This is a genomic window from Psychrobacillus sp. FSL H8-0510 (assembly GCF_038008345.1).
GTDB classification, from domain to species: Bacteria; Bacillota; Bacilli; order Bacillales_A; family Planococcaceae; genus Psychrobacillus; species Psychrobacillus psychrotolerans.
In genome coordinates, this window is sequence record NZ_JBBOYZ010000001.1 from 749,729 (window position 1) to 807,399 (window position 57,671).

The window sequence follows — 57,671 nt, forward strand, 5'->3', positions numbered from 1 at the left end:
GCCTTCGTTAAACAAACAATTAGGAATTATCAAAATACTATTGTTAGGTCTGATACTTTCATGTAATATAAACAGAGGTATCACTGGAAAAAATTGATAATACAATTTTTCTTTAAAGTAAAATGGTAGTCATAATTCTTAAGGTAGATTCATATATTATTTGTTCAAAATAAACCTAAAGGAGGGGATACATATTGCGTAAAATATGGGCATGTATACTAGTCGTAACTTTTACTTTCTTTAGTATTTATTCTCCATCTGTGTATGCAGAAAATACAAAAATTGACTATGTAGCGTTAGGGGATTCATTGGCTTCTGGACATAACCCTTATGGAGTAGCTGTTAGCAGGGGATTCACGGATATCATAAGTGAGGTTTTAGCAAAAGAAAAAGTACTAGGTTCGTTTATAAAAGAGTTTGCAGCTTCTGGTCAAACTAGTGTTGGATTGGTAGAAACGGTAAATAGAACAGACGTGCAGAAGTCTCTAAAACAAGCAGAACTTGTAACGATCATAAGCGGAGCCAATGATTTTATCGATGAATTCTATAATCCTGTAAATGGAAGTATTCAAATCGATCTTCCTAAAGCAACTGCTCTTCTCGAAACCGTATCAGGGAATTTAGCCACTGCTATAAAGCAGATAAAAACGCTCAATCCTGATGCAGATGTGTATTTATATGGTTATTATTTCCCATTACCACATATTCAAGATGTAGCTTTGAAGCAAAAAGTGCAACTTGCTTTTAGCATTGCAAATGATCAACTTGCTACTTTAGCTAAACGAGAAGGTGTTCATTTCGTTGAAGTTGCACAGATGTTTGATAAAAATGGAATTGCTTATTTAGAAAATCCAGCAGATATTCACCCAAATATGGCGGGGTATCAAGTGCTAGCAGATCAGTTTTTTGCTAATTTCTCTATTCCTGTAAACAAACCGCTTCCTAGCATTCCCGATAAATGGGGTCAAATTATTGAAAAATCCGAGCCAGTAGCTTCAAACAAAACTTGGACGATCAACTTAAACAAAGTTGTTAACCTAAAGAGTGTAGATAATGGAATTTTCGTTGTAAAGGACGGGACAGTACGTATTCCTGTTTCGATAAAGGTATCTTCTACGGACCCGAAGCAGGTTCTAATTTCGGCACCAAAGCAAGGATACAAACCAGGTAGTTATGAATTAATGATAACGAAAGATTTAAAAGATTCTCTAGAAGGCCCATTAAAAACAACCGTATTAATGAAATTTCAAGTAAAATAAACGAACATTAAGGGGAAGATTATGAAGAAAAACTTTATGAAGACTACAACAGCGGCAGCCTTATTAACAAGTGCTATTTTGGTGGCTTCGCCAAGTGCATTTGCAAAAACAAACACGGTAGATCAGTCGGTTCATGCCTTAAAGGTGGAATTAAATGCAGCGGCTAAACAATATGTTAATCCTGCAATTGCTGGAAACTTAGCTCCAAGCAATTCATTGTATCCAACTTTAAACAGTGTAAAGAAAAACTTTGAGTCCACAAAAAAAGCCATCGCAAACTCAAAGCTTTCTGCGAAAGAAAAAAACAGCAAACTAAAAGAAATCGATGCACTATACAATGAGAAAATCACAAAAGGATTAGTACCATATATGGATGCTTATAACTATGCTTCTAAATATATAGCACCTATTATGAGTGACTTAAACAAAGCGGAACAACAAAATGATTTAGCAGCAGTAGAAAAAGGTTACCATGACCTGTCTGCCCAACTAAGAGAAAGAACATCAATTTTATATCGTTTTTCTGGAAAGGCTGCGCGTGATCTATTATTAACACAATACAAAAAACCGGCCGATCAAGTCCGTGATAAGTTAAAACTTCCAGTAACTGTTTATATGAAGTTAGCAGAACTGCAAGGCCTGGTTACATCTGGTAAACTGCCAGAAGCATTAAAAGCATATGAACAACTTAAACTACTAGCTGCAAGTTTACCTAAAGATTCTACTAACCATTTCTATACCGCATTACAACAAGAAATGAAAAAAGTAGAAGCAATAGTAAACGGAAACCCTAATCTTACTCCTGCACCAATCACAACACAGGAAGCATTAGATGTAAAAGTAGCTACATTAGTGAAGACCACCAATGCTAGCACAGATTCCAAAATAACTTTAGCATCTACCGTTTCTAACACACTTGAAATTGCAGTGATAGAAGATATCAGTATTATCCAATTTATTGGTCAAGATTTTTACACTTCTCTAATCAGCAGCCTAGGAATCCAAAAAATAAACGGGAACAGTCCATTATCAGCGGAAGCCCTAAAAGACTTGAAAGCAACATTTCCCGCAGATGCAAAAACACTAGCTGACCTAAAAGGAAAATCTTTTACTTTCCCTATTACCGTAAATAACACACCAGATTTCACAGTGAACTTCACGCTTAAGTTCTAGTATGTCCCTGTGTTGCAAACAGTTTTGACATCTGACTACATCCTTACTCTCTCTTGCTTTTCGCTGGAGAGGGTATTTTTTATGTCCCTGTGCAACAAAATACTCAGAAAACTACAGACGATCCTATCATCATTTACTAAACGTGATTGTAGATATCTACATTTCTTTAAACTCCCACTCCTACCCCAAGACCCGAACCCGTAATTAATACTGTTAGTAAGTAGGACTAGATATTACTTCTTTCGCAAAGTAGTGACGTTGATAGATTCTGCCTTTATTTTCTTCTTCGTGTCACTTATATACCTCTCTTTCCTTGAATCGGTAGAGTTGTTTTGGGAATAAGGTTCGATTTAAGAATTCTTCCCAAACCCTTATGATAAGACAAACCAAGCCTTAACTTCTGTAATATAGTTGCTTTGCATATAGCAATGCTCCAAAAACTACGAAAAAAAGTTGGCACAAATAAATACCAAAATATACCGAAAAATATCTTTTTAATAGACTTTTTAGGTACAATATACATGTAATCATTTGAATGTTTTCACGAACCGGGACAAATAGAGGGGCTAAAATAGTACATTCTTATCTAAAATTGTATTATTTTGTCGAGTTCGCTGTTGAAATACTCTTAAGTAGATAGTATTATTGAATTGTTGAAATATTATTAATATATCAACTGAATATCAACTATTAAAAGGAGGAGAAGTATGAGCAAAAAGCTAATCAAACAAACGGCGGTAGCAGCTTTGTTAGCGTCAACAGTTCTATCATTCTCACCAGTAGCAATGGGAGCATCATCGCTTGATCAGTCAGTCAATAAGGTGAAATCACAATTAAGCAAAGCAACGACTCACTATGTGAATCCCTCTTTAAGTGGCAAAGTAGCTCCGAGTAGCGCGTTATACCCAGCTTTGAACACGATGAAGAAAAACTATCAATCTGTTAGAAAATCTGTTGTTTCATCTAAACTTTCTTCATCCCAGAAGCAAGCAAAACTAAATGAGTTAGATGCGGTTTACAACGAAAAGATATCTGGTGGTCTGGTACCTTACATTGATGCATATAACTATGCAACAAAGTATTTAATGCCAATTATGAAGAATATTCAAGTAGCGCAAGACAGAAATGACTTTGCAACAGTAGAGAAAGAATATCATAAATTATCTTATCAACTAAAAGGAAGAACTGCTATTTTATATCGTTTCTCTGGTAAAGCAGCGCGAGATCTACTATTACAAGAATACAAAAAACCAGCGGATGCTAAACGTGACGAGTTAATGGTTCCTGTAACTATATACATGAGCCTACTTGAAATCAAAGACTTCCTCGCTGATGGTAAAGTGATAGAAGCAAAAGCGGAATTTGGAGAAGTAGAAGCACTTTTAACACGTCTTCCAAATGCAGCAAACAACAAATTTATCACAGCATTATTAGAAGAAGTTGAAAAAGTAAAAGCGGCAGTAAATGCAGAAACACTTACAGCGCAACAAGTATTGGATTCAAAAGTTGAAGGTTTAGTTACTGTATTAAACACAAATTTTGCAGATAGTACAACAGCTACGACAGATGGTTCTAACTCCTTAACTGTTACAGTAAAGGAAGATCTACAACTTGTAGAGTTTTTAGGTAAAGGATTTTTCTCAACATTTACTAGTGAACTAGGTGTAACTAAAGTAAATGGTTTTGATCCTACATCAGCACAAGGCGTAAACTATCTTGCTACCACATTTTCAGGTGCAGATTCACTAAATGATCTTAAAGGTAAGACAGTTACACTTCCACTTACAGTTAATAACGGATCGGAGTTAACAGTCAACTTTACCATTTCATTTAAATAAAATAATCCCCTCACATCTCACAGTGTGGGGGGATTTTCTGCATTCTTCGACAATTATTGATACTATCAACATTACTATTTATTGAGCATGAAGGAGAGAGATATGAAGAAATTTAAAATATTATTAATCATACTAGCTATAATCATTCTTGTTGGCGGAGGTTATTTACTTTATATATTTAAATTTAAAGAATACGATGTTGCCGATGAAAAAGTTTCAGAAATTGTCGCAGAACCATATAAAGTAGAGCTTCCTGATGGGAGTACTATTTTTATAGATGAGAACGGCGAAATTATAGAAGAAACATCCGAAGGGAATAAAATCTCCACATCAAAAAATAATACAAACGCCATAAATGAGACAACAGATAGCTCAAATGACAGTTCAAACGGAAAAACGTCGAATGAGTCTACATCCGTTTCCACGAATAACTCAAATGATTCATCTAATTCAAAAGATACCATTTCAACTGGCGACAACAGTGGCAACACAAATAATTCCGAGACAACAACAGTGGCAACCATAAAAGATAAATATCGTGCATCTTTCGAAGGTTTAGAAGCGCAAGCAGATTCCAAGATAAATGCATTAATCGGACATGCTATGGAAGAATATAGTAGTGAAAGTGGAGAAGGTGTCAATTTTGGATACTTCTATAATAAATACATGACAGCTGCAAATGGACTAGAAAACAACACGGATACAATATTCAATGCAGTTATCTTAGCTGTGGAAAAAGATTTGATTGCAAATGGATATGATAAGTCGTATGCACAAAGTTTCAGAGATGAGTACGAAGCAACAAAAAAAGCAAGAAGAGATAGTATTCTTAGTAAAGCGCTTAAAAGATAACAAAATTATCCCCTCGATTAGGTTTCATTAACAATAAACGAGGGGATAATACGGTGTGTCTAGTTTCAACAACTTAGTAATGTATGTACTTAACAATGGTCAATAAGTTTCGTATATATATTGTGGTTAGTGAGTTAGTCTAACCTGAATGGAGCAATTATCATATTAAGTACTTATAGCTAATAATTTAACTTATTCCTCATAATAGGAAGTTTCTTATTTATAGTAATTTGAATATTAAAAATAATCGAAAGTATTTATGTGGTACGAAAAATATATATATAAGTTCTATTTTTCATATATTAAGGGGTGAGACTATGTATATATATAAGTTGATTATATCTATAAAATAGTAGTTTTTATGAGTAATAGGACCTGCATTAAAAGTAGGAATTATTACAATTATCATGACATTAGTAAATTTATGCAGAGTTGACTGTTTTAGAATAGAGTTTGAAATGACAATATGTGATATACTATGACAAAATAGTAGAATGACCAAAAGGAGTTATTAACTGAATGGAAGAGACAATTAGCCTCCAGGACTTATTTAAAACGATGAAAAAAAGAATGTCGTTAATCATTTCACTAACAATCATTGCAGTAACGTTAAGTGGACTTGTTAGCTTTTTATTCTTGACGCCAATCTATCAGGCATCAACACAAATACTAATTAATCAAGAAAAAGCAGATGTAACGGCATTTAATTCTCAGGATATACAAACCAACTTACAATTAATCAATACATATAATGTAATTATTAAAAGCCCCGTTATATTATCAAAGGTTATTGAACAACTTGATTTAGAAACTACCCCAACCGCATTAAACAGTAAAATTACTGTAAACAACGAACAAGACTCACAAGTTGTGAATATTTCAGTTCAAGACCCAAACCCAAGTGTCGCTGTAGATATAGCGAATACTACGGCTAGTGTTTTTCAAAATGAAATTGTCAAACTAATGAAGGTGGATAATGTTAGTCTCTTAACTCCAGCAATTTTAGCGGAAAATCCCGCACCAGTTAAACCAGATCCTATATTGAATATGGCAATTGCTGCTGTCATCGGGTTAATGTTAGGAGTAGGAATTGCTTTTCTTCTTGACTATCTAGATACAACTGTGAAAAGTGAACAAGACATAGAGGAACTATTAAATTTACCGATTCTGGGCCTAATAAGCTCGATCTCCGATAAAGATATTATGGATTCTAAAGTTCAAGTGACACCACGTAGAAAGAGGTAATAATATGGTAAAGAAGAAAAATAGAAAACGTATTATTCAAACTGTTGCTCGTAAACTTGTAACAAGTGTTAATACTAAGTCAATTGTATCAGAGCAATTTAGAACACTTCGAACGAACATTAACTTCTCCATGCCGGATAAAGAACTGAAAACATTCCTGTTTACTTCTTCTTCTCCTGGAGAAGGGAAATCTACGATTGCTGCTAATGCGGCGGTTGTATTTGCCCAAGAAGGAAAACGAGTTCTATTAGTAGATGCTGATATGAGGAAGCCAACTGTACACTATACATATCATGTAACAAATACAACTGGGTTATCCAATTTATTAACCCGCCAAGCAAATCTTAGTGAAGTACTGAAAGATACTGAAACTGAAAATCTCCAAATAATCACTTGTGGTCCTATCCCCCCAAATCCAGCCGAATTAATTGGCTCACAAACAATGGATAAAATAATTGTCGACATGAAAGAGAAGTTCGATGTGATCATATTTGATGCTCCACCTGTATTATCTGTAGCTGATGCACAAATATTGGCGAACAAAACCGATGGCACTATTTTGGTGATGAGCTCGGGGGAAACAGAAAAAACAGAAGTTCTAAAAGCTAAAGAAGCACTATTATCATCGAGTGCCAACATTCTAGGAGTGGTCTTGAATAACTTTGAGCTAAGTAAGGACCATTACTACTATCAATATTATGGAAATGCTGAATAACTAGGTATTTGTACCTACTTATTCTTTTTTTTAAAATCTTGGACTAGGAAGGAATACTAAAAATTCATGATTGATGTACATGCGCATATTCTACCAGGAGTAGATGACGGTCCACAAACAATGATAGAATCCATAGCACTTATCAGACATGCAGTGAAAGAAGGAATCACAGATATAATAGCGACTTCGCACGCTTTCAATCCGCACTATAATGTTACTAAGCAAACAGTAATAGAAAAAATCGAACTTTTACGAACTGAAATAAAAGCACAGAACATTAAGATGAAAATACACATGGGTCAAGAAATTAGAATACAAGAATCTACCGTAGAATTGCTACGTACAGGAGAGGCTTTAGCACTTGCAAATTCTAAATATGTATTAATTGAGTTACCATCATCGAATATTCCTGCTTATACAGTTCCAATTATCCAAGGTATTTTAAGCTTAGGTAAAGTACCAATCATTGCTCATCCAGAAAGAAATAGAGCAATAGCAGAAAATCCAGAAAGACTATTTAAGCTCATCAATCATGGTGCCATTGCACAAATAACTGCCGGAAGCGTCGCTGGTCATTTTGGAAAGTCTATTCAAAAGATTTCACTACAACTAATAGATTCAAATTTAATTCACACATACGGATCAGATGTCCACAATTTAAAAACACGACCTTTTTTATTCGATGCAGGGTTAACTTACCTGGAAAAATCGAAACGGTTAGATATAGTCGACATCTTTCTTGAAAATAATGCAAGAATCGTCGAAAATACCGAAGTTATTATTTTTGAACCTAAGGTATTAGAAAAAGCAAAATGGTGGAATTTGTTTGTGTGAATTAATTTTTGTAAGAAATATCCATTTAATCCAAAGGAATTATGAGTTTGGTTTTTTTACATTAAATGGATAATGCTTTTTTAGCAGAGTAATTCCGAGCTGATATAATAAGTTGAAAACTTTCATACATAAAGATATAAAGAATGGGAGGTTGTGGCATGTCACTCAAAAGAAGATTGTCCATGTTAGTATTTGTCGATTCTTGTATAGTGCTATTTTCAATATATATAGGTTACTATTTGCTTTATCCAATAAATAATCCATTTTCAGCAACATTTTTGATAGCTAGTTCACTTGCGATTTTTATTGCACATCATGGATTTGCCATGTACTACGGACTTTATAGGAAAGTATGGGAATATGCATCTATTCGAGAGTTGTTGTCTATTTATAAAGCTGTAACTTTATCTATTCTGACGGTAGCAGCAGTACAATACCTCGTGGAGGGACATGTATTACTTCGTGCATTGTCCATAACATGGATGCTGCATATCCTACTTATAGGTGGATCAAGACTTTCATGGAGAGTCTTTCGTGATACCTTTCTTACAAGAGAAGAACTGGCAGAAAATCATAAACGTACACTTATCATAGGGGCAGGCTCTGCAGGTACGATGATCGCGAGGCAATTATTAAAAAATGTAGAATCGCCACTCAAACCAGTAGCATTTTTGGATGATGGATCTAACAAAAAAGGTTTAGAAATCTTTAATATACGTGTTCTTGGAGGAACAGATATTATTGAAGAATCTGTGCTAGATTTGAATATTGAACATATTATTATCGCTATTCCATCTTTAGACAAATCTAAGCGAGCTGTCCTGATGCAAAAGTGTTTGGATACAGGTATACGTACACAGACGATGCCTCTTATAGAAGATTTACTAACTGGTAAAGTGTCTGTCAACGAGATTAGAGATGTTAGGATTGAAGATTTACTAGGGCGGGATGAAGTAGAACTAGATATAAATGCCATCTCTTCTAAACTAACAAGTAAAAAGATATTAGTAACGGGTGCTGGTGGTTCTATCGGCTCAGAAATCTGTCGACAAGTAATCAGATTTAATCCTTCACAAATTATATTGCTAGGGCACGGGGAGAACTCTATATATACAATAGACATGGAATTGCGTCAGAAGGTTGCACCAAACACAAAAATAATTCCACTGATTGCAGATGTGCAGGATCGTAATCGAATTTTTGATATTATCGAAGAGTACAAGCCAGATGTAATCTACCATGCGGCAGCGCATAAGCATGTCCCGTTAATGGAGTACAATCCAAGGGAAGCGGTCAAAAACAATATATTTGGGACGAAAAATGTTGCAGAAGCAGCAGATACGTTTGGCGTAGGACATTTTGTTATGATTTCTACGGATAAAGCGGTGAACCCTCCGAATATAATGGGTGCTACTAAACGCTTCGCAGAAATGATTGTTCAGAACCTTGCAAAAGATAGCGATACAAAATTTGCAGCTGTACGTTTTGGAAATGTGTTAGGGTCCAGAGGAAGTGTAGTCCCTCTATTTAAAAAACAAATTGCAGTAGGTGGACCAATCACTGTGACAGACCCAGAAATGACTCGTTATTTCATGACGATCCCCGAAGCATCTAGACTAGTTATACAAGCAGGAACGCTCGCAAGTGGTGGAGAAATATTCGTGCTTGACATGGGTGAACCAGTGAAAATTGTTGACTTAGCTAAGAATCTTATTAAGCTTTCAGGCTATAGAGAAGATGAGATAGGTATTAACTATTCAGGTATTCGACCTGGAGAGAAGCTATTTGAAGAACTATTGGATGAAAATGAGATTCAGAGCAAATACGTATTTCCAAAGATTCATATAGGAGCAGCAACTCCGATAAGTCAGATGGAGTTGGAATATGTGATTGAGAAGCTACCAGAGATTTCTATTGATGAGATGAAGCAATTATTAATTGGACTAGCTAATAGGAAAAATGTGGAGTCGTTGGTTTCGATTCAAGGTACGAGTGTAAAATAAAGGTTTCTTCTGTCTTCAGAAATTAAATGAGTGTATAAGAAGAATCTAAGGGATAATAAACTACTATTATAATAGAAGGAAGTCATATAAATGAGCAAAAGAATTTTCTTATCATCACCACATATGAGTGATGAAGGTTATGAACAGCAATATGTAAAAGAAGCTTTTGACACAAACTGGATTGCTCCACTTGGAGAAAACGTAAATCAATTTGAAAATGAACTAGCTAATATGGTTGGTATAAAAGCAGCCGGAGCATTAACTTCGGGAACAGCTGCCATTCACATGGCTCTTAAAGCAGCGGATGTAGGAGAAGGAGATATCGTTTTTTGCTCTACACTCACTTTCTCGGCTACAGCTAACCCAATCATCTATCAAAATGCTATTCCTGTATTTATAGATAGCGATTATAAAACATGGAATATGTGTCCGAAGGCTTTGGAGGAAGCTTTTGAAAAATACCCAGATGTAAAAGCGGTGATTGTTGTACATCTTTATGGAATGTCAGCTGATATGGACAAAATAGTAGCACTTTGTAAAAGATATAATGTAGTCCTTATAGAAGATGCTGCTGAGTCTTTAGGAACATACTATAAAGGAAGACACACTGGAACGTTTGGAGATTACGGTATCTTCTCTTTTAATGGAAATAAAATCATTACCACATCTGGTGGAGGGATGCTAGTTTCTAATAATGAAGAGCGGATTGCTAAAGCTAGATTCTGGGCGACTCAATCCAGAGATCAAGCAAAACATTACCAACATAGTGAACTTGGCTACAATTACCGAATGAGTAATGTAGTTGCTGGTATTGGTAGAGGTCAGCTAAAAGTATTGAAAGAACGAGTTGCTAAGAAAAATTATATCCTTGAATTCTATAAAAGAGAACTTAGTGGGCTGGATGGTATTGAATTCATGCCTAGCAATGAGTGGAATGAGCCTAACTATTGGTTAAGTAGCATGACTTTATACGGTAAGGTTAGACCCGCTGATGTAATGGAAGCTCTTGAAAAAGAGAATATCGAGTCAAGACCGATTTGGAAACCAATGCATTTACAACCGTTCTTTGAGAAGTATGATTTTGTGGGGACAGATGTATCTGAAAAATTGTTTGAAAATGGGATTTGTTTGCCTTCTGATACGAAGATGACGGATGAAGAATTAACTAGAATTTGCGAAATAATTAAAGGGTTGTGGAAAGATTAATGAATGGCTTTTATAAAAAATATGTAAAAAGATTAATGGATTTCATATTATCTTTAATAGCTATTATTGTGTTAAGTCCAATTCTTTTAATAGTTGCTATTCTTGTAAGAGTTAAGCTTGGTGGTCCGGTATTGTTTAAACAAGAGAGACCTGGGCTCAATGAGAAGATATTTATGATGTATAAGTTTAGGACGATGACGGACCAGAGAGATAAGAATGGGGAGTTACTTCCTAATGAGATGAGACATACTAAGTTTGGAAAGTTTTTAAGGAGTACAAGCTTAGATGAATTACCAGGCTTATTTAATATTATCCGAGGAGATATGTCAATTATTGGACCCCGACCTTTATTGGTTGAATATTTACCTCTCTATAACACTCATCAAAAACGTAGACATGAAGTTAAACCAGGTTTGTCTGGGCTTGCTCAGGCAAAAGGTAGGAACTCTTTATCTTGGGAAGATAAATTTGACCTTGATGTCGAATATGTAGAAAATGTTAGTTTTACCAATGACATCAAAATTATCTGGTTAACTATTAAGAAGGTATTTGTACGAGAAGGAATTAATTTTAATAGTGATATAAAAGATACGAAATTTAAAGGTTCACAGAAAACGTCATAGTATAATGGGGTTGGAATATGAAAGATATAGTAGTTATTGGCAGCGGTGGATTTAGTAAGCAAGTAATAGAAATTATTGAACAGTTAAATTTGATAAATGAAGAGTATAAACTATTAGGGATAATTGATGATAATAAAAGCTTAGTTGGTACATATGTTCTAGGATATGAAGTAATTGGGGATACCGATTATATTAAGCAGTTTTCAGAACAAAAAAACATATATGGTGTTATAGCAATTGCTGATGGTGGAGTAAGAAAAGAGATATCAAAAAAATTAAATGGCGTTCAGTGGGTAAATTTAATACATCCAAGTGCGGTAGTTAGTGATTATATAAAAATAGGAGAGGGTAACATCATTTGTGCAGGTGTTGTTATAAATCCAGATTTTCAGATGGGTAATCATTCTCATATTAATATTGGTACAACTTTAGGTCATGATGTGACGATGCTAGAGTATGTGACTGTTATGCCGGGAAGCAGGATATCAGGAAATGTCACACTAAAGTCTAACACAATGGTGGGAACAGGTTCCACAGTTATACAAGGCCTAACTATTGAGGACAATGTAGTTTTAGGTGCAGGGGCTGTAGTGACGAAGAATACTGAACCAAACTATTTGTATAAAGGTGTGCCAGCTAAAAGATACAGCAAAAAGAAGTCCATTTAAACGAAGGGTGATTATTATGGTAAGAAAGACTCTTAGAGGTTTTGTATTTTGGGGAATAGATTCATTTAAAGGTCAAACTATTAAACAACATTATAATGATATAAAACAAATCATGGAGAGTAATGCACATAATTCAAAACAGCTACAATCTATCTGTAATTATGCTCATAATAATGTGCCTTTTTATATTCCTTTAAAATCATCAGATTTTAGTGATTTACCTGTGATAACAAAAAATCATTATAAGGAAATGTATGAGTCTTTCCAATCTCAAGATTCGACTAATGTATATCATCGAATGTCTACAAGTGGATCTACAGGGACACCTTTTACCGTAAATCAAGACAAGGCTAAGCGGGAAAGAACAATGGCAGAAGTAATCTATTTTAATGAAATAGAAGGTCAAGTACTTGGTCAAAAATATATGTATTTTAAAGCTTGGCCCGAAAAGAAGTCCAAAGTAGAAAGATTTAAACAAAACCTAGTCCCGATTGATATATTAAAATTAGATGAAGTTGCATTAGAAAGTATAAGAAGTACGTTAAAGAATGATAAACAAATAAACAGCTGTTTGGCCTATGCTTCTTCCTATGAAATACTAAGTCAATATATGTACGATAAAGGCGATACGTCGAGTATGTTCAATTTAAAGGTTATCTTTTCTAGTTCCTCGTTATTAAAGGAAGAAACCAGAGAAAAGCTAGAAAGTATTTTTGGTTGTCCCATTATAGATAGGTATTCCAATCAAGAAAATGGTATTTTAGCACAGACAAACTCAAATAGTAGAGTATTTAAGGTCAACAGAGCAAGCTACTACATAGAATTGCTGAAGCTAGACAGTGATGAAACTGCAGAAGCAGGAGAGTTAGGCAGGATAGTTGTTACAGATTTATATAATCACGCTATGCCTATTATTAGATATGATACGGGAGATCTTGCTATATCAGATGATCTTGACCGTCAAAATATCTCTACTTTGCGGAGTATTCAAGGAAGAAGAATTGATATGGTCTATGATACACAAGGAAATGTTTTGACTCCACATAGCATTAGTGTACATATGAAAAGATATGGAAAATTAAAGCAATGGCAATTCATTCAAGAAGATAAAAATTATTATATTTTAAAGGTTAATGGAGCAGAGGGTGTTTATAAGGAAATGGACTTTATAGATTCACTTAAAGTGATTTTAGGTGAAGATGCTAATCTTCAGGTGAAGCTTGTAAATGAAATACCTGTTTTGGCTTCAGGTAAATTCAAGAATACTATATGTAATTATAAAGTCTTACAAGAAAAATAATTACTATACCAAACAGAAGAGGATATGACAATGCAAAAAAAAACAGTATGGATTTTCAATCATTATGCTCATGGGACATACTTTAACAAAGGTGGAAGGCATTATTGGTTTGCCAAAAACCTTTTGAAAAAAGGTTATGAACCTACTATTTTTTGTGCAAGTACAAGACATAATAGTGATATGAGTGTGGATATTCCGGGCGGAACTTATCGGCTAAAGTCTGTTGAGAAAATACCTTATGTCTTTGTAAAAACTACTAAATATAAAAATGGTATAGAACGCATTAAAAATATGTGGAATTTCTACAAAAATCTATATCCTTCAACAGCGGAGTATGGGAAAGAATATGGAAAACCGGATGTTATTTTGGCATCCAGTGTACATCCGCTTACTCTATTAGCTGGTATTAAAATAGCCAAAAAATATAATGTCCCTTGTATATGTGAAATTAGGGATTTATGGCCAGAAACTATTGTGCAATATGGCACTCTTAAAAAAAATAGTTTAGTTGCTAAGCTTTTGTATAAGGGAGAAAAATGGTTATATAAAAAAGCAGACAAACTAATATTTACTATACCCGGTGGAAAGGATTATGTAGAGGAAATTGGACTTAGCTCTTCAAAGGTAAGATACATAAATAATGGTGTTGACTTAGAAGAATACAACAAAAACAAAGAAGAGTTCATTTATAGTGATGAACATCTTGACAATCCTTCTACATTTAAAATTCTTTATACAGGAAGTATGGGAGTTGCAAATGAGTTAACATATTTAGTTCAAGCAGCAGATAAAGTGCAAGAAAAGGGAATAGACAACATTCAATTTATATTATTTGGACATGGCAGCCAAAGAGAAAAATTAAAGGAATACGTACAAAATAAAGGGCTGACAAATATAGTTTTTAAAGAAAAGGTTGAGAAGAAGTTTATACCTAATATATTAAGTAGGTCTGATTTAAATGTTTTTACTGGTAAACATATCCCTTTATATAAATATGGTTTGAGCTTAAATAAGCTTTTTGATTATATTGCATCTGGAAAGCCTACCTTATCTAATATGGAAAGTGGTTACGATATTTTAGTCAAACATGATTGTGGCAAATCCGTAAAAGGCGGCTCAGTGGAAGCATTAGTTGATGGTATTTTAGAGTTTTATAACATGGATCAGAAGGAATATGATCAATACTGTGAAAATTCGTTGGTAGCCATACAGAATTATGACTTTAAAATTTTAACTGATAAATTAGAAGCCATTATTATAGAGAGCTAATAAATGTAGACGAGGATGTGTAAATTATGAAGGTCTTACATATAAATTCTTATTACGGAGGTGGGATGTTATATAAAAATATTTATGACCGCCAGGTAAGTAATGGTATACCTATTAATGTGTATGTACCTTTGCCTTTAACTACTGATCTGTCCCATTTACAGCTAGGAGATTATACTACTGTTAGTAAGAATCATAATAAATATGATCGTTATTTGTTTCATGTCAAACATAGAAAAATATATAAGGATTTAATAAAGAACTTCCGAATGGATACTTATTCTCTAGTGCATGCTCATACGCTTTTTTCTAATGGATATATAGCTTTGCAGACCAAAAAATTTTTTGGCATACCTTATGTAGTTGCTGTTAGAAATACAGATGTTAACCAGTTTTTTAAGCGAAGAGTTTTACTTCGTAAATTGGGCATTGAGATATTAATGGAAGCAGAAGCAATAATTTTTTTATCGGATTCCTATAAAAAAATAGTTGTAGAAAAATATATTCCTCAAAAGAATAAACAAGAAGTGCTAGAAAAATCTATAATTATTCCTAACGGGATAGACAAGTTTTGGTTTGAAAATATAGGTAAACCTAAAACTCTATCCCAACCAAGAGGCTTAAATGCCATCTTTATAGGTGATGTAAACAATAATAAGAATATCCTTACCTCCGCTAAGGCTCTTAAGATTCTAGAGGATAAAGGATATAATATAAAATTTACGGTTGTGGGTAAGATTTCTAATAAACAAGTTTATGAAGAATTGATGAAGTTTTCATTCGTGAAATATTTAAAGCCACAACCAAAAGAAAGTCTGTTAGAGATGTATCGGAGCCACGATATATTTGTTATGCCTTCTTTAACAGAAACTTTTGGCCTTGTTTACCCAGAAGCAATGAGCCAGGGGTTACCACTTATTTATTCAAAGGGGCAAGGATTCGATGGTCAATTTGAGGAAGGGCAAGTTGGATATCATGTTGATTCTTTAGACCCTGGTATGGTATCGGACCGAATAATAGATATTATGAATGATTACGAAGTAATTTCAAAAAATTGCTTGGCATTAGTAGGGAAATTCAATTGGGATAAATTGGTAGCTCAATATGATGAGGTTTACGCTAAAGCCTTAAAAAAATGAATTTGAAGAATAAGGTGAATAATTATGGTAAAAAATAAATCAGTTGATCAAAAAATAAGCATAGCAATAATGGCGCCATTTATAGTTCTCACTATACAATATTTTCTTCTGATTTATTTTGATCTCAATGGTACTTCCAATGGTGCAAGGGTTCAGATGCTTTCTAAGATTGTAGTAGGTCTCCTATTTCTGTATGCCCTACCAGCAGTTTTAAAAAGGAGTTTCGGGAAGTTTATAGGTGTTTACTTTATTGCAATCCTTATATTTCTCTTTAATTATTTGTTTTTCCCTAATAATCATGTCTATTTAATAGCATTAGTATTTCCGTTATTTGGAATGTGCTTGCCAGCATTTATATATACATTCAGCTTGAGGGATTTAGACATTTTAAAGAAAGTGATGATAAAGGCTAGCTATGTTATCTTCTTTTTTGGAGCATTACTTGGCCTAGCCATAGTTACTGGGAATGCTACTACTGGATCATATAGTATGGCTCTTTCTTATTATATGTTGTTACCAGCGATTCTATTTTTAGATAAATTGATTGATAAATATTCTACCAAGGAACTTCTTTTTGCTTTAATATCTATTTTTGTAATTCTTGCCCTAGGTTCAAGGGGAGCACTGCTATGTATCGCTGTCTTCATTGTGTTAAAAATGGCTCCCTTAATATTTCAAGTTTCCAGATCAAAAGTTTTTTATAATTTTTTAGTAATTGTTAGTTTAGTATTTTTGAGTCTCAATTTAGACAAATTACTCAACACTTTATATGAGCTTTTAACTAAATATGACATTAATAGTAGAAGTATAAAACTATTATTGAGTGGTGAGGTACATTTAAGTGGACGAGATTATATATATGAAAATCTTATTCAAGCAGTAACAAATCATCCCTTGGTAGGTCTGGGTTTAGGAGCGGATCGTCGAATTATTGGAAAAGAGGGAGGATACGCACATAATTTCTTTCTCGAAGTTATTATTAACTTTGGTGTAATAGTGGGTGGTATAGCAATTATACTCTTCTTGTTTATATTAATAAGAAGTATTTTAACAAAAAATACAAAAAATTATCATTTAATAATAATTTGGATAAGTCTTGGATTTATTCATTTGATGGTAAGTAGTTCTTATATCACCGATATTAAATTTTGGATATTATTAGGATTGCTTATTAAGATTAATATAGAAATCGGTGATAAATTAACATGAAGAAAAAGAAATTTCTCATAGATTCCCTGCTAAATATTATCTCTGCAGCCTTACCCTTACTCGTTCTTCAGCTTATCTCTTATCCCTTAATCGCAAGGGTAGTGGGTGGGGAAGAATATGGTTTAATAATAACCTTAATAAGTGTTATTACTGTTGTAAGTTTTCCATTAGGTAATGTGCTGAATAATATACGTTTATTAAGAGATGAAGAATATAAGGAAGCGAATGAAGAGGGTGATTTTAATCCTCTATTATTAGGTTCTTCTTTTGTGAGTATTTTATTAATTATCTATATATCATTTTATATCGATTCTAGTTTAGAAATTTTAGATTTTATCTTACTAAGCCTAATAACAGTGGCTTCACTTTGGAAGGAGTACTTAATAGTAACCTTTCGTTTAGTTTTGAATTATAAAGGGATTCTTTTAAATAATATATTTATGAGCTTAGGTTACTTGATAGGTTCTGGAATCTTTTTATATTTGGGAAATTGGCAGATAATATATTTTACAGGGCTGTTATTTAGCTTGATCTATATTTTACGTCATACAAGTTTGCATAAGGAAAAATTTAGATTTTCCAATTTATTTAAAATCACGGCATCAAAGGGTCTAGCATTATATATAGCCAACCTTTTAAAGAATGTTCTGTCTTATGCGGATAAATTAATATTACTTCCTTTATTGGGGCCTGTCACCGTAGCAATTTATTATAGTTCTACCATTTTAGGAAAAATAATTTCAATGATGATTAACCCTGTAAACTCTGTTATTTTAAGTTATTTAGTTAAGGTAGATAACATTAGTTTAAAAAATGTTATAAAAATGTTTAGTGTTTCTACCATTATAGGCGTGTTTGGATATATTCTAACAATTTGGATTAGCCCATATTTCTTAGGATTTTTTTATAAAGATTGGGCAGAAGAATCACTCGAATTAGTCTATATTACGACAGCTACTGCTATTGTTGGGGTGCTTTCTACTGTACTACAGCCTTTCAACCTACGCTTTAATAAAATAAGCTGGCAAATATACTTGAGTGGAATTCACTTGGTAGTCTATGTAGCCTTATGCTATTACTTTTTCCAAATCGCCGGGTTGAAAGGTTTTACATTTGGGGTTCTAATGTCAACTGTTTTTAAACTTATTATGCAGCTAAGTATATTTCTGTTTAATTATCGTAGAAAAGACACTAAGGAAACAGAGAGTATAAAATAGTGTTCGTTCGTCCCTGTGTAAGGAACAGTTCTGACAATTCGGTGCTATTCGCTTTCACATTGGTTTGGATATTACTAGAAATTAATTATGAGTTTTAGAACACTTAATGGGCGACTGAATTTTTACTATCACTGTTTACTCATTCTTAATACTACAAAGGTTACAGTAGTGTCGGACAACCGTTAGCCAGTTTTAGCGGAAGTATAGCAGTGAAAACTTCTAGTAGAATTGACCAGTTTTCAAAAAAGTTAAATCAGTTTTACTCAATTAAGTTTGGTTGAAATAAAACAATAGATTAAGTATTAAATTAAATATAGGAAAGAAAGGACAGATAAATATGAAAAGAAATCTACTAGATAAAATAGAAAACAAACAAATTACAGTGGGGGTTGTAGGTCTAGGATATGTCGGACTTCCACTAGCAGTAGAAAAAGCAAAAGCAGGGTACAAAACAATTGGTTTTGATGTTCAAGCAGAAAAAGTGGACATGGTTAATAAGGGGCAAAACTATATTGGAGATGTAGTAGATAGTGATCTTTCGGACTTAGTAGAAAAAGGTCTGCTTTCAGCAACCTCTGATTTTAGTTTTATGAAAGACGTAGACTTTATTGCTATTTGTGTACCGACTCCTCTTGATGAATACCAACAACCAGATGTAAGTTATTTGAAAGCATCTTCTCAAGAGATTGCAAAATATTTAACGAAAGAAACGATGGTAGTATTAGAGTCTACAACTTATCCGGGTACAACAGAAGAATTGATTAAGCCTATTTTAGAAAATGGCTCAGGATTAGTTTGTGGAGAAGATTTCTATTTAGGATTTTCACCTGAACGGGTAGATCCGGGTAATGCAATTTATAAAACAAAAAATACTCCAAAAGTAGTTGGTGCTATTGGTGAAGATGCAACTGAAGTGATTGCTGCAATGTATGAGGCAGTATTAGATGGAGAAGTAATTAAAGTGTCGTCCCCTGCGATTGCCGAAATGGAAAAGATTCTAGAAAATACATATCGTAATGTAAATATTGGGCTTATTAATGAGCTTGCAATGTTAAGTAATAAAATGGGGATTAACCTATGGGAAGTAATTGATGCAGCAAAATCTAAGCCATATGGTTTCCAAGCATTCTATCCAGGACCTGGCCTAGGCGGGCACTGTATTCCACTTGATCCTTATTACCTTTCATGGAAGGCACGTGAGTTCGGATTCCACACATCAATGATTGAGTCTTCCATGATGGTAAATGACCGTATGCCTGAATATTGTACGGAAAGAGCAAGTAAGATTCTAAACAGAGATAGAAAAGCTCTAAATGGTTCGAGAATCTTGGTTTTAGGTGTAGCATACAAACAAGATATCGAAGATTTTAGAGAAAGCCCAGCAATTCGTGTGATTGAAGAATTAGAAAAAGAAGGGGCCGATGTAGTTTATTACGACCCTTTTGTTCCTGAATACCGCGAGAATGGTGTGATTAAAAAGGGTGAAGCAGATCTAACAGCTGAGCTATTATCAAGTGCTGATTTAGTAATTGTTACAACAGCTCACTCAAATGTAGATTATGCTTTTGTGCAACAACATTCAAAGGCAATATTTGATACTAAGAATGCATTGAAAGAAATTAAACTTAGAGAAAATATCGAATTATTATAAGAGTAAAAGGTAGTGGTTGCTCCATCGAATATAATATTAAGGCAGGTTTTATTATGGGTAATTTCGTTCATGTTAGTAGTTATGTAGATGAAAATGTTACGTTAGGTGAAGGTACAAAAGTTTGGCATTTTAGTCATATTCAAAAAGGTGCTTGCATCGGAGAAAATTGCTCTATAGGTCAAAATGTAAATATATCTAATAATGTAGTAATCGGTAATGGGGTTAAAATCCAAAATAATGTATCAGTTTATGAAGGTGTTGAATTGGAGGACTATGTTTTTTGTGGTCCTTCAATGGTTTTTACGAATGATTTAACACCGAGAAGTAAATATCCTAAAGGTACCGATGGGTATAAACAAACGCTAGTGAAATACGGTGCTTCTATTGGTGCTAATGCCACTATAGTTTGTGGTAATACCATTGGTCGTTGGGCAATGGTTGCATCTGGAGCTGTTGTAACAATAGATGTTCCTGACTATGCTTTGATGGTGGGTGTCCCTGCTAGGCAAAAAGGTTGGGTATGCGAATGTGGTCATGTTCTTGCAGCAGACTTGATATGTAATGAATGTAGAAGAGAGTATACGCTTTCAAATGAAAAACTCTTTGAACGTAAATAAGTATAAAAATAAATATTCAGAAAGGGGATTATCATGGAATTTAGGGATTTAAAGACTCAGTATCAGACATATAAAAGTGAAATTGATCATGCAATTCAAAATGTATTAACTAACGCCAATTTTATTGGAGGTAATGAGGTAAAAGAACTAGAACAACAACTTTCTGAATATGTTGGAGTAAAACATTGTATAACTTGTGCTAATGGAACAGAAGCAATGACTTTAGTTTTAATGGCTTGGGGAGTAAAGGAAGGAGATGCCATATTTTTACCTGACTTTACATTCTTCTCAACAGGAGAAGTAGTCTCTTTCAATGGTGCAACTCCAATATTTGTGGATGTAGATAGAAATACGTTTAATTTAGATGTAGTCAAATTGGAAGAAGCAGTTAAACAAACAATTGAAGAGGGTAAATTGACTCCAAAGGTTATTATTCCTGTAGATTTATTTGGACTCCCAGCAAATTATCCAGAAATCCAAAAAGTAGCTGATAAGTATAACTTATTAGTTTTAGAAGACGGTGCACAGGGTTTCGGTGGCGTTATTGAAGGTAAAAGAGCATGTAGTTTTGGAAATGCTTCAACTACTTCATTCTTTCCAGCTAAGCCTCTAGGTTGTTATGGAGACGGTGGTGCTATTTTTACAAATGATGATAAGTTAGCAGAATTGCTTAATTCTTTAAAAGTGCATGGTAAAGGAAATAATAAATACGATAATGTGAGAATTGGTGTTAACTCTAGATTAGACACTATTCAAGCTGCAATCTTAAAGGTGAAATTAGAAGCATTTATTAAGCATGAAGTAGATGATGTGAATAGAGTAGCTCGTCTCTATGACGAAAAATTAAAAGGTGTAGTTGAAACTCCATTTATACCTGAAGGTTATGCTTCGAGTTTTGCTCAATACACAATCAAGTTAAATAACAATGAGGAACGAAATAATCTACAGGCAAAGTTAAAAGAAGAAAATATTCCAAGTATGATATATTACGTGATGCCAATGCATGAGCAGGAAGCATTCTCAGATTTAAAGTCTAATCACAAAAATTTTCAGATAACAAAAGAACTATCTCAAACTGTTCTTTCACTACCAATGCATCCATACTTGACTGAACAAGAAATTGATCAAGTTTGTAGTGTTATTATGGAATATTTTAATTAGTTTAAGTAAATATTATGTAATAAATAAAACCTTCTAACAAATCATTTCATTGTTAGAAGGTTTTTGATTATAAGCCCTCGGTTTGATTTCAGGATTGTTGGCAACGTTAACACCGTTAAGTCCACTATCTTTTGCGATGGCGTCAGGGGTCGGAAGTGGAAGTATGATGGCTGCCGCGAGTGGCTCGTTGATTGCCGCATTTCCATAACTCGAAACTCAGATTATCGCCTATTCAGGGGCAAGAAATTTGCTATCCCTTTCCACGGGTCTTTGGGTCAGTATTTTTATTGGACTTCCGTTGACTGAAAAAATTTACGCGCGAATGACACGGAATAGGGAGGGTTACTGATGCTGAAAAACATACAAGAATGGGTTTTGTTAGCTAGGGATCTTTGGCATCACCGCATTAATTGGAAACTGGGCGGGGTATGACATTTTGCCACTCGCTGCCGTTCCCGGTATGATTGTCCTGATACTAGTCTGTTTGGCAGGATTTGTTCTAAGAGATTTGACCCCATTAACTTTCCGAATATAGCGTATATCTCCATTAAAGGGGTTATTGTCTCAATGCCATGGTTTCCAGGATCCGCTAAAGTAGTTGAGTGGACAATGAAGTGCAACTACTGGCTTTGGCGACACCGATATTAGCGTATGCCGGTATCGCAATTGGACGTTCGTGGACGGATTTTGTGAAACTGGGATGGAAAACGATTGTGGATGCGAGTCTCGTTATGCTCGGAACATTTATCGGGTCTGCATTAATTGCAGAACTGATTTTAAGATTCCAAGGAATTATTTGAGTAGAGAAGCTGCGCTGTATAAGGTGATATTCAACGCTAATCTACCAATTATTAATTATAATTCAATATTAATTAAGTAATATTCAATAACACTCCTTTGATGAATTAAGGGGTGTTATTTTATTTTTTAAAAACGGACCCTGTACAAGAAACAATAGAAGTAGCCGTTCTATTCTAATATTTATATCTAAATTGAAACGCAACGTTAAATAGTAATCCACTGATATTGGAACTGAGTTAATATGAGCTCTGAAATGTAATCCTGATTAAAAAAACAGTGGGAACAATAATTATAGTTAATAGGTCTTTAATACTATTTAAAAATACCAATAGTCACACGATGATAAATATAGGGATGTGACGCAAGTATGAGAAACCTTAAATTAGCTTGGCATAAATATATGTTGAAATACAATATAAGTTCACATAATGATTGTCTGGATGAAAAGTTTAAAAAGAAGTTATGGAATAAAGTAGAATATCACGAAAAAGAGATTCATCGTATTGCACAGTTGGAACAAACTGCACGGTAAGAAATTTAGGTAAGGCTGGTAAGGACGCTAGATGTAAACATTATCTTTCTGCATAGTTAGTAGGTACGGGTATAGTTCGTTAATTTTGTCATTGTGTAAGACTATCCTGACGAATCTCTGAAATTCACTTGAAATAGGCAAGAACAAAAAACATCCACCTCATAAACAGGTGGGTGTTATTTGGCTTTATCATAAGTAATGTTTCTTATTCTCACTTTCGAAACAGTTGGATGATTAGTCATAAATCTTCACCCTTGCATAAGCAAGAGGAAAGCTTTATTTGTTGTATGTTATAGAACTTGAAGCATATAGGGTTTTCCGATAACTTGTAAAAAAAACAAGCGACAAGCTTTTTTTGTTAGAATTGACAATAGTGGAAGCAACCTCCACCCTCTTCGACACTAAGATTTTCATCTGAATCTTCATTACCAAGAATCTGTAAACGTGCTACAATCAGCGGAGTTTCATAGGTTGAAGGAGTCAGCTCTAATGTAGGAGCTGATTTTTTTATGGGGCTATCCAATGTTTGTCGGCGTTTACGCTTAGTTCAGAATTCGACAAAGATCGTTCCATTTCATCTATATATCTAAAAATTCTATTAATTTAGGTTGAACATACTAAAATATACTGCTACTATTAACTTAAATAAAAGCATCATGAAAAAGATGGCTACTACGATATTTGGACTGGTAAAGAAGCCTGCGAAAGGATATATTGCGAATCAAAATCTTGTCCAAGTGTGTGTATGAGAAGTTTTCAGATACCAGCATAAGGAACCACTTAGAATTGTCTCATAACCTTGTACCTTTTCAACATTCTCCAACCATCGATGTTAAATAAACTTTATTTTTTGTATACATGATAGACACATAGCTATATAGAAAAGTGAAATCTTAAAGAGGAGTGATAATTTGAAAGATACAAGTCCTGTTTATATTCAAGAGAATCCAGTTTCGCGATTCTTATTTAGTAACACTCGTTCTGCAGTTATTTGGTTAATTATACGACTTTATGTCGGGTATACATGGGTGAAAGCTGGTTGGGCAAAATTAAACAATGAAGCTTGGACAGGAGAAGATGCTGGAGCTGCACTCAGTGGCTTTGTGAACGGTGCTCTTGCAAAATCACAAGAAGGAGCAGATGTGGCTGGATGGTATGCAACTTTCCTTGAAAGTACTGTGCTACCGAATGCAAAGTTGTTTTCATACGTAGTTGCAATTGGAGAATTATTAGTAGGATTGGGCTTAGTGTTCGGCTTACTTACTGGTATCGCAGCTTTTTTCGGTGCTCTCATGAACGTCAGTTTTCTGTTTGCTGGGACGCTTAGCACTAATCCATTGCTATTCATCTTAGCAACTTGGTTAGTACTTGCTTGGAAAGTCGCAGGATGGTACGGATTGGATCGTTGGGCACTGCCATTATTAGGGACCCCTTGGAATAGAAAAAAGAATAGTGCACCTAAATAAGGTCAAAAAGTAAAAACGGCAGAAGAAAAATTCAATTGTACAATTTATAACGTTGGTGAAAGAAAATCCCCTTCTCAAATTTCAAGAGAAAGGGATGGAAATTCACTAACGCTATTTTTTTAAGCTCATCAAAACAGTGAAGTATCCCTATGTTAGTAGAAATTCTATATTATTCTGACAATAGAATACAATTCAAAGTGGTATAAAAAAGGTAAATTCATATTAAGCGACTGTTACTTTTTTTGCTTGACTCTTTCTTTTGTTAGGACTAATGAAGAAGAGAGAATTAAAATTATAGGTGGAACAGTACACTTTATGAATACATTGGAATTAGGTGTTACTTCTTCTTTATTGCGTATACCGATGTACTTACCGGAAATGTTCCTTCCTGTAGGTGGTGTACTATTGTGTCTGGCCTTAGTACTACAAATCATTGATGGTGGGATACATAAGGGAGGCGAACATATATGAATATTTTCTTTGTAGGTGGTCTGGGTACCAGAATCTATATTTCAAGCATTCCATGTGGAGGATAGCTTGGATTAAAAACTTTCTCAAAATGTGTTCCTGTGTATGGGAATAATCAACGATCCATAAATAAAAACCGACCTATTGAGTTATAGACATGCTTTAAAAGCATAGTATAGCTATATTGAAAATAGGGGGTAAATTCATTGTCTAATGCTTATATAGACATATTGGCTTACTTTGGAATTGGCGGTGCCCATCCTGGAGGCTTTAGTCTAACCCAATCTATATTGGAAACTGAAAATATACCATCAAACCAGTCTGTATTAGATATAGGGTGTGGAACAGGGCAGACTGCAGCTTTCTTAGCCGAAAGATTTAATTGTCAGGTGACAGCGATTGATAAGCATCCCGTTATGGTAGAAAAAGCGAGGCAACGATTTAAAAATAGTGAGTCCTCCGTCCACGTGGTGGAAGGAGATGTACAAAGTATGGATTTTGTAGATGATTCCTTCGAGTTAGTTATAGCCGAGTCTGTTATTGTTTTTACGGATATATCGAAGACGTTAAATGAACTTTCTCGGGTTTTGAAAAGTGACGGAACTTTAATCATGATTGAAATGGTAGCAGAGCAATACCTATCAGATGAAAAACAAGAAAAAGCATGTAGTCTTTACGGTATCAATGAAATTTTAGATAAAGGTGAATGGATATTGCGTTTACATCAAGCTGGGTTTACTCAAGTTGAAATAATCAGTACGCCATCTGTGCTTCTTCAAAGTGAAATTAACGACATCAATCCATCGGAAAACATACAAATGGAACTCTTTGAGCTATGGGAGGAGCATAACGAGTTTATATTTCATAACAGGGATTTCATTGGGTATCGTGCATTTAAATGTCGTAAAGCATGAGTAGTTGACGCGTGTCCCTGTGTAAGAAACTAAACATTAAAAAAACTTGAACAAAAAGATGTTTAATCCGTTCTATGCGGGGTATATATTTAGTACAAGGCGGAACTACCGTAGGAAGGGACTGGTAAACGATGTGTTTACAAAAGACTTCAATGGATGATTTGCACAGCCTTGGCGGAAAATTTGCTTTACTGACGAAAGGTACTCTCGTCGGGAACCGATATATTTAGGTTCCGTTCCAACGTGTTTTACTTGTAAGTGAAAGTTAAGTTTTTTGTGGAAGTGCACCTCAATGTCTAATAGTTTTTATTAGACAATATTACTGCACTGACGAGATGAAGTTTTAAATTGTCAGTTCCGGTTTAACCAAGCAACATAACAAATTTTCCGAGTGTATTCCCTCATTAGGGAAAGAAGAAAGCGCAGTCCTTTTAGGATTGCGCTTTCTTCTCTTTTTATGAAGTTTATTATTCATTTTCCTTAAATACTTCTCCAGCAATCCCCATTGCATGAACTGCTTTCGGAAAGCCTACGTATCCGGTACAGTGGAGGATGATTTCGATAATTTCTTCTTTTGTTAGACCTACATTTAAGGCTGCTTGTAAGTGAACTCTTAGTTGATCGAAAGCACCTTGGGTGATTAGACTTGTAAGTGTGATGATTTCCCGTTGTGCGTGGGAAAGGGTGTTTCTAGAATAGAGGTCGCCAAAGCCAAATGATACGATCATGTTCCATAGATCGGGTGAAATATCTTTGATGCCTACCATGCCATTACGTACGTCTTGCGAAAAAAGTTCTTCCATTGCATTTATACCGGCCTCGTACCTTTTATTGGTATCCATATTATTGCCTCCCCATTGTTGGTGGTATTTCGTTTTCATCTACTAATACTTCAATGACAATTGGTTTGTTTGTTTGTTCAATATTATGTAATGCTTCAGCTATTTTATCGGTTAACTCATAAGGGTTAAGGCAGGTAAATGCTTCGAGTCCCATAGATTCGGCAAAGCGTGCTACATTCAGCGGAGTTTCATATACACCGCCGATAGACGTACCGATCATTTTTTGCATGCCTTTTTCCACCATATCTAAGCGGCCATTATTTAGCACGATGAACAACACCGCGGAGTTATAATTATACGCTGTTGAAAGTTCCGTGCCATGCATGAACATACATCCGTCTCCAACTAGACATACGATCTTTTCTTCCGGGGCAGCAAGTTTCGCGCCGATGGAATAGCCAATTCCGTTGCCCATTGCTCCGAATATATCATCAAAGAAGAACGTTCCTGGCTTATATATGTCAAAATATTTGATGCCGTAAAAAGAGTGGCTCCCATCATCTCCGAAAACAATTGCATCGTGGGGAAGTGCATATCGCATCGAGCGCAATGCTTGGATAGCAGACATTCGTTCACCAGGGTTATTTACCTGCAGCAATATATCATCGATTGGCTTTAAGAATGCTTCGCTATTTGTTTTTGGTATATCTTTTAATATTGCAGTCAGGTTTGCTTTTATATCACCAAGTATAGGTGTAGTTGGCACTTGTATTGATTTACCTATAAAGGTTTGGTCATAATCGAAGTGGATCAGATGCTCTGGATACATCGCTTCCGATAATCCAGCGATAGACATATCACTTAACTGCGAACCAATAACAAGCATTAGGTCCACTTTTTCTTTTACATATGCAGTTGCTTCGTCTGTACCACCTAATCCGAATGCACCTAAGGATAGCTTATGATTGGAAGGGAATGATCCTTTCCCACCGGGCGTGGTAATGACAGGGATATTCCAATGCTCAGCAAGGTGCTGCACTTCTGCGTAGGCTTTACTAGAATGCACACCTTTTCCTAAAAAGAGAAGAGGACGCTTTGCTATATTTAGTTTATCTATTACATCACTAGTTTTAGGAGAAATCATTGCATGCGATTCTGGTAAATCTAGCAAGAACGGTTCAATCTGTTCTAACAAAATATCAAATGCAATCGATAGATGTACAGGTCCTTTTACACCAGATACTGCTTTTTCTAGTGCATGCTGCAAGAATGGCTGAAGCATATCTCCTCGTTCTACCCGAGCGCTAAACTTCGTGACAGATTTGAACATGTCCACGAGGTCTGCACTAAATATACTAGAATCCTGACCCATTGCTTTTCCGGTATCCTTCATCGAAGGGTGTCCAGTAATGATTAATAAAGGGAGATTAGATGCTTTTGCCTGGCCAGCAGCCGTGAGTAGATTAGTACCACCAGGACCAGAAGTACCAACTGCAACTCCAATTTTTTGATTCATCAAGGCATAGCCAGCAGCTTCAAACCCTGCAGCCGCTTCGTGCTTACTTAATACAAATTCCATATCATGATTTAATATCTCAAACAGTATAGGGGATATTGCCTTCCCAGGAATGCCGAAAATATGATGAATTCCCCAATGCTTAAAATTTGCAACTAATACCGATGATGTTGTTTTCATGGTGTCATTCTCCCTTTAAGGTCATTATTGTTCTAAATAGATTCTCTCAATCTCGTCAACAGGAAGGGGTTTACTAAAGAAATATCCTTGCGAAATATCACATTGATGGGTTTTCAAGAATTCTAGCTGTTCCTTTGTTTCCACGCCTTCAGCAATTACCTCTTTATGAAGATTATGTGCTAAGGAGATAATTGCTTTAATAATGACAGCATCTTTTTCATTATTCATAATTTCACTGACGAACGATTTATCGATTTTAATATAATCGATTGGAAAATTCTTTAGGTAATTAAGCGAACTATAACCAGTCCCAAAGTCGTCAATACTAATGCCAATACCAAGTGCTTTCAACTGCTCCAATACGTGGATAGAGTATTCGTATTCCATCGCCATATACTCCGTAATTTCCACGACCACATAAGCCGGATTGATACCTGTTCGTTCTAGTACCTCTTCCATATAAGTAATGAGATTTCTAGTTAGAAATTGTTGCGTTGATAAATTAACGGACACTTTTACAGGTGTCATTCCAGCATCTTGCCACTTTTTGTTTTGCGTACAGGCCTCATCAATGACCCATTCTCCAATTTGAGTGATCATCCCGTTTTCTTCTGCAAGTTTTATAAACTTATCTGGAGGTATCTGCCCAAGCGTGGGATGTTGCCAGCGTATTAACGCTTCAAACCCAATTAATTGACCGGTTTCGTTATTAATCTGAGGTTGATAATGGAGAACGAATTCATTTTTCTCCAGTGCTCTTCTTAAATCTACCTCGAGCATATAGTCGTCCAACATGGCATCTAATAATTCAGATGTATGCACGACATAGCGATTTTTTCCTTGCGATTTTGCCTGATACATTGCATTATCTGCATAGACCATCAGCTGTTCCATTGTAATGGGATAGTCGGGATAAATAGCAACTCCAATACTAGCAGTCGTATATAATTCTTTGCCGTCCACAAGAAATGGTTGTAGCAAGAGTTGAAGTATCTCTTCGGCTTTTGCTGTGACATAGTCAGTATCCGTAAAATCTTGCAATAGGAAAATAAATTCATCGCCGCCCATTCGTGCAAGCATCTCATTTTCTGCTAGGCAACCACTTAAACGAGTACTTACCTCGACTAATAACTTATCACCGTAGGAATGGCTAAAGTTGTCATTAATGATTTTAAAACGATCCAAGTCGATATATAGGAGGGCTAAGGTCTTGTGGTGGCCTGTACTTAGTTCCTTAATAATGGATTCTATTTCCTTATTCATATATCGTCTGTTTGGCAGATTTGTTAAATCATCGTGAAAGGCTAAATAATTATATTGTTCCTGCAATGTGTATCGATCTGAAATGTCTCTAAACTGGCCAAAGGCACCAATCATTTTGTCATCCTCGTAAATGGGTTGTGCATCGAATAGGCAAACTACTAGGTTACCTGCATCATCTTCAAACTTTATTTCTTCATTTTTAAATATTTTTCCACTTTCCAATACTTCTTTGAAATACCTTCCAGTTAAATGGGATTCTAAAATATTTCTTCCCACGACTGATTCTCTACTGTTCTTTGAAATCATTTGCGCGAAATTATTAAACTCGGTTGTAATTCCTTTTTCATCCGTAATAACAATGCCGTTTCTCGTTCTGCTTAACATAATCTGGTTCATAATATTAAGTTTCTTGTTTTGTTTTCTCAACAAGAGTTCTCTTTCGATCGAGTCAACAGACTGGGTGAGCATTGATAAAAACAGTTCATTTTGAAACTGGATAGGCATCATGATACACACACTACCGAGCAAGTCATTGTCATCTGTGTAGTTGAATGTAGTACCGTAGCAAGCTATTTCTTGAAGAAATGTATGATAATGTTGTTCGCCTATCAGACTAATCGGATGTCTTTGCTGCAATGTCAGGCTAATAACATTCGTACCCGTCTCTTCTTGGATGAACAGGCTACCAGGTTTAATACCGAATTGTTCAATAGTAGACTTGATCGTTTCGTCGCCTTCAATTTCAAGCAAATACCCTGCAGCATCCGAAACGACAACGAGTATCGGAGTGCCTTTTAAGGAATCCAGTAACTTATTGGAGAAAAAGCTAACCACTGATAATATTTCACTATACGATTTTCGCTTCTGTTCAAAAGCCACTTCGCTTAAAAAAGTCTTTGGTCTAGATACCTCGTTTGGATCCATCCCTGCAACCTTGCAGATTCTCTTAGACTCTGTAATGTAGTATGGCTCTGTAGTATTCATATTCTCCTCCTATAAAAATCTCTTTCCTATGTATACCCTCTTTTCAGAAAGGTGCGTAGTTTTTCATATAAAATAACAAAAAAAGAATCCGCTCCTACAAAGGTTAAGACTGCTACGAAACAACCTGTAGAAAGAATTCCTAATCATAAATACTTTACTCTAAAAAGGGATTAAATTCAACAAAATGTCCCTATGTAACAAACAATTCTGACAATAGTAGATTTCAATATGTTTCCCTGTGTAGCATTTAATTCAGAATTGTGTCCTATACAGGGAACGACGTACTAATACATTGCGTTTCCTAATCTAAAACTTAACGTTCTCTGCGCCGTTACTACTGAAAGACTCATTGGTTAATACAGGGAGATTTTATTATTCTTAGGCTACCTAGGAATATACGAATCATGCATGACTCTAAAGGACCATAGCATTGACGGACTTTGAAGAAGTGTTGGAGCAGTTTGAACCGATGATTTCTGCTTGTATTCGAAAGCTGAGTATTTATAAGAAATTATGAAATCTATCGACAAGCAGGAAGAATTGCATTATGGAAAGCTTGGGTGAAGTTCGATGAGGGCAAAGGGGATTTTGCACCTTATGCTTATCGTTCCATATATGGTGGGGTGCTAGACGAATTGAAAAAAGAGAAGCGACAGGAGGAGCATGCCGACCTCGTGGAGGATGAGAAATTGGCAGTATTACTGGAAAAAAATCTTGCTCTAAGTATAGTGAGTGAGGATTTAGAAAGAGCAATTGAATCCTTGCAAACACAAGAGCGAGAACTACTGATGTGGATTTTTGTGGAGGGAATCTCGCTCCAACAGGTAGCGACTCGAGTAGGAATAACGATACCAGGTATTAAAAAGAGACGGGAGAGAATCCTTGTAAAATTGAGAGAGCGAATAGAAAAATAAGGTTTTCAAGAGAATCCAAGCTGAGAAAGTAAATTCCGACACTTTCTCGGTATTTTTTTAGTTATAGTTTACCACTCGGACAGGAAAAAATGATGAGGGATAGGACTAAGTTCTAAATATCCTATAAGAAAAAGGGGGAATTAGTAATTATTTTTAAAATCTTCAATAAATTTAGTTAATTTATACTAGTAAGTTCTAAAGTGTTTTGGTAGGATAGACATGTATAGAGAGGGGACAAAAAGGGGGAAGTGTGATGAAGAAGATTAAAGGGAATTCTGAATTGATAAATCCTGAGACGTTAATGCTAGAATCCGTATTTACAGGGAAGGAAAAGACACGAATCGTGACGACCCATGGTATTTATTTTTCAGAAGAGAGTACTTTACACTTGTTGGAAGGAGCGTGTAATCGCTATGCATCGACATTAGAAGGTCGTTTAAAGGCAATAAAAAAATTGATGAATTATTCTGTAAAGACACCTCTGTTGATAGAACCAAATCTTTTCGGTGCTTTTCCAACTATGTCCTATAGACATTTGGAGTGTGTTTGGATATTCAATCACCCTATTCATGTGGAGGAGGTAACCAAAGGAAAGTCAATAATCCATTTTCCTAATGGTCACTCGGTTTTTGTCAATGCTTCCAAGCATGTATTGCTCAAACAACATCAAAGACTACACACCTCGTTAAATATATATGGTATCCACCACCATCGAAAAAAGTAGGGGACAAAGGAACCATAAAGTAACGTTTCAATTGTTTACGTAACTAAAAAGCTAAAGATAGCATTGAAAGGTACTAAAATTATTGTCTCCTAACTAAATATTTTAAGAGTGTGGCGTCTGAAGATACTTTCAGATGCTTTTTTCATGCCATTAAAAACGTAGATTGCAATTTTTAGAGAAAATATTGGCTGGATATCGGTAAATTTCATTATGAATATCACGAAAATGTCAATGGGTAAAATTGGCAAACCATATAATTACATTTAAATGGATATTTAGTATTAAATTTCAAAAAAATGAAATTGAATTTATAAGGCATGGATTGTAAGATTAGGAAGTTGGAAGTAAAAGAAGTATTCAACAGGTTTTGAGCGAAAAAGGAGAAAGAAAAATGAAAAAAATATTTATCAAACAAACAGCAGTATTAGTGCTATTTACTGCAACAATTTTATCCGTAACAACCGTTGCTTTTGGAGCATCCAGTTCCGTGGATCAATCAGTGAACAAATTGAAAACAGAATTGAGTAAGGCAACGACGCACTATGTGTATCCAGCTTTAGACGGAGGGTTAGTTTCAAGTAATGTATTGTATTCTGCATTAAATAGTGCAAAGAATAACTATCAACTTACGAGAAAAGCGGTAGTTTCATCAACTAAATCTTCGGCAAGTAAAAAAGTTACATTAGCGGAGATCGATGCATTATATAATGAGAAAGTTTCAGGTGGATTAGTTCCTTATATTGATGCATATAACTATGCGATTAAATATTTAGAGCCAATTATGAGTGATATTCAAGCGGCCAAAGCCAATAATGACTTTTCAACAGTGGAGAAAAAATACCATGAGTTATCTTATCAACTAAAAGGAAGAACTGCCATTTTGTATCGTTTTTCCGGTAAAGCTGCTCGTGATCTATTGTTAAAAGAATATAAAGAACCGGCAAATGAAATTCGCGATGAATTAATGGTACCAGTAACTATTCACATGAAAAACGTGGAGATAACTGATTTACTAGCTAATGATAAGAAAGAACAAGCCGAATTAGTACTTGCAGAAGTAGAGGCATTATTACCGCGTTTACCTGATGCTTCCAAGAATTCTTTTGTTGCCGCTTTACTTGAAGAAGTTACGAGCATGAAAGAACAAGTAAATGATACGACACTTTCTCCACAATATGTACTTGATAGTAAAGTTAAAAGTCTAGTGGGTTTACTTAATACTACGCAAAGCGACAAAATCACTGCAACGATGACAGCTTCTAATTCGATTACTGTAACGATAAATAAAGACGTGGATCCTTTAGATTATACAAGTTACTTAGGTAAAGAATTCTACTCAAGTTTTATAAATATACTTGGGGTAACTGCCATTGACGGCAATCATCCATTATCAACAAAAGGAGTTAACACTCTTCTAGCCACAGTTCCTGTTGGTTCTCAAACACTTGCAGATTTAAAAGGACATACATTGAGTCTTCCAATCACAGTAAACAATGGAACTGCTCTAACAGTGGAATTTAAAATTCTATTTAAATAAGTATTATATAAAAACTCAGCCTTCATTGGTTGAGTTTTTTTTATTCAAAAATTTTATAGCTCACTAGTAAAGATGATAAAAGTTACTAAAGGATGTTATGAAGGAAGCAGGCATGTGAAATTAGGCATATAATATCGAATTAATATCAGGGTTATTACTCCCGATTAAGATGCTAAACCTTTCCAAGAGGAGTAATATGTGAAAATTTCTGATAGGATAAATAAATATAACTGGCAAAGTTTTAAGGTGGGATGGGTATGATAAGCAAACTTTTTCGAAAAAAACAAACAGTGTTAAGTGAAGATCTTCTAACTAAAAAAAAAGAACTTGCGCAAATAGAACAGTTACCTTCCCATATAGCCATTATTATGGATGGAAATGGAAGATGGGCAAAAAAACGCTCCTTACCAAGAATTGCTGGACACTATGAGGGGATGCAAACGGTTAGAAAGATAACAAGGTTTGCCAATGATGTCGGGATAGAAACATTAACGCTTTATGCATTCTCTACGGAAAACTGGAAAAGACCAAAAAAAGAAGTAGATTATCTGATGAGGTTACCGGAAGAATTTATGCGTACCTATTTACCTGAGTTAATCGAGCAAAATATTCAGGTGCAATTGATGGGGAATATTGATCTCCTCCCGGAACATACAAAGAGAGCCATAACAAAAGCAGTAGAAAAAACCTCTCATAATGATGGACTTATATTAAACTTCGCTTTAAATTATGGTAGTCGAGATGAAATTATTCAATCTGTTCAACAAATTGTAAACAAAGTGCAGCTCGGGACCATTTCCTGTGACGATATTACAGAAGAGTTGATCAGTAGTCACTTAATGACAAAAGGCTTAACGGAACCAGATTTACTAATCCGTACAAGTGGAGAGATTCGCCTTAGTAATTTCATGCTTTGGCAGCTAGCGTATACGGAGTTTTGGTTTACCAATACACTATGGCCTGACTTTGATGAAGCCTGTTTAATGGATGGAATCGAAAGCTATCAAAAAAGAAATCGAAAATATGGTGGACTTAAAGAAGAAGATGTAGAAGAAAAGTAAGAGATTGACAAACTTAATAGAGCAGTAGAAACCCCATATCCATGAGTTATATGGGGTTTTGCTATATGAATTATTACTGAAAATGTTCGTTTTACATACAATTTAAGTATTCAAATTTCTTAACATAATTGCATCCTTCACAAGCAAAACCAATTTGAACTTTGGTTTCTGGATGCTGATAGTAGATTTCATTCCAACCACATATATCACATTCCATCACATGAAAAATATTTCTAGGACCGATGATAGTATCAAGCAGTAAAACAAAATCATTTTGCAATAGCATACACTCCTTCGTTTTTTATTACTCACTATATCAGTAGGAACATAAAAAAAACGTCGAAATCTTGCTAAGAGTTGAAAATATTTTATACTATATTTTTTGATATTAGCATCACTTTTTTTATTATCTAAGAATTTTGTATAAAAGGAAGCTATCAAATGAAAAAACATTTTAAGTTAGTCATTGTCTTGTTATGGATGATTTTAATCTATTTTTTTTCACAACAAAATGTAAATGAGTCTATTAGGTTTAGTAGCGTGGTCACTATGTTATTTACAAATATATTGGAATTATTGTTCCCAAATTCTGCATTTGAACAAAAGTATATACATCATATTGTTCGGAAACTTGCACATTTTACCATTTATTTTATATTAGGTGTTTTGGTTTCATACCTATTAAATGTAGGGAAGAGAAAAGGGAAGAAGATTGTTTTCGTAGCAGGTGTTTGTTGTCTTCTATTTGCTATCTCCGATGAAACGCTTCAATTATTTATATATGGCAGGGGCGCACAGGTGTCTGATGTGTTAATTGATATTTCTGGTGCAAGCCTTGGAATTCTCTACGTTTATCTTAAGAGAAAATATTTTTAAAAGATATTTTTAGATTAAAATTGTATAGGGTTTTATGGAAAGGGAGGTTATAGAATGATTGATTTAAAGGACGTTCGAAAAAATTATCGTTCAGGAAACCTAAAGTCAGAGGTTTTACGTGGAGTTAATCTAAAAGTGAAGCAAGGCGAATATGTAGCAATCATGGGGAAGTCTGGCTCCGGTAAGAGTACGATGCTGAATTTACTTGGTACACTGGATGTGCTAGATACTGGGGAATATAAACTAGCTGGAAGGTCTGTACATAAAATGAGTCGAGGTAAACGAGTTCGACTCCGCAATGAAGAAATTGGATTTGTATTTCAGCATTTTCAATTGATCCCAAATTTATCAGTATTTCAGAATGTACTTCTTCCATTAACATATGGTCGAAAACGATTGGGAAAGAAAAAAGCGAGAGTGCTTGCATTACTCGATGAGATGGGTTTGTTGGATAAGAAGAACCAAAAACCAGATCGTTTGTCAGGTGGAGAAAAGCAACGTGTAGCAATCGCTAGAGCGCTAGTGAATGAACCTGGCTTGATATTAGCGGATGAACCAACTGGAAGTCTAGATGAAGAGACTACTGAAAATATTTTGAGTTTGTTTGACAGAGTGCATGAACGAGGTGCCACGATTGTGGTTATTACGCATGATCAAGAAGTAGCGGAACGAGCGGGTCGAATCTTACGGTTACAGAATGGGGTGCTTATATGAAGTTACTCACTGCATTTAAATTAGCTTGTTTTGGATTGTGGTCGAATCGTTATCGTGTGCTATCTGCGATGATGGGCGTGGTTATTGGAATGTTTGCTGTCATTGTGCTGACTGCTATTGCGATTGGTGTAAAGGACACGTTGATGAAACAGATGGGAAGTCTCGGGGCGGAGCAGATTTTAGTCATGCCTGGACGAGTACTCGATACAGCTAATGGACAAAAGGATTTGCTCAGTGGGTTGACGAGCGTACCAAGTACACTTACATACGAGGATGCACAGGCAGTTGAAAATGTGCCAAATGTGAAAACAGTAACACCTCAATTAGAGACTGTGAATTTTGTAGAGTATGAGGATAAGAATGTTCAGTCGGCGATAGTGGGGACAACGGATCAGTATAGTCGCGTTCAGCATGCGAAACTTGCAGAAGGTCGATTCTTTACAAAGGAAGAGCAACAAGCTGAAGCGAAAGTGGTTGTAGTTGGGAATAATATACACGATTCTTTGCTCGGTAAAAATGAAGTTCCTGAGGCGGAAGAAGTCAGTTCTACAAATGACATAGAGCCGAAGTCATGGTGGAAACGTATATTAAATAAGATTCTAGGGGAGGAGGTTTCTGCAGAGGAGACTTCCTTGGTTGGAAAAAAGATTATGATCAATGAAGAGTCTTATGAAGTAATTGGAGTTCTTGCGCCTAATGCCACTTTAGGATCAAGTACAGATAATAATGTAGTCATGCCTATTGAAACAGCACTAGCTACAACAGATATGAAGAACTTAACGAAAATGATTGTGGAAGCTTCTAGTCTAGATGTTGTAGATGAAGTGGACGGGGCTGTGTTTAATGCACTTGCTGCAAATCATTCAGAAATCGATTTTAGTGTGGTAAAACAAGATCAAATGTTAGGGGCTCTTGGAAAAGTAACCTCGATATTACAAGTGATGTTAGTAGGAATAACCGCTACCGCTTTGTTGATAAGTGGAACGGGTATCATGAATGTAATGGTTATGTCGGTTCGAGAACGAACAAGAGAAATTGGGATACGTAAAGCCCTCGGTGCCACGACTTTTGAAATCATGATGCAGTTCTTCTTCGAGACATTATTACTATGTATTATTGGGGGGGCTGTAGGAATTGGCCTCGGCTATGCTTTCATCGAAGTTTGGAACGGTAATATAGAAATCTTCGCACTCGTATTACCGATGTGGGCAGTGAAGCTTGCGTTGTATACTTCCGTCACCATTGGTAGTTTAGTAGGGATTTATCCGGCGTTGAAGGCAGCGAGTATGAAACCTAGTAAGGCTTTGAGGTTTGAGTAATACCCTCCATTCTAACTTCGGGATTATATACAATATGAGTGGTGGGAAGCAAATATAATAAACCTTCAGGATGCATTTATTCAAAAATCAAATTTTTTTATGTAATTACATCCTTCGCAGGCTACTCCAATTTGTTGATTTGTTTCCGAATCACTAAAGTAAATTTCATCGAATCCGCAGATATAACATTCCATAATGTGGAAAATATTACGAGGGCCGAGAATTTTATCTAGTTCTATATCAAAATTTGACTGCAATATAACACGCCTCCTAAGTTTAAACAGGTTAAGTTCTTACTTAAAAGTCGTTGTATCATAGAAAGGAGGTATACACTCCAATGTAGATATGCAGAAGTATCTAAGTGCTGAACCTAAAATTAATTGAAAGTATATTGGATTTCTATTAAATAATATCATATAGATTGTAAATTTATAAGTAATATTTTCTATATAATTAACATTTTTAAGTTCTATTGAACTAAAATACAAATTATTAATTAGGAACTAAAGGTTTATATGGGTTGAATGTTTCTAATGTGATCTTAAATCAACTTTTAAAGGTTTTTCATTTCTAATTGAGGCAGTGACAGTAGCAGGGGAATTACTTCTGCTACTGTTTTATTTAATATGATATTAGGGATTACAAGAAGCTAATACAGTGGAGAAGTAATCTAAATCTGGTCGATGAGGTTCTAAGTTCCAAAGATTTTTCTTCTTTGCAAAATCAAAGTGGCATTCAAATTGATCTTGTAAACCTCCCGCGTTATACCACTTTTCATTGCTGGAATGTACAGACTTTATTTTATCCCAAGCATCTATTTTAATAACTTTGTTTAGATCAGAACTTTTAGAACCACCACTAATATCTGGATTTTGTGACAGACTTAATGAAGTAATACCACTTCTGTGTATCCATTCGCTATTAGTGAAATAAGTTGCAAAAGAGGTAACGTTCATCTTTACCTGAATATGAATCAGTTTTGAAACATCTTTTGCTTTCACGTTAAGTTGCAATATATTGTTGTTTTTAACAGTGGAAGTCAGCTGTGCCTTTCCATCATTATTTATTAATTCTGTATTAATGACCCCTATAGAATGTTTGTCCTTATTATACAAATTACCCGAATTGAAGCTTTTTCCCAATTCATTTTTGTACAGAACAGCAATTTCTCCATTGTCTAGTTCCAATGGCACCTGAATTGTAGTGCCGTCTGTGGACGGTACTACTGAAATATTCAAGGTTTCGGTATCTTCCTCAATAACCTTATTATATAAATTGGTTTTAATAGTTTCTACTTTAGCTTTTGAAATAATTTTTGGTAAGCCAATTTTGATTTTATTGTTTTCTTCCGTTGTCAAAAAAGTAGATTTTTCAATCATCGTTGCTGATGTGACTTGTGCCAACCCGAATATTATTAAAAATACAGTAAGTACAGTGATGAAATTTTTACTTATTCTCTTCATTATTAATTTCCCCTAACGATATTTTACTTTTCTCTCTCTATATCCAACGTCAAATCTAGAGTCTCTGTTTTTAAGAGAGCTCAAGAAATCTTGAAATAATTGATTTTTTATAAGTTACAAATTACCTACTCAATAATGAGCACTCATAACTACACTAATAGAAATTTAACATTACTTTTGTTGGATAAAACAATAATAACATGTACCTATAAAGCTGTCATTATAAATTTATGATTTTTTTAATAAATTTTATTTATTTTGTAGTGTATGAAAATAAACCTATTATTATTTACAAAATTATTACAATATTCTCATTGCCATAGGCGGTTTGTTGGACTATCGTTAGGGTGGGGCTTATAAAGTAAAAATTGGGAGAAAATAATTTATTTAAATAGGAGTGAAAAGATGAAGAAGAACACGTTTAAGAAATCAGTAGTAGCTGCGGCTTTAGTCACGTCTTTATTTGCTGGTACGAATGTAGGTTTTGCTAGTAGTTCGATGCAAGATGTTGTGGATCAAGCGAGAAAAGATATGAAAAATGCAGCTTATGCATATGTAGTTCCTGCTCAAGGTGGCAAACTTGCTACTAGCAAAGAGTTATATCCAGCACTTAACAAAGCTAAAGATAATTACGTAAAAGCGAAGGCTGCTATTACGAAATCTAATGCGAAAAATAAATCTGCTTTGCTGAAAGATTTAAACGATCTATATAATGAACGTGTTACAAAAGGAATAATTCCTTATATTGATGCTTATAATTATGCAGATAAATATTTAACTCCAATCATGAATGATATTAAAAAAGCAGAAGCTGCTAAGGACTGGGCGAAGGTTGAGACTTTATATCATAAATTGTCTGTTCAACTGAAGAGTCGTACATCTATTCTTTATCGTTTTAGTGGAAAAGCAGCGAGAGATTTGTTGTTAGACCAGTATAAAGAACCTGCAAACACGAAGCGTAATCAGTTGATGGTTCCTGTTACTGTTTATATGAAGGTTGTACAAGCAGAGAAATTATTAGCAGCTGGCAATAAAGCTGAGGCTAAGAAAGTAATCGATACGATTACGCCTTTATTGGATAGACTTCCTACTGCTAGTGCCTATCCAATGGTAGAAGATTTATTGAAAAAGGTAGAAGCAGTTATTAAAGCATCAGGAGCGGATTCAAGTTCAAAAGATGCGGTGTCATTACGTATTTTAGGAACTTCTGATATTCATACAAATATCGTAAACTATGATTATTACAAAGATACAGAGTCCAATAGTTTAGGTCTTGCGAAAACAGCAACACTTATCAAAACTGCACGTGCGGAAAATAGCAGTTCGTTACTATTTGATAATGGAGATGCAATTCAAGGAACTCCACTTGGATCGTACAAGCAAGCTGTAGATAAATTAGTAGATGGAGAAGAACATCCATCTGTAACAGCAATGGAATTGTTGGGTTATGACGGTGCAACTTTTGGTAATCATGAATTCAACTATGGACTAGATTATTTAGATGAAGTAATGGATGATGCAAACTTCCCGTATGTGAATGCGAATGTGCAAGACGCTAAAACTGGGAAACTATTGTATACTCCATACACATTGATAGACCAAGAAGTGGTGGATGCGGACGGCGATAAATCAACGATCAAAGTTGGGGTAACTGGTATTGTACCTCCACAAATCCTGAAATGGGATAAATCTCATCTAGAAGGAAAAGTAAAAGTACAAGATTCTGTACAAGCAGTACAAGCTATCATCCCTGAAATGAAAAAAGCAGGAGCTGACGTAGTTATAGTACTTTCCCACTCAGGTCTTGGAGATACAAAGCATGAGGTTGGCGAAGAGGATGTTACGTATCTTCTGACGAAAGTTGAAGGCGTAGATGCAATTATTACAGGACATGCACACCAAGTATTCCCTGGTAAAGTGGATGCATCATTAACAAATGTTGATATCGAAAACGGTACTATTAATGGCGTTCCCGTTGTAATGCCTGGTAAATTCGGTAGTCATTTAGGTGTAATTGATTTAACTTTAGAGAAAAAAGGGAATGACTGGAATGTGACGAAATCTAAAGCGGAAGTTCGCACTATCGCTAAAGATTCAACGGATGTTGATAAAACAGTTGTAGACGCTGTAAAAGAAGCACATGAAGGAACGATTAAATATGTACGTCAAGCAGTAGGAACAACTACAGCTGATATTCATAGTTACTTCTCACAAGTACAAGATGATCCATCGATTCAAATCGTAACAAATGCGCAAACGGAGTACGTAAAAGCAAAACTAAAAGGTACAGCTAATGAGAAATTGCCAGTCCTTTCTGCAGGTGCGCCTTTTAAAGCAGGAACAAGAAGCGATCCTGAGTACTACACTTATGTACCAAAAGGCGAGCTAGCAATTAAAAACGTAGCTGACTTATATTTATACGACAACACTGTAGCAACGGTTAAAGTAACTGGAGCAGATGTAAAAGAATGGTTGGAAATGTCTGCAGGCCAATTTAACCAAATCGATGCAACCAAAACTGGCGACCAACAGCTGATCAATACAGACTTCCGCTCATACAACTATGACGTAATTGATGGGGTAACATACGAAATTGATGTGACGAAACCAGCAAAATACGATGCAGATGGAAATCTAGTAAATGACAAAACATCACGTATTACAAATTTACAATACGATGGTAAACCAATTGACTTAAAACAAGAATTCATTGTTGCAACAAATAACTACCGTGCAAATGGGACATTCCCAGGCGTACGAAATGCAACAGCAATCGAAATCTACCCAGATGAAAACCGTCAAACAATTATCGACTACATTCTTGCAGAGAAAACAATCGATCCTTCTGCAGACGGCAACTGGAAATTTGCAGCACTACCAGCAAACGCAACAATCGTATTCGAATCCTCTAAACAAGCAGAAAAAGTTATCCCTGCTAACGGCAGTATTAAGTATGTAGGTGAAGGTACGGATGGGTTTGGGAAGTATTCTATTAAGTGACCCTGTGTAGCAAACAATTCTGATATTTAACTGTAGTATGCACACTCTCTAGGTTTTCTCTGGAGGGTGTGTTTTTTTGTCCCTTTGTAGCGAACAATTCGAAACTGTTTCTTACACAGGGACAACGGAATATGTGTAGCGAACAATTCTGATAAATTAAAAATATTCTTTGAATTCTAAATATTAAACAAAAAAATTATGCTATTATATACTCTAGTATGCAATATATAGGGTAGTTAATTTAATGCAATGGAGGAGTTGACGATGTTTGATTTAGAAGTTTTAGGTCAACAAATTGTGGAGGAGCTCTCCACACTTATTGATCAGAGTGTTTTAGTTACAGATCGCACAGGATTCATTATAGCTAGTACAGATTCTCAGCGATTAAATACGTTTCATGAAGGTGCTTCCATATCGATTAAAAGTCTTAAACAGTTACATATGACGGAAGAGATGAGTAAAGCGTTGAAAGGTGTTCGGCCTGGGATGGTTATGCCGATTGTTATTGAAGAGAAGGCTATTGGCGTTATTGGGATAACTGGTACACCTAAAACAGTGGAAAAGTATGCAAAGCTTGTTCGGAAGGTAGTAGAACTTTTTGTAACTGACTTTTTGTCTCGTCAACAAAGAGAGCGATCGGTTAGGGAACTGGAGTATTTTGTTTCCGATTATTTTTTGAAGGACCTATCTGATATAGAAGTGAAAAGAAAAGCAAAATTATTGGGATTTCCCATTGAGAACTTTTGCCGCATCGCTATTTTACAGGGGAGCCAGTATATTGATAAAGAAGTAGTAGAGCGTTTGAGAAATAACCAAACGATACATCCAGACTTAATGATTGTCCGGTCTGGGTTAGGCCAATTACTCTTTTTTATACCAGAGATTGAGAAAAACCATCTGATTTCATCATTTGAGAAGATGGAGATACGGTTAAAGAAGATATTCAAAGAATTTCAACCTATTGGAGTAGGTCAGCAAGGAAACTTGAAAGAGTCTTTCTTGCAGGCGCAGACCGCAATTAACATTTCGATTCGGCAGATGAAAATCATTTTTGAGGAAGACCTCAAATTGGAACTTCTATACTATGACCTTTCGGATGAGAGTATCCTTACTTTTTTGAGTAGAACGATAAAGCCCATTTTAGAGGATTCGGAGCTCTTAGATACTCTGGATATTTATTTCAATGACAATGGAAGTCTACAGGAAATTGCGGATAAATTATTTATACATAAAAATACATTAAAATATCGGTTGACCAAAATTGAAAGTTTGCTTTCTATGCAATTGTCTAATCGGGCACATCTAGCTGAAATTTACACTGCTTATAGACTTTATAAACGAATATAATCACATAAACCAAGGCAGATTAAATCCATAATGTAGATTCAATAACCATGAATTTCGATTCATGGTTTATTTGTGTTCCTTGTTCTTCTGTATAAATCATTTCAAACATATGAAAATTATTAATTACGTATACCTAACAAAATAGTAGATGTTTATCTTTGTCCAAATGGACAAAAATAGACATTGTTATATTCAGAATTATTGGATTATTGGACATTTTAAAACAATGAATAGTTTTGTAGAATTACTGTAAGCGCTACCAAAGTTATCTTGGAGGAGAGAAACGCATGTTGCATTGGATGGAAGAAATTAGAGGTATTGTAGGAGATGCAAATTTAAAGACATCTGCTGCACATCTTACAAGCTATAGCTATGATGCAGCGGCTGGTTTCCAATCACTACCAGATGCTGTTGTGTCACCCGCCTCGACAGAAGAAATTCAAAAAATTATGCTTGTCTGCCAAAAGTATATGGTTCCGATCGTGCCACGTGGTTCGGGTACGAATTTAGCAGCAGGCACTGTACCAACTAGTGGAGGGATTGTACTTCTTTTTAATAGAATGAACCAAATAATAGATTTTGATGAAGCTAATTTATGTATTGATGTACAACCAGGAGTTATTACATTGGATCTTTGTAATTATGTAGAAGAACGAGGATTATTTTATCCTCCTGACCCGAGCAGTATGAAAATTTCCACAATAGGAGGGAATGTAAGTGAGAACTCTGGTGGGCTTCGTGGGCTCAAGTATGGAGTAACGAAGGATTATGTCATGGGACTGAAAGCGGTATTACCAAATGGCGACATTATTAAAACAGGTGGTAAATTGGCAAAGGATGTAGCTGGATATGATCTGACTTCTTTACTTGTTGGATCAGAGGGGACTCTAGGAGTAATTACAGAGATAACTCTAAAGCTAATACCACTACCACAGACACAGAAAACAGGTATTGCCTATTTTCACTCATTAGAAGCTGCTGCTTCTACTGTCTCGGAAATTATAGCAGCAAAAATTATACCAGCTACGTTGGAGTTTATGGATCGAGGAACAATGGACGCAGTGGAGTTATTCATGTGTCTGGGCTTACCAACCGATGCAGAAGCAATGTTATTGATGGAACAGGATGGTGCAACGGAAACAGTTAGTTCTGACGTTACAAAAATGATCGAAATTGCAAAGCAAAATGGGGCCACCTCTACTGCCATAGCAAACTCTACCGAAGAAGCACTTCGATTAAAAGCTGGGAGACGAAGTGCCCTATCTGCACTTGCAAGGAAACGACCGACTACGATTTTAGAGGATGCAACGGTTCCCCGTTCTGAAATAGCTGAAATGGTTCGTGAGATTCAACGAATAGCAGAGCGACACCAGGTGGAAATCTATACATTTGGTCATGCAGGAGATGGCAACTTGCATCCGACCTGCTTAACGGATATACGGGATGAAGAAGAAATGCAAAGAGTAGATGCTGCCTTTGCTGAAATATTTGAAGCTGCCATTGCACTTGGTGGGACGATAACCGGAGAACATGGTGTAGGAGAAATGAAATCTCCGTACTTGGAGTGGAAGATAGGACCAGAAGGTATTTTGCTTATGAAATCTATTAAACAGGCGATTGACCCGAATAATATATGCAATCCAGGTAAATTATTTGCCAAGTCAACGAAACCAAGGGTGGTGCTGCAATATGGCTAGCCTACTCGCAGAGCGGATGCAAGAAAGCTTTCAGGAGCACGTACAAGAAGATTTGCTAATGGATTGTATGCGTTGCGGATTCTGTTTGCCTGCCTGTCCTACTTATATTATGACTGGGCAAGATGAAACACACTCACCTCGTGGAAGAATCGCATTAATGAAGGCCGTGCGAGATGGCGTTGTGAAGTGGGACGGATCCGTAGAGGAAGCCTTTGATGTCTGTCTAGGTTGTCGTGCTTGTGAGCCGGCATGCCCGGCAGGTGTGCAATATGGGACGTTAATAGAGGAAACGCGACATGCCATTCAGGAAGCAAAACCTACTAGTTTGAAAGAAAAGGTTATTAGAAAAGTAACATTTGATGGGTTGTTTGCAGATCAGAAGGTTATGGCTGGAACAGTAAAGCTGATTGCTTTGTATCAGGCAACAGGTATTCAAAAAGTAGCTCGAAAAATTGGTTTTATGGATCTTTTCTCCACGCAGCTTAAAGAGATGGAGGCTGTATTGCCAAAAATTAAGCTGAAAAAGCCTAAAAGGGAAACAACAGCTCTTTCCACAAAAGTTGCCTTTTTCACAGGGTGCCTTATGGAAACTATGTTCCAACAAACTAATCAGCGAACGATTGAACTATTAAATATGTTGGATGTGGAAGTAGAGATACCCCCTGGCCAACAATGTTGTGGTGCACTTCATGGCCATAGTGGCGAAGTGCCGAAAGCAAAGCGTAATGCCGAGAAAAATATACGAGCATTCCATCATAATGACTATGATTTTATCGTACAAAATGCTGGAGGCTGTGGAGCATTTCTTAGTGAATATGGAAAACTCCTTGGGACAGAAGAAGCAGCGAGATTTTCTGAAAAAATTATTGATATTTCATCTTTATTAGTTAAGTTAGGATTGCTTGAAAAGCTTCCACAAAATAATAATGACTCTTCCGCAATTGTTACATATCAGGACTCCTGTCACTTACGCAATGTGAATGGGGTTTGGAGGGAGCCGCGTGCATTACTACAAGCAGCACCTGGTTATAAATTCCAGGAAATGCCGAACGCAGCAGGCTGCTGTGGTTCCGCAGGCATTTATAATATATTGCAACCTGAAATGTCTGCTCAAATACTTAAACAAAAAATGAAAGGGGTGATAGAGGTGGCACCGATGAAAATCGTGACCTCCAATCCAGGCTGTTTACTTCAAATGAAGGTTGGTATTGAAAAAGAAGGTTTATCGGAGCAAATGGAGGCTGTACATATCGTTGATTTTTTATATGAATCAATGATCAACTATAAAAAAGGGGTGTAAGGAAATGAAGAAATCAAAACGTTCCATTTTTACAACAATCGGGTTATCAGCAGTTCTACTTTTAGGAGCATGTAGTGGAGAGGAATCGTCTGCAGAGGACAAGGAATATAACTTGAAAATGTCAGTGACAGTTTCTGACTCTTCTACTTGGTATGAAGCAGCCGAAAAGTTGAAAAAGGATTTAGAAGAAGAAAGTGACGGACGTATTAATCTAGAACTATATGCAAATGAGCAATTATCTGGTGGAGATTCTGGTAAAGCGGTAGAGGGGCTTTCTAAAGGGACGATTGATCTAACTTTCAACTCAACTATTATCTATTCCATCTTGGATGATCGTTTCGGTGTCGCATCTGCACCGTTTTTATTTAACAATTTAGACGAAGTAGATAAAGTATTCGATGGTGATGGAGGAGATCAATTAAAAAAAGTATTGTCTGAAAAAGGAGTGCAAGCTTTAGGGTTTGGGGAAAATGGTTTCCGTCAACTAACTAATAGTGTACGGGAAGTAAAAAATCCAGAGGATATTAAAGGGTTGAAGCTTCGTATTCCAGGAATTACGATGTATAACGACTTATACCGTGAACTAGGAACAGACCCTGTAACGATGACTTTTTCTGAAGTATTTACGGCATTACAACAAGGAACTATCGATGGTCAAGAAAATCCGATAGATGTTATTTTTTCATCTAAGTTAAATGAAGTACAAGATTACATGACAATGTGGAACTATTCATACGATCCACTAGTGCTTGGGATGAATAAGAAACTATATGACTCGTTAAGTGATTCAGATAAAGAACTTTTCGATCGTTTAGGGAAAGAAGCAGCAGCGTATCAAGTGGAGCAGGCACGTGAGAAAGAGGCAACTCAAATTGAAGAATTAAAAGCAAGCGGCATGCAATTTTATGAACCAACAGAAGAAGAACTTGCTGCATTTAAAGAATCAGTAGAGCCATTATTTGTTAAATACAAAGACATTTGGGGTGCTGAATTGCTGGAAGCTTTTCAAAAGAGATAAGGGGGAAGTCGGATGAAAATCCTAGATAAGGTAGAAGAAATTATTCTAGTTTTAGCATTATTAGCAATGACTATTATTGCCTTTGCTAATATTGTTTCTAGAAACTTTGCTGAAATTTCTCTGTCCTTTACAGAGGAGTTGACTATTAACCTTTTCGTCCTTCTTACTTTTGTAGGTACGGCTATGGGTGTGCGTAATTACTCACACCTTGGTTTTACCCTACTTTATGATATGGGAGGAAAAGTAGCAAAACGTGGGATGATTGCCCTTTCTACAATTGCAGGACTAGTTCTATTTGGAGTCCTGTTCTGGTATGGCATTCAGACGATCATATTCCAAATGGAGATTGGCCAGAAAACACCTGCACTAGGATGGCCAACATGGGTGATGACTTTGTCCCTACCTATAGGAGCAATTTTATGTATCGTGCGAACAATTCAGGTTGGCTTGGTGGAATGGCAGCTTAAGGAACCAGCATCTATTGATAAGGAAGGGGAGTTACTATGATTGCATTACTATTATTTGGAGCATTCTTTGTACTGATTTTCCTTCGTGTTCCTATTGCCGTTTCCCTTGGGGTTTCTTCGTTGATCGTCTTAGTGTCATCAAGTGGGTTATACGGTCTCGAAGCAGTAACGGATATTATGTATACGAGTGTAGCGAAATTTACGTTACTGGCAATTCCTTTCTTTATATTAGCTGGAGTAATTATGGATCATGTAGGAATTTCCAGAAGATTAATAGAATTCGCACAGGCCATGGTTGGACATCGTAAAGGCGGTATTGTTCTTGTAACTGTATTGGTAGCAGTTTTCTTTGCAGCTATATCAGGTTCTGGTCCAGCTACTGTTGCAGCAATTGGTGGTATTCTCATACCTGCAATGGTTAGAAGTGGTTTCACAAAAGAAACAGCTGGAGCGCTAGTTGCAAGTTCAGGTGCAATTGGAATCATTATTCCACCTAGTATTGCCTTCATCGTCTTTGCAGTTGTAGCAGGGGATCAGATTCCTATTACGATTAATCGTCTGTTTTTAGCAGGTGTCATTCCTGGATTGATCATGGGTCTGGCTTTCATTGTAGCTGCATTTTACGTGCGCCATAGAGAAGTGAAAAAAGGGACTTTTCGGCCTGAAGAGGATGTTATTCAAAAAGCTACAAGTAAAGAAAGATGGCAAGCTTTTGTCAGTGCATTGCCAGGACTATTTATACCTTTCATCATTTTAGGCGGAATATATGGAGGGTTTTTCACTCCAACAGAAGCTGCTGTAGTAGCGGTAGTATATGGCCTAATCGTTGGTTTGTTTGTATTAAGGCAAAACCTTTTCAAGAGTATGTATCGTATTTTTGTAGATGCTTCTCTTCAGACTGCAGTCGTTATGATTATTGTTAGTGCTGCTTCTGTGTTTGCTTACATAATTACAACGGAGCAAATTGCTCGAGATATGAGTGATGTGATTTTATCGATTTCAAGTAATCCAATTGTCATTCTTTTATTGATCAATTTATTGCTTTTAATCGCAGGTGCATTTATCGATGCCATTTCCGCTTTTTATATATTCGTACCTATATTGCTTCCAATTATGGTTTTCATCGATATGGATCCAACCGTATTTGGTGTATTCATGACTGTAAATCTTGCAATAGGTCTTTTTACACCACCTGTAGGACTCAATCTATACGTAGCGGCGGGTATTTCTAAGACGAATATTATTGGCATATCCAGAGGGGTAGTTCCATTTATAGTGGCAGCCATTATCGTTTTAATGTTCATTACATTTATTCCGTCCTTATCAACGTTTTTACCTGATCTATTGAATGTAAAATAAAGGGGGATATAAGGGATGAAATTTTCAAAAGAAGTAGCTATTATCACTGGTGCAGCTAGTGGAATTGGTCAGGCTGTTGCTATCCAGCTTGCAAATGAAGGGGCTAACGTCGTTCTTGTCGACTTAAATTCATGTGAAAAAACAATTGCCCAGTTAGGCGAATCTGTTTTCTTAGAGTGTTTAGGGGACATTCGAGATCAAGATTTTGTCCAAGCGACTGTTGCACGGACAATAGAAAAATTTGGAGAGATACACATTTTAGTTAATAATGCAGGTACATGTAGTCGACTAGATTTGGAAGATATGACTGTCGACATGTGGAATCGTGATTTAGATACCAATTTAAAAGCGACCTTCTTATTTAGCCAGGCATGTGTGTACCCACATATGCGGGATGCCAATTACGGTCGCATTGTTAATATAAGTTCCATCTCTGGAATAAATGGCGGAGTCGTTTCCGGGGGAGAAAAGAATGGACGATCTGGTCCAGCTTATTCTGCTTCTAAGGGTGGGGTTATCGCTCTAACAAAATGGATTGCCAAAGAAGTAGGGAAGTATGGAATTACATGTAACTCTGTAGCGCCAGGTGCTGTGGCTACAGGAATTACAGCAGGAGTTGCCTATGATACCTCCGATCAGGTAATTGATCGTATGGGGGCTCCGGATGATATCGCAGAGGCAGTGTTATATTTTGTCTCCAGAGCGGCTAGCTACTCAACTTCACAAGTTTTGAAAGTGGATGGAGGTTACAGCATTGGTTAAGACTCCTCTTCAATCAGTCTATGACACAGCAACCCAGAGAATAGTAGGTCGTCTAACAAAAGATATAGATTTGTTTAGAGGTATTAAAGCAATTTGCCAGGAGCATAGTGTAACGGCAGCTCACTTTCAATGCATTGGCTCTTTGCAACATGCCTCCTATGTTCAGGTAGAGCGTGATGGGACGCAAGGGCGTATTAAATATTCTGCCAAAAAGCAAACTCATTCCCCTGTGGAATTGTTATCTGCCACGGGCTTTGTCGGATTCGATGAACAAGGTAACCCAGATATCCATATGCATGGAGTATTTGTTGACTGCGATTCTGTGATTAGTGGGGGACACTTTTTAGAAGATGAAAACCCGGTAGCTGTAACGATTGAATATATTATTTTCCCAGTAAAAGGCGTAGAGATGCAACGGAAAGAAGATGAGATCTGGGGGATGCCAGTATTTCAGTTTTCGAAAGGTGGGATTTAATTGGAGACAATTAGTAAGTTAGCTTTAAAGGCTGCAGATGCCAATCCGCATAAGATTGCAGTAAAGGACAGGGATCGGTCATTTTCCTTTGAGGAGTTCAAAAAAAGAACGCTCGCTTTATCTGCTTATTTTCATGCGCAGAATATTCAAAAGGGAGATCGTGTAGCGGTATTGATGAAAAATCGAGTAGAGCATATTGAGTTGGATGTAGCACTTGCGCATGCCGGAATTATAAAGGTGCCCCTAAATTACCGCCTACATTTCAAGGAATTGGACTATATGGTTGATGATGCGACAGTCTCTCTGCTAATTGGAGAAGAACAGCTCTTGTCTACACTTAGTGGAAATGTTCCCCAGCTAACTATGGGTGAACAGTATGAAAAGGTAATTGAAGAACATTATGGACACGTCTTTTTGGAGCAGGTAGATGAAGATGATATATTTGCTATTATGTATACATCTGGTACAACCGGAAGTCCTAAGGGTGTAATGTTGAGTCACCGCAATATGATCGCTGGTTCCCTATCATTGTCGCAGGTTTGTAATGTAGATTATTCGGATATCATTGGCCATGTTGCTCCACTAACACATGGAAGTAATTTTCTAAGTCACGTTGCCTGGCTATACGGTTTAACTCAGGTTGTATACGATAAATTTGAATCAGATCAATTTTTGAATCATTTAAAGGAGGATCAAGTAAGCATTATCTTCATGGTGCCGACTATGGTTAATCTGATGATCCAAGATCCTGCTTTCGATTCATCTAAACTTGAAACGCTTAAATCTATTAATATGGCTGGCTCTCCAATTGCTTCGGCTAAGCTTAAGGAAGCACTGGATAAGGCAGGAACAATATTTGTAGAAACTTATGGACAGGTAGAGGCTCCTATGTGCATCACAATGATGCCACGTCATGAACTTCCAAATAGACTGGAGTCATGTGGAAAAATTGGGCCCTTTGTGGATATGAAAATTGTCAACGATGCAAATGAGGAAGTACCACACGGTGAGGTCGGTGAAATTATTTGTAAAGGTTCACTAGTCATGAAGGGTTATTGGAACAATAAAAAAGCAACAGATGAAACGCTCGTAGATGGCTGGTTATATACAGGAGATCTAGGGTGGCGAGATGCATTAGGATTTTTACATATCGTCGATCGTAAGAAAGACGTCATAATATCTGGTGGAGTTAATATTTATCCCCGGGAAGTAGAAGAAGTTTTAAATCTCCACCCAGGTGTGAAAGAAACCTGTGTAATAGGTGTTGAAGATGATAAGTGGGGAGAGAATATCGTTGCCTATGTAGTATTAAATGGAACAGCTAGAGTCGAAGAAAGTGAATTAATAGATTTGTGCATGGATCATTTAGCAAGTTTTAAAAAACCGAAGGAAATACACATTATAGACGCATTACCTAAGAGTTCATATGGAAAAATATTAAAACGTGAATTGAAGTCACAACATGTGGGAGTGTAACGATGACAAAAACATATATACACGGTGTGGGAATGACAAAATTCGGAAACCATTCGGACAAAACCTTAAAAAGTTTGTTGTTAGATGCTAGTCGTGAAGCACTAGAAGCAGCGGGTAGACCTAAAATAGATGCAGTATTTGTAGGTAATTTTCTTGGAGGAAGCATGAGTAATCAAGAAATTTTAGGAGCAATAGTAGCAAACGATCTAGGACTTGGCTATATTCCGACAGCTAAGGTAGAGGGTGCATGCGCATCAGGCGGAATAGCACTACGTCAAGGAATACTTGGCGTAATGAGTGGAGAATACGATACAGTTCTTGTAGCTGGTGTAGAGAAGATGAAGCATGCAAATACTCCAGATGTAACACAAGCTATTAATGCCGCTATGGATACTGATTCAAATGAAAAACATGCTGGCCTCACATTCCCTGGATTTTTTGGCGTACTTGCCCATCGATATTTCCATGAAACTGACGCAACTAAGGAACATTTAGCAATGGTCGCATTGAAAAATCGTGAAAATGCACTTAATAATCCCCTTGCTCAATTCCAGAAAGCAACATCCATCGAAGAAATTATGAACGCACGCCTAATTACCGAGCCTTTGGGACTATTTGATTGCTCTCCAATGACAGATGGAGCGGCTGCAGTAGTCATTTCGAGGAAACCTAGTGGTATCCATGTACGCGCATCTGCACTCGTATCAGGTCCTACACAAATGCAGGATGCAGCGGAATTACTATCTATTCCTGCAATTGGGGAATCTGGAAGAAGAGCGTATGAAAAGGCAGGCTTAGGTCCAGAGGATATTGATGTTATTGAAATTCATGATTGTTTCTCGATGACAGAAATCATCGCTATAGAGGAACTAGGATTTTTCCCAAGACTAGAGGGTTGGAAAGCAGTGGCAGCCGGGCACACGAAACCAGGAGGTAAAAAACCAGTCAATACAAGCGGTGGATTACTCTCTCGCGGACATCCAATTGGAGCGACAGGACTTTCACAAATTTATCAACTTGTTCACCAACTTAATGGTACTGCTCCAAATCAGGTAAAGGGTGCAAGAATCGCACTCGCACAAAATTTAGGTGGAACAGGTTCGTACTCAGCTGTTCATATCTTGGAGAGGGTGTGATTACATGAAGGTATATTCTTGTTGTGGGCATGACACAGTTGTAAAACGAATTTACTGTCCAAGTTGCGGTACTTCCGATATACAAGAGCACGAGGTCTCTGATCATGGAACAATATATAGTTTCACTAAAATTCATATTCCCCCTGTCGAGTTTGCAGCAATTGCTCCATACAACGTGGTGCTAGTTCAGTTAATGGATACAACTGCAAAAGTTACTGGACGTTTAATGGGTGATATAGCTATTGGGGATTCTGTGGAATTGGATCGAGTAGAAGCTGGCGCCTATCTTTATAAAAAAGTGTAAACTAACCTGTGCTTTTTAGCACAGGTTTTTTACAATGGAATAATGTCTAATGTTAGACGCTTGTACTTTTCGTAGTAGTTTGTGAAAAACGTTAAGTTTATAGAATTAGCGATACCCTGTTAGTTTAGGAAAAATCGTTCAGTTTAATATGGGGGGGTGTTCGAATGAAAATTATTGCTTCATTTATTTCACGTTTTTTACCTGTTTGGATTGTTGCGCTAGCTTGTCTTGCCTATTTCTTCCCGGAAGCTTTTCGAGTGTTTCGTGGTTGGACGGGATTTGGTCTAGGGGCAATTTTTTTGTTAATGGGAATGCAACTGGCCACATCACAGCTTATCGCTGCTATTAAACACCCTAAAAATGCTCTTATTGGAATAGCCCTCAAGTGGACGGTAATGGTTGGAGTTTCTATTGGTGTGGCTTACCTATTTTTTGGGGACTACCCAGAAGTAGCTATCGGAGTTATTTTATCTGGTACCGTACCAAGTGGAACATCCGCTAATTTATTTTCCTTCATAGCGGGGGGAGATGTAGCGTTAAGTATTACGATGGCCACTTTAGATACTATTATATCTCCGATTCTCACACCTTCTTTAACACAGCTATTCGCTGGTCAGCTTATTCCTATTAAGTTTTGGTCCATTTTTTTGAATATAATTTATATCGTTTTTATTCCATTATTTTTAGGTGTTTTTTTACAGTGGAAATTTAGCCATACTGTTAATCGTGTGAAACCTTATACATCTATTCTTTCACAGCTAGCCTTATTTTTAATTATTGTTTCAGTTATCTCGAGTGCACAGTCATCCCTAGAGGAGAATTTGCATTTATTGCCACTCATTGGCTTTGCGGTTTTCCTTCAAGTTGCCATTCCAATGTTTGGTGGCTATTATTTATCAAAATTATTTAATGTAGGAGAAGCTGCGGCACGTTCCATTTTATTTCAAACTGGTATTTGCAATACGGCACTTGCAGCTACGCTGGCATTAGAGCATGTAAGCTCACTCGCTGCTGTACCTGCAGTTGTAAATATGGTAATCAATTTGACTTTGGGGGCTATTATGTCAAATTATTTTGCAAAGAAGAAGGCTGTTTTGGTCCCTGTGTAAGAAACAATTCGAAATTGTTTCTTACACAGGGACAAATGAAGTAGAAAGGTGGGAATTGTTAATGATTACAAATGATTTTTATTCGCAGGAAAATGTAGGACCTTACGAGATTTATAATTTAGGAGATTTTAAATTGGAAGATGGCGGTATTATTCCAAATTTGAAGTTGGCGTATACCACGCACGGTAAGTTAAACGCTGAAAAAATAATGTAATAGTCATACCTACTTGGTTTTCTGGTACAAGTAAAGATTATGAATCTTATATTGGTATAGACAGAGCTTTAAATCCGAGTGAATACTTTATCATAGTCATTAATCAGATTGGAAATGGAGTTTCCAGTTCTCCTCATAATAGCCCGGATCCTATTTCGATGGCGAACTTTCCGAATGTTCGAATTGGGGATGATGTGAGAGCACAACATAAACTCATTACTGAGAAGTATGGGATTGAAGAAATTGCTTTAGTTGTTGGGGCGTCGATGGGTGCACAACAGACGTATGAATGGGCAGTTCGTTATCCAAATATGGTTAAACGAGCAGCGCCAATTGCGGGGACTTCCAAAAATACAGTGCATGATTTTTTATTTACCAAAACATTAAATGATGCAATTACGTCAGATCCAGGTTGGAAGGATGGAAACTATTCTTCCCATTTAGAAGTTTCAGATGGTTTAAAAAGGCATGCGGATATTTGGGCAGTGTTAGGACTGAGTACGGAGTTTTATAAACAAGGAAAATGGACTTTATTCGATATGAATAGTGTAGAAGAATTCATCGAAGAATTTCTACATCCTTTATATGAAAGTTTGGATCCCAATTCGTTACTAACAATGGGTTGGAAATGGCAACGTGGCGACGTCAGTCGAAATACAGGAGACAGTCTAGAAGAAGCACTTGGGCGAATAAAAGCAAAAGTGTTTGTTATGCCTATTAGCGAAGATATGTTTTTTACAGTTAGAGATTGTGAAGCTGAGCAAAAAATCATTCCAAACAGCGAGTTAAAAATAGTCAATAGTGTTTGTGGGCATTTCGGTCTTTCTGGAGTAGATGGAGCGGATTACCATAGACAAATAGATAATTATTTAAATGAACTTTTGTCTATCAATGTGGTAGAACCAGTTTGATTTTTTTGTCCCTGTGTAAGAAACAATTCTATTAAATTAGCCCTCAGGAATTTACTTCTTGAGGGCTAATTAGTATGGAAATTAAATTAAGCTGTGCCTGTGTAAGAAACAATTGCAAATTGTTTCTTACACAGGCACAGCATATCATGTTCAAACTTGAACGAGCATATAGTACAAAAAGCAACAAAGGGGAAAATATATTGAATCGTAAAATACTTGATAAACAAGCGATTTTGCTTAATATTACAGCAACAGATTGGGAGAATGCTGTACGTATTTGTGGAGATTTACTTGTGCAAACGGGAAAAGTGGAAACAACTTATGTGGAGGCAATGATTCGTAATATACATGAGCTTGGACCATATATTCTAATAGCACCTAGTGTTGCTATGCCTCATGCACGTCCGGAAGATGGCGTGATTCAAGAAGGTATTAGTGTTGTCGTTTTAAAAGAGGAAATCGAATTTGAAAACGGCAAAAAGTTTAAGGTATTAATAGGCTTGGCTGCTTTAAATAGTAAGTCGCATATTGACATTTTACAAAAAGTTGCGGAGGTGATTTCTCAAGCAGAATCTATTGACCGTTTAAAAAATGCAACTAGGTATGATGAAATTCTTCGTTTATTCAATGAAAAAGAGGAGCATGAGTCGTGAAAATACTAGCAGTCTGTGGAATGGGTTTTGGATCTAGCATGATGTTGAAAATGACAATTGAAAAAATATTAAAGGAAAAAGGTATTACAGCGGATGTAGAGACTGCCGATTTTACTACAGCATCGAGTATATATGCAGATTTTATATTCACTAATGAAGAATTTGCTAAACAATTGGAGGGGGGAAAAGTAAAGGTTGTTAGTGTGAAAAATATTGCGGATTTAAATGAAGTAAGAGGTGCATTGGAGTCAGTATTAAACACATAAGGGGGATAGAGTATGGCTTTTTTTGAATTCTTAATGAATGAAATTTTAAGCATTCCTGCTGTGTTGGTTGGTTTAATGGTATTTATCGGACTCGTTGCTCAGCGTGCCGCTACGACGAAAGTGATGTCTGGGACGCTTAAGAGTATTATTGGTTTCCTTATACTGGGTGCTGGTGCCGGGGTCATTGTAGGTTCTTTAGATTCGTTAGGTGGAATTATTGATGAAGCTTTCCATATTCAAGGGGTAATACCGAATAATGAAGCGATTGTTGCTATCGCTCAGCAAATGTTCGGTACGGAAACAGCACTTATAATGGGATTTGGATTTATTGCAAATATATTATTTGCCCGTTTTACGCCATGGAAGTATATCTTTTTAACGGGACATCATACATTCTTTATGGCAGCTTTGTTATCAGCTGTGTTAGGAACTACTGGGATGGATGGAGCTACTCTGGTTATTGTAGGTTCCTTATTATTAGGGTTTTTCATGGTAGCGATGCCTGCACTTGGTCAACCGTTTATGAGGCAAGTTACTGGAAATGACGATATTGCAATTGGTCATTTTGGGACGTTTGGTTATATTGCTGCTGGATTAATTGGGAAATGGTTTGGCAATAAATCAAAATCTACTGAGGATATTGTAATCTCTGAGAAATGGTCATTTTTGAAGGATTCCTTAATC

54 protein-coding genes and 1 pseudogene (1 of these 55 cut by a window edge) are annotated in these 57,671 nt (G+C 36.1%); 50 read left to right on the forward strand and 5 right to left on the reverse strand.

Annotated features, from left to right (window positions below):
* Window positions 1-194: 194 nt before the first annotated feature.
* The 25 genes and pseudogenes from MHI40_RS03685 (at window position 195) to MHI40_RS03805 (ending at window position 26,160) form a co-directional block, all read left to right on the forward strand.
* Window positions 195-1,259 (forward strand): SGNH/GDSL hydrolase family protein, encoded by a 1,065-nt coding sequence (locus MHI40_RS03685; protein ID WP_340761554.1) that lies wholly within the window; start codon window positions 195-197, stop codon window positions 1,257-1,259.
* A gap of 21 nt (window positions 1,260-1,280) precedes the next feature.
* Window positions 1,281-2,432 (forward strand): hypothetical protein, encoded by a 1,152-nt coding sequence (locus tag MHI40_RS03690; RefSeq protein ID WP_340761555.1) that lies wholly within the window; start codon window positions 1,281-1,283, stop codon window positions 2,430-2,432.
* Between the two features lie 707 nt (window positions 2,433-3,139).
* Complete coding sequence (locus MHI40_RS03695) at window positions 3,140-4,270, forward strand: hypothetical protein (RefSeq protein WP_340761556.1); 1,131 nt, start codon at window positions 3,140-3,142, stop codon at window positions 4,268-4,270.
* A gap of 102 nt (window positions 4,271-4,372) precedes the next feature.
* Window positions 4,373-5,122 carry a hypothetical protein gene (locus MHI40_RS03700; RefSeq protein WP_340761557.1) on the forward strand — a complete coding sequence of 250 codons (750 nt, stop codon included), beginning with the start codon at window positions 4,373-4,375 and terminating at the stop codon, window positions 5,120-5,122.
* 519 nt (window positions 5,123-5,641) lie between these two features.
* Entirely contained in the window at window positions 5,642-6,367 is a 726-nt protein-coding gene (locus MHI40_RS03705) for a YveK family protein (protein WP_340761558.1), read from the forward strand.
* A 4-nt stretch (window positions 6,368-6,371) separates the two neighbouring features.
* Window positions 6,372-7,082: a CpsD/CapB family tyrosine-protein kinase gene (locus MHI40_RS03710; protein WP_340761559.1), complete on the forward strand. Its 711-nt coding sequence runs from the start codon at window positions 6,372-6,374 to the stop codon at window positions 7,080-7,082.
* A 66-nt stretch (window positions 7,083-7,148) separates the two neighbouring features.
* Window positions 7,149-7,916, forward strand: a complete 768-nt coding sequence (locus MHI40_RS03715) for a tyrosine-protein phosphatase (RefSeq protein ID WP_340761560.1) — start codon at window positions 7,149-7,151, stop codon at window positions 7,914-7,916.
* A gap of 158 nt (window positions 7,917-8,074) precedes the next feature.
* On the forward strand, window positions 8,075-9,919 hold the full coding sequence (locus MHI40_RS03720) for a polysaccharide biosynthesis protein (protein WP_340761561.1): 1,845 nt from the start codon (window positions 8,075-8,077) through the stop codon (window positions 9,917-9,919).
* Window positions 9,920-10,009: 90 nt separating this feature from the next.
* A complete protein-coding gene (locus MHI40_RS03725) occupies window positions 10,010-11,125 on the forward strand; it encodes a DegT/DnrJ/EryC1/StrS family aminotransferase (protein ID WP_340761562.1) in 1,116 nt (371 codons plus the stop codon).
* On the forward strand, window positions 11,125-11,748 hold the full coding sequence (locus MHI40_RS03730) for a sugar transferase (RefSeq protein ID WP_340761563.1): 624 nt from the start codon (window positions 11,125-11,127) through the stop codon (window positions 11,746-11,748). The genes MHI40_RS03725 and MHI40_RS03730 overlap by 1 nt, the downstream gene beginning before the upstream one ends.
* Before the next feature lie 17 nt (window positions 11,749-11,765).
* A complete protein-coding gene (locus tag MHI40_RS03735; RefSeq protein WP_340761565.1) occupies window positions 11,766-12,416 on the forward strand; it encodes an acetyltransferase in 651 nt (216 codons plus the stop codon).
* Window positions 12,417-12,432: 16 nt separating this feature from the next.
* Complete coding sequence (locus MHI40_RS03740; protein ID WP_340761566.1) at window positions 12,433-13,716, forward strand: hypothetical protein; 1,284 nt, start codon at window positions 12,433-12,435, stop codon at window positions 13,714-13,716.
* A gap of 30 nt (window positions 13,717-13,746) precedes the next feature.
* Window positions 13,747-14,985 (forward strand): glycosyltransferase family 4 protein, encoded by a 1,239-nt coding sequence (locus MHI40_RS03745; RefSeq protein WP_340761567.1) that lies wholly within the window; start codon window positions 13,747-13,749, stop codon window positions 14,983-14,985.
* 26 nt (window positions 14,986-15,011) lie between these two features.
* Complete coding sequence (locus MHI40_RS03750) at window positions 15,012-16,124, forward strand: glycosyltransferase family 4 protein (RefSeq protein WP_340761568.1); 1,113 nt, start codon at window positions 15,012-15,014, stop codon at window positions 16,122-16,124.
* Window positions 16,125-16,148: 24 nt separating this feature from the next.
* Window positions 16,149-17,333 (forward strand): O-antigen ligase family protein, encoded by a 1,185-nt coding sequence (locus tag MHI40_RS03755; protein WP_340761569.1) that lies wholly within the window; start codon window positions 16,149-16,151, stop codon window positions 17,331-17,333.
* A complete protein-coding gene (locus tag MHI40_RS03760) occupies window positions 17,330-18,550 on the forward strand; it encodes a lipopolysaccharide biosynthesis protein (protein ID WP_340761570.1) in 1,221 nt (406 codons plus the stop codon). Before MHI40_RS03755 ends, MHI40_RS03760 begins: the two co-directional genes overlap by 4 nt.
* Before the next feature lie 337 nt (window positions 18,551-18,887).
* Complete coding sequence (locus MHI40_RS03765; protein ID WP_340761571.1) at window positions 18,888-20,201, forward strand: nucleotide sugar dehydrogenase; 1,314 nt, start codon at window positions 18,888-18,890, stop codon at window positions 20,199-20,201.
* A 53-nt stretch (window positions 20,202-20,254) separates the two neighbouring features.
* The gene (locus MHI40_RS03770) at window positions 20,255-20,818 is read left to right on the forward strand and encodes an N-acetyltransferase (RefSeq protein WP_340761572.1); all 564 of its coding nucleotides are present in this window, start codon (window positions 20,255-20,257) and stop codon (window positions 20,816-20,818) included.
* Window positions 20,819-20,851: 33 nt separating this feature from the next.
* Window positions 20,852-21,979 (forward strand): DegT/DnrJ/EryC1/StrS family aminotransferase, encoded by a 1,128-nt coding sequence (locus tag MHI40_RS03775; RefSeq protein WP_340761573.1) that lies wholly within the window; start codon window positions 20,852-20,854, stop codon window positions 21,977-21,979.
* Between the two features lie 76 nt (window positions 21,980-22,055).
* Window positions 22,056-22,328 (forward strand): annotated as a pseudogene (locus MHI40_RS03780) (DUF3100 domain-containing protein); the annotation flags it as partial.
* 253 nt (window positions 22,329-22,581) lie between these two features.
* A complete protein-coding gene (locus tag MHI40_RS03785) occupies window positions 22,582-22,779 on the forward strand; it encodes a hypothetical protein (protein ID WP_340761574.1) in 198 nt (65 codons plus the stop codon).
* A 368-nt stretch (window positions 22,780-23,147) separates the two neighbouring features.
* Window positions 23,148-23,312 carry a hypothetical protein gene (locus MHI40_RS03790; RefSeq protein WP_340761575.1) on the forward strand — a complete coding sequence of 55 codons (165 nt, stop codon included), beginning with the start codon at window positions 23,148-23,150 and terminating at the stop codon, window positions 23,310-23,312.
* A gap of 911 nt (window positions 23,313-24,223) precedes the next feature.
* Window positions 24,224-24,778 carry a DoxX family protein gene (locus tag MHI40_RS03795; RefSeq protein ID WP_340761576.1) on the forward strand — a complete coding sequence of 185 codons (555 nt, stop codon included), beginning with the start codon at window positions 24,224-24,226 and terminating at the stop codon, window positions 24,776-24,778.
* A gap of 315 nt (window positions 24,779-25,093) precedes the next feature.
* A complete protein-coding gene (locus MHI40_RS03800) occupies window positions 25,094-25,249 on the forward strand; it encodes a hypothetical protein (RefSeq protein ID WP_340761577.1) in 156 nt (51 codons plus the stop codon).
* A 203-nt stretch (window positions 25,250-25,452) separates the two neighbouring features.
* Complete coding sequence (locus MHI40_RS03805) at window positions 25,453-26,160, forward strand: class I SAM-dependent methyltransferase (RefSeq protein WP_340761578.1); 708 nt, start codon at window positions 25,453-25,455, stop codon at window positions 26,158-26,160.
* A gap of 467 nt (window positions 26,161-26,627) precedes the next feature.
* On the opposite strand, the gene MHI40_RS03810 is transcribed toward MHI40_RS03805, so the two are convergent.
* The 3 genes from MHI40_RS03810 to MHI40_RS03820 are packed head-to-tail and all read right to left on the reverse strand — an operon-like array spanning window position 26,628 to window position 30,885.
* The gene (locus tag MHI40_RS03810) at window positions 26,628-27,041 is read right to left on the reverse strand and encodes a carboxymuconolactone decarboxylase family protein (RefSeq protein ID WP_340761579.1); all 414 of its coding nucleotides are present in this window, start codon (window positions 27,039-27,041) and stop codon (window positions 26,628-26,630) included.
* Window positions 27,004-28,638, reverse strand: coding sequence for a thiamine pyrophosphate-binding protein (locus MHI40_RS03815; protein WP_340761580.1), 1,635 nt, complete (start codon window positions 28,636-28,638; stop codon window positions 27,004-27,006). The genes MHI40_RS03810 and MHI40_RS03815 overlap by 38 nt, the downstream gene beginning before the upstream one ends.
* 24 nt (window positions 28,639-28,662) lie before the next feature.
* Entirely contained in the window at window positions 28,663-30,885 is a 2,223-nt protein-coding gene (locus MHI40_RS03820; protein ID WP_340761582.1) for an EAL domain-containing protein, read from the reverse strand.
* 560 nt (window positions 30,886-31,445) lie between these two features.
* On the opposite strand from MHI40_RS03820, the gene MHI40_RS03825 reads away from it, so the two are divergent.
* The 4 genes from MHI40_RS03825 (at window position 31,446) to MHI40_RS03840 (ending at window position 35,121) form a co-directional block, all read left to right on the forward strand.
* Window positions 31,446-31,799: an RNA polymerase sigma factor gene (locus MHI40_RS03825; RefSeq protein WP_340761583.1), complete on the forward strand. Its 354-nt coding sequence runs from the start codon at window positions 31,446-31,448 to the stop codon at window positions 31,797-31,799.
* A gap of 253 nt (window positions 31,800-32,052) precedes the next feature.
* Window positions 32,053-32,523 carry a competence protein ComK gene (locus tag MHI40_RS03830; RefSeq protein ID WP_340761584.1) on the forward strand — a complete coding sequence of 157 codons (471 nt, stop codon included), beginning with the start codon at window positions 32,053-32,055 and terminating at the stop codon, window positions 32,521-32,523.
* A gap of 391 nt (window positions 32,524-32,914) precedes the next feature.
* Window positions 32,915-34,060, forward strand: coding sequence for a hypothetical protein (locus MHI40_RS03835; protein ID WP_340761586.1), 1,146 nt, complete (start codon window positions 32,915-32,917; stop codon window positions 34,058-34,060).
* 257 nt (window positions 34,061-34,317) lie between these two features.
* A complete protein-coding gene (locus MHI40_RS03840) occupies window positions 34,318-35,121 on the forward strand; it encodes an isoprenyl transferase (protein ID WP_340761587.1) in 804 nt (267 codons plus the stop codon).
* Between the two features lie 91 nt (window positions 35,122-35,212).
* Here MHI40_RS03840 and MHI40_RS03845 read toward each other — a convergent pair whose 3' ends face one another.
* On the reverse strand, window positions 35,213-35,401 hold the full coding sequence (locus MHI40_RS03845) for an acyltransferase (protein ID WP_093537156.1): 189 nt from the start codon (window positions 35,399-35,401) through the stop codon (window positions 35,213-35,215).
* Between the two features lie 161 nt (window positions 35,402-35,562).
* Between MHI40_RS03845 and MHI40_RS03850 the strand changes: the two genes are divergently transcribed.
* From MHI40_RS03850 to MHI40_RS03860, 3 genes are read left to right on the forward strand one after another with little or no spacing between them, the layout of a single operon-like run.
* A complete protein-coding gene (locus MHI40_RS03850) occupies window positions 35,563-35,997 on the forward strand; it encodes a VanZ family protein (protein ID WP_340761588.1) in 435 nt (144 codons plus the stop codon).
* A gap of 54 nt (window positions 35,998-36,051) precedes the next feature.
* Window positions 36,052-36,711: an ABC transporter ATP-binding protein gene (locus MHI40_RS03855; protein WP_340761590.1), complete on the forward strand. Its 660-nt coding sequence runs from the start codon at window positions 36,052-36,054 to the stop codon at window positions 36,709-36,711.
* On the forward strand, window positions 36,708-38,030 hold the full coding sequence (locus MHI40_RS03860; protein ID WP_340761591.1) for an ABC transporter permease: 1,323 nt from the start codon (window positions 36,708-36,710) through the stop codon (window positions 38,028-38,030). Before MHI40_RS03855 ends, MHI40_RS03860 begins: the two co-directional genes overlap by 4 nt.
* Before the next feature lie 632 nt (window positions 38,031-38,662).
* On the opposite strand, the gene MHI40_RS03865 is transcribed toward MHI40_RS03860, so the two are convergent.
* Window positions 38,663-39,493: a DUF2599 domain-containing protein gene (locus MHI40_RS03865; protein WP_340761592.1), complete on the reverse strand. Its 831-nt coding sequence runs from the start codon at window positions 39,491-39,493 to the stop codon at window positions 38,663-38,665.
* Between the two features lie 405 nt (window positions 39,494-39,898).
* On the opposite strand from MHI40_RS03865, the gene MHI40_RS03870 reads away from it, so the two are divergent.
* The 18 genes from MHI40_RS03870 to MHI40_RS03955 all read left to right on the forward strand — a co-directional run.
* Window positions 39,899-42,493, forward strand: a complete 2,595-nt coding sequence (locus tag MHI40_RS03870; RefSeq protein ID WP_340761594.1) for a bifunctional 2',3'-cyclic-nucleotide 2'-phosphodiesterase/3'-nucleotidase — start codon at window positions 39,899-39,901, stop codon at window positions 42,491-42,493.
* 264 nt (window positions 42,494-42,757) lie between these two features.
* Complete coding sequence (locus MHI40_RS03875; protein ID WP_340761595.1) at window positions 42,758-43,840, forward strand: CdaR family transcriptional regulator; 1,083 nt, start codon at window positions 42,758-42,760, stop codon at window positions 43,838-43,840.
* A 287-nt stretch (window positions 43,841-44,127) separates the two neighbouring features.
* Window positions 44,128-45,537 (forward strand): FAD-binding oxidoreductase, encoded by a 1,410-nt coding sequence (locus tag MHI40_RS03880; RefSeq protein WP_340761596.1) that lies wholly within the window; start codon window positions 44,128-44,130, stop codon window positions 45,535-45,537.
* The gene (locus tag MHI40_RS03885; RefSeq protein ID WP_340761597.1) at window positions 45,530-46,837 is read left to right on the forward strand and encodes a (Fe-S)-binding protein; all 1,308 of its coding nucleotides are present in this window, start codon (window positions 45,530-45,532) and stop codon (window positions 46,835-46,837) included. The genes MHI40_RS03880 and MHI40_RS03885 overlap by 8 nt, the downstream gene beginning before the upstream one ends.
* Before the next feature lie 4 nt (window positions 46,838-46,841).
* The gene (locus tag MHI40_RS03890; protein WP_340761598.1) at window positions 46,842-47,855 is read left to right on the forward strand and encodes a DctP family TRAP transporter solute-binding subunit; all 1,014 of its coding nucleotides are present in this window, start codon (window positions 46,842-46,844) and stop codon (window positions 47,853-47,855) included.
* A gap of 12 nt (window positions 47,856-47,867) precedes the next feature.
* Window positions 47,868-48,362, forward strand: a complete 495-nt coding sequence (locus tag MHI40_RS03895) for a TRAP transporter small permease (RefSeq protein WP_340761599.1) — start codon at window positions 47,868-47,870, stop codon at window positions 48,360-48,362.
* Window positions 48,359-49,681 carry a TRAP transporter large permease gene (locus tag MHI40_RS03900; protein WP_340761600.1) on the forward strand — a complete coding sequence of 441 codons (1,323 nt, stop codon included), beginning with the start codon at window positions 48,359-48,361 and terminating at the stop codon, window positions 49,679-49,681. The genes MHI40_RS03895 and MHI40_RS03900 overlap by 4 nt, the downstream gene beginning before the upstream one ends.
* Window positions 49,682-49,696: 15 nt before the next feature.
* The gene (locus MHI40_RS03905; RefSeq protein WP_340761601.1) at window positions 49,697-50,443 is read left to right on the forward strand and encodes an SDR family NAD(P)-dependent oxidoreductase; all 747 of its coding nucleotides are present in this window, start codon (window positions 49,697-49,699) and stop codon (window positions 50,441-50,443) included.
* Window positions 50,436-50,918 (forward strand): PPC domain-containing DNA-binding protein, encoded by a 483-nt coding sequence (locus MHI40_RS03910; RefSeq protein WP_340761602.1) that lies wholly within the window; start codon window positions 50,436-50,438, stop codon window positions 50,916-50,918. Before MHI40_RS03905 ends, MHI40_RS03910 begins: the two co-directional genes overlap by 8 nt.
* A complete protein-coding gene (locus MHI40_RS03915; protein ID WP_340761603.1) occupies window positions 50,919-52,394 on the forward strand; it encodes a class I adenylate-forming enzyme family protein in 1,476 nt (491 codons plus the stop codon).
* 2 nt (window positions 52,395-52,396) lie between these two features.
* Entirely contained in the window at window positions 52,397-53,530 is a 1,134-nt protein-coding gene (locus MHI40_RS03920; RefSeq protein WP_340761605.1) for a thiolase C-terminal domain-containing protein, read from the forward strand.
* A gap of 4 nt (window positions 53,531-53,534) precedes the next feature.
* Complete coding sequence (locus MHI40_RS03925; protein ID WP_340761606.1) at window positions 53,535-53,834, forward strand: Zn-ribbon domain-containing OB-fold protein; 300 nt, start codon at window positions 53,535-53,537, stop codon at window positions 53,832-53,834.
* Window positions 53,835-53,998: 164 nt separating this feature from the next.
* Complete coding sequence (locus MHI40_RS03930) at window positions 53,999-54,943, forward strand: bile acid:sodium symporter family protein (RefSeq protein ID WP_340761607.1); 945 nt, start codon at window positions 53,999-54,001, stop codon at window positions 54,941-54,943.
* A 61-nt stretch (window positions 54,944-55,004) separates the two neighbouring features.
* Window positions 55,005-55,157 carry a hypothetical protein gene (locus MHI40_RS03935; RefSeq protein WP_340761608.1) on the forward strand — a complete coding sequence of 51 codons (153 nt, stop codon included), beginning with the start codon at window positions 55,005-55,007 and terminating at the stop codon, window positions 55,155-55,157.
* Window positions 55,158-55,162: 5 nt separating this feature from the next.
* Window positions 55,163-56,068: an alpha/beta fold hydrolase gene (locus tag MHI40_RS03940; protein ID WP_340764377.1), complete on the forward strand. Its 906-nt coding sequence runs from the start codon at window positions 55,163-55,165 to the stop codon at window positions 56,066-56,068.
* Window positions 56,069-56,268: 200 nt separating this feature from the next.
* Window positions 56,269-56,721, forward strand: coding sequence for a PTS sugar transporter subunit IIA (locus MHI40_RS03945; RefSeq protein WP_340761609.1), 453 nt, complete (start codon window positions 56,269-56,271; stop codon window positions 56,719-56,721).
* On the forward strand, window positions 56,718-56,987 hold the full coding sequence (locus MHI40_RS03950) for a PTS sugar transporter subunit IIB (RefSeq protein WP_093537172.1): 270 nt from the start codon (window positions 56,718-56,720) through the stop codon (window positions 56,985-56,987). Before MHI40_RS03945 ends, MHI40_RS03950 begins: the two co-directional genes overlap by 4 nt.
* 12 nt (window positions 56,988-56,999) lie before the next feature.
* Window positions 57,000-57,671, forward strand: the 5' portion of a protein-coding gene (locus MHI40_RS03955) for a PTS ascorbate transporter subunit IIC (protein ID WP_340761610.1). It continues 594 nt past the right edge of the window; 672 of the gene's 1,266 nt are visible here — the first part of the coding sequence; its start codon is at window positions 57,000-57,002; its stop codon lies off the right edge, out of view.

Bases quoted from the DNA above. Each gene is read 5' to 3' on its own strand.
- MHI40_RS03860 (WP_340761591.1), top strand. From the start codon at position 36,708: ATGAAGTTACTCACTGCATTTAAATTAGCTTGTTTTGGATTGTGGTCG.
- MHI40_RS03870 (WP_340761594.1), top strand. From the start codon at position 39,899: ATGAAGAAGAACACGTTTAAGAAATCAGTAGTAGCTGCGGCTTTAGTC.
- MHI40_RS03865 (WP_340761592.1), bottom strand. From the start codon at position 39,493: ATGAAGAGAATAAGTAAAAATTTCATCACTGTACTTACTGTATTTTTA.
- MHI40_RS03715 (WP_340761560.1), top strand. From the start codon at position 7,149: ATGATTGATGTACATGCGCATATTCTACCAGGAGTAGATGACGGTCCA.
- MHI40_RS03930 (WP_340761607.1), top strand. From the start codon at position 53,999: ATGAAAATTATTGCTTCATTTATTTCACGTTTTTTACCTGTTTGGATT.
- MHI40_RS03855 (WP_340761590.1), top strand. From the start codon at position 36,052: ATGATTGATTTAAAGGACGTTCGAAAAAATTATCGTTCAGGAAACCTA.
- MHI40_RS03905 (WP_340761601.1), top strand. From the start codon at position 49,697: ATGAAATTTTCAAAAGAAGTAGCTATTATCACTGGTGCAGCTAGTGGA.
- MHI40_RS03710 (WP_340761559.1), top strand. From the start codon at position 6,372: ATGGTAAAGAAGAAAAATAGAAAACGTATTATTCAAACTGTTGCTCGT.
- MHI40_RS03705 (WP_340761558.1), top strand. From the start codon at position 5,642: ATGGAAGAGACAATTAGCCTCCAGGACTTATTTAAAACGATGAAAAAA.
- MHI40_RS03925 (WP_340761606.1), top strand. From the start codon at position 53,535: ATGAAGGTATATTCTTGTTGTGGGCATGACACAGTTGTAAAACGAATT.
- MHI40_RS03720 (WP_340761561.1), top strand. From the start codon at position 8,075: ATGTCACTCAAAAGAAGATTGTCCATGTTAGTATTTGTCGATTCTTGT.
- MHI40_RS03725 (WP_340761562.1), top strand. From the start codon at position 10,010: ATGAGCAAAAGAATTTTCTTATCATCACCACATATGAGTGATGAAGGT.
- MHI40_RS03730 (WP_340761563.1), top strand. From the start codon at position 11,125: ATGAATGGCTTTTATAAAAAATATGTAAAAAGATTAATGGATTTCATA.
- MHI40_RS03815 (WP_340761580.1), bottom strand. From the start codon at position 28,638: ATGAAAACAACATCATCGGTATTAGTTGCAAATTTTAAGCATTGGGGA.
- MHI40_RS03700 (WP_340761557.1), top strand. From the start codon at position 4,373: ATGAAGAAATTTAAAATATTATTAATCATACTAGCTATAATCATTCTT.
- MHI40_RS03850 (WP_340761588.1), top strand. From the start codon at position 35,563: ATGAAAAAACATTTTAAGTTAGTCATTGTCTTGTTATGGATGATTTTA.
- MHI40_RS03900 (WP_340761600.1), top strand. From the start codon at position 48,359: ATGATTGCATTACTATTATTTGGAGCATTCTTTGTACTGATTTTCCTT.
- MHI40_RS03755 (WP_340761569.1), top strand. From the start codon at position 16,149: ATGGTAAAAAATAAATCAGTTGATCAAAAAATAAGCATAGCAATAATG.
- MHI40_RS03840 (WP_340761587.1), top strand. From the start codon at position 34,318: ATGATAAGCAAACTTTTTCGAAAAAAACAAACAGTGTTAAGTGAAGAT.
- MHI40_RS03735 (WP_340761565.1), top strand. From the start codon at position 11,766: ATGAAAGATATAGTAGTTATTGGCAGCGGTGGATTTAGTAAGCAAGTA.
- MHI40_RS03810 (WP_340761579.1), bottom strand. From the start codon at position 27,041: ATGAAAACGAAATACCACCAACAATGGGGAGGCAATAATATGGATACC.
- MHI40_RS03750 (WP_340761568.1), top strand. From the start codon at position 15,012: ATGAAGGTCTTACATATAAATTCTTATTACGGAGGTGGGATGTTATAT.
- MHI40_RS03935 (WP_340761608.1), top strand. From the start codon at position 55,005: ATGATTACAAATGATTTTTATTCGCAGGAAAATGTAGGACCTTACGAG.
- MHI40_RS03690 (WP_340761555.1), top strand. From the start codon at position 1,281: ATGAAGAAAAACTTTATGAAGACTACAACAGCGGCAGCCTTATTAACA.
- MHI40_RS03790 (WP_340761575.1), top strand. From the start codon at position 23,148: ATGAGAAACCTTAAATTAGCTTGGCATAAATATATGTTGAAATACAAT.
- MHI40_RS03775 (WP_340761573.1), top strand. From the start codon at position 20,852: ATGGAATTTAGGGATTTAAAGACTCAGTATCAGACATATAAAAGTGAA.
- MHI40_RS03740 (WP_340761566.1), top strand. From the start codon at position 12,433: ATGGTAAGAAAGACTCTTAGAGGTTTTGTATTTTGGGGAATAGATTCA.
- MHI40_RS03890 (WP_340761598.1), top strand. From the start codon at position 46,842: ATGAAGAAATCAAAACGTTCCATTTTTACAACAATCGGGTTATCAGCA.
- MHI40_RS03695 (WP_340761556.1), top strand. From the start codon at position 3,140: ATGAGCAAAAAGCTAATCAAACAAACGGCGGTAGCAGCTTTGTTAGCG.
- MHI40_RS03760 (WP_340761570.1), top strand. From the start codon at position 17,330: ATGAAGAAAAAGAAATTTCTCATAGATTCCCTGCTAAATATTATCTCT.
- MHI40_RS03800 (WP_340761577.1), top strand. From the start codon at position 25,094: ATGAATACATTGGAATTAGGTGTTACTTCTTCTTTATTGCGTATACCG.
- MHI40_RS03835 (WP_340761586.1), top strand. From the start codon at position 32,915: ATGAAAAAAATATTTATCAAACAAACAGCAGTATTAGTGCTATTTACT.
- MHI40_RS03875 (WP_340761595.1), top strand. From the start codon at position 42,758: ATGTTTGATTTAGAAGTTTTAGGTCAACAAATTGTGGAGGAGCTCTCC.
- MHI40_RS03770 (WP_340761572.1), top strand. From the start codon at position 20,255: ATGGGTAATTTCGTTCATGTTAGTAGTTATGTAGATGAAAATGTTACG.
- MHI40_RS03830 (WP_340761584.1), top strand. From the start codon at position 32,053: ATGAAGAAGATTAAAGGGAATTCTGAATTGATAAATCCTGAGACGTTA.
- MHI40_RS03920 (WP_340761605.1), top strand. From the start codon at position 52,397: ATGACAAAAACATATATACACGGTGTGGGAATGACAAAATTCGGAAAC.
- MHI40_RS03820 (WP_340761582.1), bottom strand. From the start codon at position 30,885: ATGAATACTACAGAGCCATACTACATTACAGAGTCTAAGAGAATCTGC.
- MHI40_RS03895 (WP_340761599.1), top strand. From the start codon at position 47,868: ATGAAAATCCTAGATAAGGTAGAAGAAATTATTCTAGTTTTAGCATTA.
- MHI40_RS03765 (WP_340761571.1), top strand. From the start codon at position 18,888: ATGAAAAGAAATCTACTAGATAAAATAGAAAACAAACAAATTACAGTG.
- MHI40_RS03885 (WP_340761597.1), top strand. From the start codon at position 45,530: ATGGCTAGCCTACTCGCAGAGCGGATGCAAGAAAGCTTTCAGGAGCAC.
- MHI40_RS03745 (WP_340761567.1), top strand. From the start codon at position 13,747: ATGCAAAAAAAAACAGTATGGATTTTCAATCATTATGCTCATGGGACA.
- MHI40_RS03880 (WP_340761596.1), top strand. From the start codon at position 44,128: ATGTTGCATTGGATGGAAGAAATTAGAGGTATTGTAGGAGATGCAAAT.